This is a genomic window from Brevundimonas sp., assembly GCF_016463485.1.
Lineage (GTDB): Bacteria > Pseudomonadota > Alphaproteobacteria > Caulobacterales > Caulobacteraceae > Brevundimonas.
The window spans coordinates 1-42099 of record NZ_JAEMRD010000014.1; the positions used below are offsets into that span (position 1 = coordinate 1).

32 protein-coding genes are annotated in these 42099 nt (G+C 67.1%); 10 read left to right on the forward strand and 22 right to left on the reverse strand.

What is annotated here, in order from left to right; translation table 11 throughout:
* The coding region (locus JHC99_RS03990) for a hydantoinase/oxoprolinase family protein (protein ID WP_292152167.1) at positions 1-1915 on the reverse strand (1915 nt) is incomplete at its 3' end.
* Positions 1916-2083: 168 nt separating this feature from the next.
* Between JHC99_RS03990 and JHC99_RS03995 the strand changes: the two genes are divergently transcribed.
* A complete protein-coding gene (locus JHC99_RS03995) occupies positions 2084-3331 on the forward strand; it encodes a TMEM43 family protein (protein WP_292152168.1) in 1248 nt (415 codons plus the stop codon).
* 168 nt (positions 3332-3499) lie between these two features.
* Here JHC99_RS03995 and JHC99_RS04000 read toward each other — a convergent pair whose 3' ends face one another.
* Genes JHC99_RS04000 through JHC99_RS04010 form a run of 3 tightly spaced genes read right to left on the reverse strand, consistent with a single transcriptional unit; the run spans position 3500 to position 6374 of the window.
* The gene (locus tag JHC99_RS04000; protein ID WP_292152169.1) at positions 3500-4474 is read right to left on the reverse strand and encodes a hypothetical protein; all 975 of its coding nucleotides are present in this window, start codon (positions 4472-4474) and stop codon (positions 3500-3502) included.
* Positions 4471-5154: an iron-containing redox enzyme family protein gene (locus tag JHC99_RS04005; RefSeq protein WP_292152170.1), complete on the reverse strand. Its 684-nt coding sequence runs from the start codon at positions 5152-5154 to the stop codon at positions 4471-4473. Before JHC99_RS04005 ends, JHC99_RS04000 begins: the two co-directional genes overlap by 4 nt.
* Positions 5154-6374 (reverse strand): beta-ketoacyl-ACP synthase III, encoded by a 1221-nt coding sequence (locus tag JHC99_RS04010; RefSeq protein WP_292152171.1) that lies wholly within the window; start codon positions 6372-6374, stop codon positions 5154-5156. Before JHC99_RS04010 ends, JHC99_RS04005 begins: the two co-directional genes overlap by 1 nt.
* 31 nt (positions 6375-6405) lie before the next feature.
* On the opposite strand from JHC99_RS04010, the gene JHC99_RS04015 reads away from it, so the two are divergent.
* The gene (locus JHC99_RS04015) at positions 6406-6765 is read left to right on the forward strand and encodes a thiol-disulfide oxidoreductase DCC family protein (protein WP_292152172.1); all 360 of its coding nucleotides are present in this window, start codon (positions 6406-6408) and stop codon (positions 6763-6765) included.
* A gap of 12 nt (positions 6766-6777) precedes the next feature.
* Here JHC99_RS04015 and JHC99_RS04020 read toward each other — a convergent pair whose 3' ends face one another.
* The 4 genes from JHC99_RS04020 to JHC99_RS04035 form a co-directional block, all read right to left on the reverse strand.
* A complete protein-coding gene (locus JHC99_RS04020; RefSeq protein WP_292152173.1) occupies positions 6778-9102 on the reverse strand; it encodes a glycoside hydrolase family 3 N-terminal domain-containing protein in 2325 nt (774 codons plus the stop codon).
* An 81-nt stretch (positions 9103-9183) separates the two neighbouring features.
* Positions 9184-10347, reverse strand: a complete 1164-nt coding sequence (locus JHC99_RS04025) for a glutathionylspermidine synthase family protein (protein WP_292152174.1) — start codon at positions 10345-10347, stop codon at positions 9184-9186.
* 173 nt (positions 10348-10520) lie between these two features.
* Entirely contained in the window at positions 10521-11267 is a 747-nt protein-coding gene (locus JHC99_RS04030; protein ID WP_292152175.1) for a PspA/IM30 family protein, read from the reverse strand.
* A gap of 15 nt (positions 11268-11282) precedes the next feature.
* Entirely contained in the window at positions 11283-11960 is a 678-nt protein-coding gene (locus JHC99_RS04035; RefSeq protein ID WP_292152176.1) for a YjfI family protein, read from the reverse strand.
* A 136-nt stretch (positions 11961-12096) separates the two neighbouring features.
* Between JHC99_RS04035 and JHC99_RS04040 the strand changes: the two genes are divergently transcribed.
* Genes JHC99_RS04040 through JHC99_RS04050 form a run of 3 tightly spaced genes read left to right on the forward strand, consistent with a single transcriptional unit; the run spans position 12097 to position 13836 of the window.
* On the forward strand, positions 12097-12759 hold the full coding sequence (locus tag JHC99_RS04040; RefSeq protein ID WP_292152177.1) for a YjfK family protein: 663 nt from the start codon (positions 12097-12099) through the stop codon (positions 12757-12759).
* A 13-nt stretch (positions 12760-12772) separates the two neighbouring features.
* Positions 12773-13186, forward strand: coding sequence for a DUF350 domain-containing protein (locus tag JHC99_RS04045; protein ID WP_292152178.1), 414 nt, complete (start codon positions 12773-12775; stop codon positions 13184-13186).
* Between the two features lie 14 nt (positions 13187-13200).
* Complete coding sequence (locus JHC99_RS04050) at positions 13201-13836, forward strand: DUF1190 domain-containing protein (RefSeq protein WP_292152179.1); 636 nt, start codon at positions 13201-13203, stop codon at positions 13834-13836.
* Positions 13837-13988: 152 nt separating this feature from the next.
* Here the strand turns inward: JHC99_RS04050 and JHC99_RS04055 are convergent, their stop codons facing one another.
* The 13 genes from JHC99_RS04055 to JHC99_RS04115 all read right to left on the reverse strand — a co-directional run bounded on the left by JHC99_RS04055 (position 13989) and on the right by JHC99_RS04115 (position 28361).
* Positions 13989-14684, reverse strand: a complete 696-nt coding sequence (locus JHC99_RS04055) for a TorF family putative porin (protein WP_292152180.1) — start codon at positions 14682-14684, stop codon at positions 13989-13991.
* Positions 14685-14811: 127 nt separating this feature from the next.
* Complete coding sequence (locus tag JHC99_RS04060) at positions 14812-16161, reverse strand: ammonium transporter (RefSeq protein WP_292152181.1); 1350 nt, start codon at positions 16159-16161, stop codon at positions 14812-14814.
* 197 nt (positions 16162-16358) lie between these two features.
* Positions 16359-17462, reverse strand: coding sequence for a 3-isopropylmalate dehydrogenase (gene leuB, locus JHC99_RS04065; protein ID WP_292152182.1), 1104 nt, complete (start codon positions 17460-17462; stop codon positions 16359-16361).
* On the reverse strand, positions 17462-18064 hold the full coding sequence (gene leuD, locus JHC99_RS04070) for a 3-isopropylmalate dehydratase small subunit (protein ID WP_292152183.1): 603 nt from the start codon (positions 18062-18064) through the stop codon (positions 17462-17464). Before leuD ends, leuB begins: the two co-directional genes overlap by 1 nt.
* Positions 18057-19517 (reverse strand): 3-isopropylmalate dehydratase large subunit, encoded by a 1461-nt coding sequence (gene leuC, locus JHC99_RS04075; protein ID WP_292152184.1) that lies wholly within the window; start codon positions 19515-19517, stop codon positions 18057-18059. Before leuC ends, leuD begins: the two co-directional genes overlap by 8 nt.
* Positions 19518-19522: 5 nt before the next feature.
* Positions 19523-19777: an ACT domain-containing protein gene (locus tag JHC99_RS04080; RefSeq protein WP_292152185.1), complete on the reverse strand. Its 255-nt coding sequence runs from the start codon at positions 19775-19777 to the stop codon at positions 19523-19525.
* Positions 19774-21486 carry an acetolactate synthase 2 catalytic subunit gene (gene ilvG, locus JHC99_RS04085; RefSeq protein ID WP_292152186.1) on the reverse strand — a complete coding sequence of 571 codons (1713 nt, stop codon included), beginning with the start codon at positions 21484-21486 and terminating at the stop codon, positions 19774-19776. Before ilvG ends, JHC99_RS04080 begins: the two co-directional genes overlap by 4 nt.
* Positions 21487-21509: 23 nt before the next feature.
* On the reverse strand, positions 21510-22517 hold the full coding sequence (gene ilvC / locus JHC99_RS04090; protein ID WP_292152187.1) for a ketol-acid reductoisomerase: 1008 nt from the start codon (positions 22515-22517) through the stop codon (positions 21510-21512).
* 3 nt (positions 22518-22520) lie between these two features.
* Positions 22521-24269 carry a dihydroxy-acid dehydratase gene (locus tag JHC99_RS04095; RefSeq protein WP_292152188.1) on the reverse strand — a complete coding sequence of 583 codons (1749 nt, stop codon included), beginning with the start codon at positions 24267-24269 and terminating at the stop codon, positions 22521-22523.
* A gap of 107 nt (positions 24270-24376) precedes the next feature.
* The gene (locus JHC99_RS04100) at positions 24377-24529 is read right to left on the reverse strand and encodes a hypothetical protein (RefSeq protein ID WP_292152189.1); all 153 of its coding nucleotides are present in this window, start codon (positions 24527-24529) and stop codon (positions 24377-24379) included.
* A 213-nt stretch (positions 24530-24742) separates the two neighbouring features.
* The gene (locus tag JHC99_RS04105) at positions 24743-25234 is read right to left on the reverse strand and encodes a DUF6702 family protein (RefSeq protein WP_292152190.1); all 492 of its coding nucleotides are present in this window, start codon (positions 25232-25234) and stop codon (positions 24743-24745) included.
* Positions 25235-25251: 17 nt separating this feature from the next.
* Positions 25252-27675 (reverse strand): M1 family metallopeptidase, encoded by a 2424-nt coding sequence (locus tag JHC99_RS04110; protein ID WP_292152191.1) that lies wholly within the window; start codon positions 27673-27675, stop codon positions 25252-25254.
* Positions 27676-27791: 116 nt separating this feature from the next.
* Positions 27792-28361 (reverse strand): TetR family transcriptional regulator, encoded by a 570-nt coding sequence (locus JHC99_RS04115; protein WP_292152192.1) that lies wholly within the window; start codon positions 28359-28361, stop codon positions 27792-27794.
* 169 nt (positions 28362-28530) lie between these two features.
* Between JHC99_RS04115 and JHC99_RS04120 the strand changes: the two genes are divergently transcribed.
* The 3 genes from JHC99_RS04120 to JHC99_RS04130 are packed head-to-tail and all read left to right on the forward strand — an operon-like array spanning position 28531 to position 34423.
* Complete coding sequence (locus tag JHC99_RS04120) at positions 28531-29745, forward strand: efflux RND transporter periplasmic adaptor subunit (RefSeq protein WP_292152193.1); 1215 nt, start codon at positions 28531-28533, stop codon at positions 29743-29745.
* Positions 29746-29748: 3 nt separating this feature from the next.
* Positions 29749-33000 carry an efflux RND transporter permease subunit gene (locus tag JHC99_RS04125; RefSeq protein ID WP_292152194.1) on the forward strand — a complete coding sequence of 1084 codons (3252 nt, stop codon included), beginning with the start codon at positions 29749-29751 and terminating at the stop codon, positions 32998-33000.
* 1 nt (position 33001) lies between these two features.
* Positions 33002-34423, forward strand: coding sequence for an efflux transporter outer membrane subunit (locus tag JHC99_RS04130; RefSeq protein WP_292152195.1), 1422 nt, complete (start codon positions 33002-33004; stop codon positions 34421-34423).
* A gap of 208 nt (positions 34424-34631) precedes the next feature.
* Here JHC99_RS04130 and JHC99_RS04135 read toward each other — a convergent pair whose 3' ends face one another.
* Positions 34632-37448 (reverse strand): pitrilysin family protein, encoded by a 2817-nt coding sequence (locus JHC99_RS04135; RefSeq protein ID WP_292152196.1) that lies wholly within the window; start codon positions 37446-37448, stop codon positions 34632-34634.
* Positions 37449-37725: 277 nt separating this feature from the next.
* Between JHC99_RS04135 and JHC99_RS04140 the strand changes: the two genes are divergently transcribed.
* Together JHC99_RS04140 and JHC99_RS04145 are read left to right on the forward strand one after the other, a co-directional pair.
* Entirely contained in the window at positions 37726-39168 is a 1443-nt protein-coding gene (locus tag JHC99_RS04140; protein WP_292152198.1) for an NAD(P)-dependent oxidoreductase, read from the forward strand.
* A 154-nt stretch (positions 39169-39322) separates the two neighbouring features.
* A partial coding sequence (locus JHC99_RS04145) for a glutamate synthase central domain-containing protein (protein WP_292152197.1) occupies positions 39323-42099 on the forward strand: 2777 nt, incomplete at its 3' end.

A 42099-nucleotide genomic window follows, 5' to 3' on the forward strand; every position in this document is an offset into this window, starting at 1 on the left:
ATCGGGTGGGGGCGGCAGGCAAAGTCAGCGACGTATCGCCTTGCCGTTTCCACCCGGTCTTCGCTGCGCTTCGACCACCCTCCCCCTCGGGGGAGGGAGAAGGCGACGACACGGCCTCGACCTGCAAGGTCTCGACGATCAGGCCGCGTTCAGCGACGAACCCGAACCGCTGGCGATGCGCCGCGTCGAAGGCCCCGCGCATTGTCTCGGCCGGGCCGAACGGCACGGTCAGCGGCGTGTCGGTCCCGGCGTATTTGACCTCTGCGCGGGCGATGATCGCGACCGTGTCGCTGACGTCGCCACCCGACAGTCCCGCCCGCGCCGCCTCGGCCAAGCCTGCGACCCGACCGGCCAACGCGGCGTCGGCCACCGCATCGAGCGGTTCCGCGACGGTCTCCTGTCGGATCGTCCGGACCTCGGCCAGGCCCATTCCGTAGGCGGACAATACGCCTGCATGGGGATGCAGCATCACCGTCTTCATGCCCAGGGCGTCGGCGACTAGGCAGGCGTGCTGGCCCCCTGCCCCGCCGAAGCAGTTGAGGACGTGGCGCGAGACGTCATGGCCACGCTGGATCGAGATGGTCTTGATGGCGCGGGCCATGTGGTCGACGGCGATGGCGATGAAGCCCTCGGCCAGTTCGGCGGGGGAGACGGGGCGGCCGGTCGCGGCGGAAACCTCGGCGGCCAGGGCGTCGAATTTCGAGCGTACGATCTCGGCATCCAGAGGTTGATCGCCGCCGGGGCCGAACACGGCTGGAAAATGCTCGGGCTGAAGCTTGCCCAGCAGGACGTTGCAGTCGGTGATGGTCAGGGGGCCGCCACGGCGATAGGCGGCCGGGCCCGGCACGGCCCCCGCGCTTTCGGGCCCGACCCTCAGGCGCGCGCCGTCGAAGCGACAGATCGAGCCGCCGCCGGCCGCCACGGTCTCGATCGACAACATCGGGGCCCTCAGCCGCACGCCCGCGACGACGCTGTCGCTGGTCCGCTCATACTCGCCGGCATAGTGGCTGACGTCGGTAGAGGTGCCGCCCATGTCGAAGCCGATGACGTGGTCGAAGCCCGCTTCCCTCGCCGTCGCCGCCATCCCGACCACGCCCCCCGCCGGGCCGGACAGGATGGCGTCCTTGCCGCGGAAGGCGTCGGCGTCGGTCAGGCCGCCGTTCGACTGCATGAACATCAGGGGCGTCGCCGGGCCCAATTCGCCCCGCACCCGATCCACATAGCGGCGCAGCACGGGCGACAGATAGGCGTCCGCGACCGTCGTATCGCCGCGCCCGATCAGCTTGATCAGGGCACCGACCTCATGGCTGACCGAAATCTGCGTGAAGCCCACCTCGGCGGCGATCTCGGCCAGCCGCGTCTCGTGCGCCGTCCATCGCCATCCGTGGACCAGGACGATGGCGACCGCCTCGGCCCCCTCCACCCGTGCCGCCGCCAGGTCTGTTCGCGCGCGAGCCTCATCCAGGGGGATCAGCACCCGGCCGTCGACACCGACCCGTTCGTCGATCTCGATTACGCGGTCGTGCAGCGGTGGGTTCAGCACGATGTGGCGGGCAAAGATGTCCGGACGACTCTGCCAGCCGATGGTCAGGGCGTCGCCGAAGCCGCGCGTGATGGCCAGGACCGTCGTTGCGCCCTTCCTCTCCAGCAAGGCGTTCGTCGCCACCGTCGTGCCCATCCGAACGGTCTCGACCTGGCCGGGAGGCAGCGGACCAGGGCCCACCCCCAGCATCCGCCGCATCCCCTCGACCGCCGCGTCGGCATAGTGTTCGGGGTTCTCGCTCAGCAGTTTGGCGGTGCAGACGTGACCATCGGGTGCCCGGCCGACCACGTCGGTGAAGGTGCCGCCCCGGTCGATCCAGAAGCGCCAGCCGGGAGCCAAAGGTCCAGCGGTGGTATCGGTCGGTGTCGTCATGTCCCGGTTAGACCGGGCCCCGCTCCGCGAGACAAGCACCCGCTGACAGGCATCGTCTGACGCGCCGGTGTTGCGGGCCGCACCGCACAGGCCTAATCTCCACCGCAAAGCTTTCGCATCCGGCAGGGGGTCGGACGGGGCGATCAGAGTTTCCGGGGGGAAATCACAATGCCTGACAGCGTCACCAGGACGACGAACACCTCATGGTTTTCGCGCGTCGGCTCGGCCTTCGCCGGGGTCGTCGTCGGCGTCGTTCTGATCTTCGTCTGCATCGCCGGACTGGCTTGGAACGAGGGTCGGGCCGTCAAGACCGAACGCGGCCTGAAGGAAGGCGCATCCATCGTGGTCGATATCCAGGCCAGCCCGATCGACGCCGCCAATGACCAGAAGCTGGTCCACGTGTCCGGCCCGGTCGCCGTGACCGCGCCGCTCGAGGACAGCGACTTCGGCATCACCGCGACGGGCGTGCATCTGTCGCGCCAGGTCGAGATGTACCAATGGCGCGAAAGCTCCAAGTCCGAGACCCGTACCAAGCTGGGCGGCGGCGAGGAGACGGTGACCACCTATACCTATGCCAAGGTCTGGTCCGGCGCGCCCGAGGATTCCAGCGCCTTCGCCGAACCGAACGGGCACCAGAACCCCGAGTTCGCCGTCGAGGGAGCCGACATCCTGGCCCAGGACGCGACGCTCGGCGATTTCCGGCTCGACGACGCCGTTGTCGGCCAAATCGGCGGCGAGACCCCGCTGCGTCTGACCCAGGACAATCTGGCTGCAGTGCAGGCGGCTGTCGGCGACGTCGACCAGTATGTTTCGATCTCACAGGGCAAGATACTGCTGTCCGCCAACCGGCCGCGCAGCAGTAATGTCGACGACGCCGATGACGCCGCGCCCGTGTCGGAGACGTCCGTGATCCAGGGCAGCCCAACGATCGGCGACATCCGCATATCCTATGACCTGACCCCGGCGGGCGTGATCTCGATCGTCGGCAAGCAGAACGGCGACGGCTTCACCAACTATCGCGCCAAGAACGGCGAAGAGTTCCTGCTGGTTTCGGACGGTGCCGTCCCCGCCGCCGACATGTTCCAGGGGGCCCAGGACGCCAACCGGGTCATCACCTGGATCATCCGGGTGCTGGGCATGGTGCTGTTGATCGTCGGGTTCGGCCTGATCCTGGCGCCGCTGGGAGTGCTCGCCGACGTCCTGCCGCTGGTGGGGACGATCGTGCGGATGGGGACGGGACTTGTGGCCTTCGTCCTGGGCTTCAGCATCGGGACGGTGACCATCGCCCTGGCCTGGTTCGCGTTCCGGCCCCTGCTCTCGATCGCCATTCTGGCGGTCGGTGGATTGATCGCGTTCGGCGTCTATCGGCTGGGTCGCGGGCGGAACAAGAAGAAGCTGGCGGAAGCTGCGGCATAGTTTCCTTCTCCCCTTGCGGGAGAAGGTGGGCGGCGGAGCCGCTCGGATGAGGGGTACAGAGATACGAAGCAAGTGTTGAAGGGCGTTCGCTCTCCTTAAGCGCCCGATATCACCCCCCATCCGTCAGGCTCCGCCTGCCACCTTCCCCCGCAAGAGGGGGAAGGGACCCTACCCAAGCGCCGTCTCCCCGCCCGTGGGGTTCCTCGGATCGAGCGAAAGCCCCGCCGCCTGACGCGCCTTGAGCACGCGCAGCCAGCCGTGCATGCCCTCGCAATCGAGGCCGTGCATCATCAGACGATAGCCGGCCTGCAAGGTCGACAGGGTCACCAGAGGGTGGCCGTTCTTGACGAAATTCATGTGGTAGTCGGTACCCAGGATGCGGGCGATATAGATGGCCACCGTCTCGTCCAGCTGAAGGCTGTGCGAGGCCCGCATGAAGTCGGAGCGGGGCAGCATCAGGGCATAGAGCGGGGTGTAGAACTCCACCGCCGTCTGGATGTCGATCCGGTTCAGCGGGCCGGTCGGGAAGGTCTGGAAGGCCGGTTCGACGTCCGAGATCATCGAAAAATCGACCACCGCCGGCGGGGTCAGTTCGCGCCCTTGCGCCTTCAGGCCGATGTTCATCTCGATGATGAAGTTGAAGATGTTCAGGTCGTGCTGGAGGAAGACGTTGTCCTCCAGATCCTTGAGCGTCAGGGGCTTGAGCGGGATCGTCTTGATGGATGCCGGGTCGACGCCGGAGTTGGCTTTCATGAAGGCCAGCAGTTCGGTACCGACATGGAAATGCCGCATGATCAGGGTGTTGGCCTCGGGCGAGCCGAAGATCTGCAATCCCCAGCGGATGGACTTGTGCAGCAGGCCGTTCAGGTTCGGATGACGGGGCGAGATCGCCCGCAGGACCTTCACCAGGCAGAAGAACAGGAAGACCAGCGGGCGGCTGACCGGGAACAGCCATCGCCGCGACCACGACCGCGCCCCCAGCAGCAGGGCCCGCTTGGCCTGGGGGTCGATCGGTAGACTGTGATCGAGATAGAGCGCCAGCCAGGGATCGGGGTCGGCGGGGTCGTAGGCGCGGGCGTCGAACGGATCGGCCCGCTCGCGTGGGCCTGCATCGCCGTGAGCGCCACCGTCCGACAGGCTCATGCCATGATCTCCTCGATCTGGAGCGCATAGAGGCGGGCGGTGACGCGGGCGCAGGTCACGATGCGTTCGGCGACGGCGGGGTCCGGCAGCACCATCCGCAGCATCGCCTCGAACTCCTGCATATGCTCGACGTCGTTCTCGCCGTGATAGAGCAGGAACCGCACCGCCTCGTCGGGCAGGGCCAGACGTTCCTGGACCTTCAGGCCCCATGGCCGGGCCTTGATCGAGCCCAGCCCCTCGATGACGAACATAGCCCCCAGCAGGCCGAAGGGGTCTGGCCTGGACGCCTCATGGAACATCCAGGCCGAGATGGCTTCGGAGCCGACGTTTTTGGGCGCCCCGCGAATGGTCTCGAGCGTCCCGCCCGAGGCGACGAAATCGGCCTCCAGCAGGCGGAAATCGCGGTGTTCGGTGACCGCATGGCGCATCAGGGTCGAGCGCAGTTCCAGATGCGCCTCGCCGACGTTCGACGCCGCCCGGCTCATCCACAGGGCACCGTCCTTCACCTGCTGGCGCAGGTTGATGAGGAAGGCGTGATAGTCGGCGATCTCGAACCGGCCGCGGGTCAGCTTGCGGATCAGGGGGGTGGATTCCAGTCTCTGCTCGAACTCGGCGAAGACGACGGCCAGCTTGCGCAGAGTGTCGGCGACCGCATCGTCATGGATCGGACCATCAGCCATCACACCACCTCCAGCATCATGAACCCCACCATGGCGCGACCGCTTTCGGGCACGATCAACAGCACCTTCTCGCCCCGCTTCGCCCGCCCGCTCTTCATGAACTCGTCCAGCATGACCCAGATCGAGGCCGAACCGACATTGCCGACGGTGGCCAGGTTGGAGAACCATTTGTCCTCCGGGATCATGGCCTTCGTCGATCTCAGGATGGAGACGATCTCCTCGCGCAGGGACTTCGCCGAATAGTGGCACAGCAGGTGATCGACGGCATCGGGCACGATCCGGCCGTCGTCGACCTTCTTCATCCAGACTCCGATCCAGGCGCGGATCACGATCTTGAGCAGGTCAAAATCCTGAAGCAGGGCGATGGCCCCTGACGCATGGGAGGCGGTCGGGCCGACGTGACTCCAGGCCGATTTCATGTCGGCGCGATCGGCGAAGGTCGAGCCGGCCCACATGCAGGGATCGAAGGCGTGGGCCAGCGAGGTCAGATCGATCCAGTCAACCTTCAGTGACAGGCCGTCGGGGCGCGGCCGGGGTTCAAGCACCACAGCCCCCGCGCCGTCCGACAGGGTGAAGCGCAGGAAGTCCGCCTCCATCCGCGCCCGGCCCTTGGCATCGACCAGGGCGGTGCCTTCATAGAATTCGGGCCGGAACCAGCGCGACGAGAACTCGCTGCCGGTCGTGACGGCGACATTCGCCTCGCCCGCCCGGACCTGCAGCCAGGCACCCTTCATGGCCATCAGGGCGGAGGCGCAGACGGACTGGTAGCTGGCGATCTCGATGGGGCCCATTCCGGGACAGAGGGCACCGAGCTCGGCGTGGACCGCGCTGGCGTGGCCGGGCACCAGATAGTCGCCCTGGGTCGTCGCCGTCGCCAGGTGGTTCAGGTCGCCGACCGAAAGCCCCGCATCGTCGAGCGCCGCCCGCACGGCCTGCGCGGCCATGGAGGCGTTGGAATGTAACACCGTGCCGTCCGGTGCCATCGCATAGTGGCGGGTCTCGACCCCGTTCCAGCGCAGGGCGCGACGGCCGACCGCCGAGGATCGGCCACCGATGCGGCCGATGTGGTCTTCCATCGTCCCGACGCCGACAGGCTCTCCGGGCAGAAAGGCACCGCAGCCAGTGATGTAGACGTCGCGAAGCAGGGCCGAGGTCATCGGCTCAGTCGGCACGGGGAAGACGACGGAAGCAAGGCCCGATCGCGACCTTTCGTCCGTCATGTGCGATCCGGCTTCACGCTATGATGCCCGCATGAGTGACCTGATCGTCTGGTTCGACGGCGACTGCCCCCTGTGTCGGCGCGAGATATCCCTGATGCGACGGCTGGACCGGCAGGGTGCCATCCAGTTCGTCGATCTGACGGATGGAACCGGCGTCTGTCCGATCGATCGGGGAGAGCTTCTGGCCCGATTTCACGCCAGCGAGGACGGCCGCATGCTGTCCGGCGCGGCGGCCTTCGCGGCGATGTGGAGAGCGATACCGATCCTGCGGCCGTTCGGCCTTCTGGCGCGACATCCCGGTGTCCTTGCCGTGTTCGAGCGCGCCTATCTGCGGTTCCTGCGGCTCCGTCCCCGTCTGCAGGCCTGGGCCCGCCGGCGGGAAGGACGTTGAACCAGGCAGGGATCAACGGACCAGGTTGAAACGCGTCGGGGTTCCGACCTGGGCCGACGGTGCCAGCCACAGGTCGAAGGCGCCAGGTTCGACGGTCATCCGGCCCTCCGCTCCGATGAACTCCAGCAAGGGGCGGCGCAGGCGGAAGGTGACGGTCGTCGTGGCTCCGGCAGCGATCTCGACCTTGCGATAGTCGCGCAGTCTCTGGCCTGGCTGGGTAAGGCTGGCGACGCGGTCATGGATATAGAGCTGCACCGTTTCCACGACGGGCACGGTCCCGGCGTTCTGGATGGCCACCGATGCCTCGATCTCGCCGTCCCAGGCCAGGGTGTCCGACGACAGGACGGCGGCCGAATAGCGGACCTCGCCATAGGTCAGGCCGTGGCCGAACGGGTACAGGGCAGTGTTGGTCGTCTCGCGGTAGCGGGCGGTGTATTCCTCGCTGGCCAGTGCCGGATTGGCCGGACGGCCTGTGGTCTTGTGGTCGTAGGAAAAGGGCTGCTGGCCCGAGCGGTGCGGGAAGCTGACCGGCAGGCGACCGGACGGCGAATGGGCGCCGAAGACGACTTCGGCGACGCTGTTGCCCATCTCGGACCCCAGGAACCAGGTGACGACGATCGCGGCGGCGTCCTTCACCGCCCCCGACAGTTCCAGCGCCCGTCCGTTGCGCAGCAGGACGACCATGGGCTTGCCGATCTCGGCGACAGCCTGGGCCAGGGCCTGTTGCGCGGGCGGAAGGGTGATCTCCACGCGGGACTGGGCCTCGCCCGAGAACCGGGCGCTTTCGCCGAGCGCGAGGACCACGACGTCGGATTGGGCCGCCGCCACCACGGCCGCCGATATACCACCGGATATGGCCGCCTCGACCTCGCAACCCTGGGCCACGATCAGGTCCTCGGGACGCCGCATCGCCGCGCGGAACCCGGCCTCCAGCGAAACGCGGTGCCCCTCGTCGCCCCAGATGGTCCAGGGGCCGAAGACGTTGTCCACGTCGCTGGCGAACGGCCCGATCAGGGCGATCTTCTGGCCCTCGCGACGCAGGGGCAGAACGCGGCCCTCGTTCTTCAGCAGGACGATCGATTTGGCCCCCGCCTCGCGCGCCAGGGCATAGTGGTCGGCGGCGCCGCGAACGAGACGTTCCCGTTCCGGGTCCATGCCGCGATAGGGGTCGTCGAACAGGCCGAGCGCCGCCTTGGTCGTCAGCACCCGGCGCACCGCCTCGTCGACGCGGGCCATCGGCACGCCGCCGGACGCGACCAGACCGGGGATGTGTTCGAGGTAGAGGCCCGACACCATGCTCATGTCCACACCGGCCAGCAGGGCGATGCGGGCGGCGTCGCGGCCGTCCTCGGCGAAACCGTGGGCGATCAGCTCTCGCTCCGAGGTGTAGTCGGACACGACGAACCCCTTGAAGTCCCATTCGCCCCGCAGCACGTCAGTCAGCATCCGCCGGTTGCCCGAAGTGGGCACCCCATTCAGATCGTTGAAGGCGCTCATGACCGACAGGGCACCGGCGTCGATCGCCGACCAGAAGGGCGGCAGGAAGACCCCCCGCAGCGTCGCCTCGCTCATGTCGGTGGTGTTGTATTCCATCCCGCCCTGGGCCGCCGAATAGGCGACGAAATGCTTGGGCGTGGCCAGAAGGGCGTCTCGGTCGGCCAGGCCCCGCTCGCCCTGGAAACCGCGCACCCGGGCGGCGGCCAGGCGCTGGTTCAGCAGGACGTCCTCGCCGGCCCCCTCGACCACCCGGCCCCAGCGCTGGTCCCGCGCCACATCGACCATGGGGGCATAGGCCTGATGGATGCCCGACACCGCCCCCTCGAGCGCGGCGACCCGGGCGGTGCGATAGGCCAGGTCCTCGTCGAAAGCGGAGGCCTCGGCCAGAGGCACGGGAAACACCGTGGTCATGCCGTGGATGATGTCGGCGGCGAACAGCATCGGGATCTTGAGCCGGGTCTCCTCGACCGCGATCCGCTGGATGCGCCGACCCGCCTCTGCCCCGACGCCGTTGAACAGAGCCCCGCACAGGCCCCGCCGGATCAGGTCGGTGGTCCGGGCCGGATCACCGAAGGCATCAAGCGGATTGACGTTGTAGGGCCGGAAGCGGAACGGGTCGGCCAGCAGGTTCAGCTGACCTGCCTTCTCGTCGATCGTCATCTGACCGATCAAAGTCTCGATCAAGGCCGCGTGTTCGGCCGAGGACCGCGTTTGCACCGGGGCCGCCTTGGCCTTCGGCGCGGTAAACCAGCTCGCCCCGAGGGCGGACAGGACGGCCAGGCTGGACAGGGCGCGACGACGGGACATGGCGTTCGGTGTGTCCGAAAGGGCGGCGGTCATGAAGGGGCTTTCGTGACGGGTCACGCCTTCCCTAACCGGCCAAGCTTCGGCTGTCAGGTCAGGGATCGTTACGCGCGAGGTTCAGTCGCGGATGTAGTGCGGCAGGAAGCGCGAGGTGTTGCGCGTGATCCGGCCCCGGTCCTCGCGCAGCCCGATGCCCGCCGGTTCGTTGCCGACGACCCAGGAGCCGACGATCACATAGCGGTTGTCGAATTTCGGCGGGGCATGCAGGGCCTGACGGATCCAGGCCCCGTCGCCGTAACCCCCGTCCAGCACCGACGATTTCCGCCCGTCCTTGACCAGTTCGACATTGGCCCCCTCTCGCGAGAACAGGGGCTTGCGCACATACGATGTGCCCAGCGTCGTGTGCGCCGGGTCGCTCTCGAAATAGGTCTCCAGCAGGTTGGGATGGCCCGCATGCCGTTCCCACAGAAGCGGTAGCATCCCCTTGTTGGACAGGATCGATTTCCACGCCGGCTCCAGCACCGTCACCTCGGCGTCCGGCAACGGCTTGGCGTAGTCGTCGCGCAGCATCTGTTCCCACGGGTACAGTTTGAACATCGCCCCGATCAGGAAATTCTCATGATCGACGAAGCGGCCGTCGGCATTCAGCCCGATGTCGCCGATCGCGACGAACTGGGGCTCCAGACCGGCCTGTTTGGCGCAGTCCTCCAGGAACCGCACGGTCTGGCGGTCCTCGACGAAATCGGGGTCGGAACTGAAATGAACGAAGCCACCCTCGGGGAAGATGGCCCCGAACCGCTCGACAAGCTTTTCGTGCAGGCTGTTGAACTGGTCGGCGCCCTGCGGCAGCACGCCCGCTGCGATCTGGTCCTCCAGCCACAGCCACTGGAACACGGCCGTCTCGTACACGGAGGTCGGGGTGTCGGCGTTGTACTCGTACAGTTTGGCCGGCCCCGTGCCGTCATAGGCGAAGTCGAACCGGCCATAGAGGCTGGGATCGTTCCGCTTCCAGCTTTCGGCGACATAGTCGCGCATGGCTTCGGGGATATCGAGCTGGGTCATCAGCCGCTCGGACTTTACCGCCTCGTCGACGAGGTCGAGGCACATGGCGTGTAGCTCGGCCGTCGGGGCCTCGATGCCGTCCTCGATCTCGGCGAGCGAGAACTCATAGGCGGCGGCTTCGTCCCAGTAGATCTGGCCGGAGTCGTGATGCCAGGTGAAGCCGACGGCCTCGGCCTTGGCCTGCCAGTCGGGACGGGGGCTGAGTTTGATGCGTTGCATGGTCCACTTTCTCCTCCCCGACGGCGAAGCCGATGGGGAGGTGGATCGCCGCGCTTGCGGCGAGACGGAGGGGCTGCCAGCCCCACACTCGGTATCGCGCCTGCGGGCAGAGCCCCTCCACCGCTTCGCGGTCCCCCTCCCCGTTCGCCAAGCGGCGAACGGGGAGGAAAGGATTAAGCCGGGTCCTTGTCGGCTGCCGGCACGCTGGTCCCGATCTGAGGCGTAACCACCGTGACCGGCGACTGGGTCAGCCGCGCCAGCACATCATCGGCCGAGGAATGGCCGGGCAGGATGCCGGCCTCTTTCAGCTTGTGGTCGAGGTCGGCACCGGTTCGGCGGTCTTCCAGTTCCTGACCGGCCTTGAGCTTCTCTTCCTGCACGGCCTGGCGCTGTTTGATGCGTTGCAGGCTGTCGGCGGCCGAGCCGATACGCGAGTGGGCGCCGGCCGATTGCAGGGCGACCGAAGTCTGGGCGCGCTGGACGCTTTCGTTGACCTTGACGATGTCGATCTCGCGCCGGAGCGTCTCGATCTTCTGGTCAGTAGAAGAAATGGCGGTGCGCAGGCGGGCCTCGGCTTCCTTCATGCCCTCGATCTGAGGACCGCGGGTGCCGATCTCCGATTCCAGTTCTGCGATGCGTCCGGCGACCTCGCGGGCCAGGTCCATCTTGCCCTGGGACACGGCGGCACGGGCGGAGCTTTCGTACTTGGCGATCTGTTCGCCGAAGCTCTTGAGTTCGTTCTCGGCCATCCGGCGGCGGGCGACCAGGCCGGCAAGGTCGTCGCGGGCCTTGCCTTGCGCATTGTCGGCGTCGCGGATTTCCTGATCCAGGATCTTCAACGCATTGGCGTCGACGACGGACTGGCCGGCCTCATGGGCGGTGCCGCGGAACAGGGCGGAGAGTTTGGCGAGCATGGACATTTCTATCTCTCCGGATCAGGCGGCGTCGAAGGTTTCGCGAAGCGACGTGGCGTCGATCGCATTCTCGGCCAGGGTGCGCAGTTCGATCAATATGGTCTGGAGCGTCGTCTTGCACGAGAGTTCGCCCATCAGCTCATAGACGTCCTCGTCCGACACGCTGGTGATGGCGAAGTTGGACAGGGGCACGACCCGTTGCGCCTTCAGCAGGAACTCGTTGAAGCGGGCGGCGTCCTTCTGTTCCGACACGGGCCAGAGCAGGACGGAACAGACGATCTGGGCCCCACCGACGCTGAGGTAGATCGGCAGGTCGCCATATTCATGCATGGTGGCCAGCAGCACGGGGTCCGCGCCCTCGACCACGCGCAGGGTCAGTTCGCCCTCACGGACCAGGGGAGAATCATCCAGCGCTGCCTTGACGGCGGGCACGGTCCAGGCGGTTTCGATCACGGCGTCCATTTGATGGTCAGCTCCAGGGGTGATGTCGATTGAGGTGGGAGAGCGGCGGCGTTGCACAAGAGCCGGCGAGCGCGTCGAATCGGTGACGATGGCGCGGACGGCGGCGCGGACATCGTCGCGCGTCGCCTGGGGCACCCAGAGTTCCAGCTTGACCATGCCCGCCTCGCGGCGCGCCTTGCGCCAGGCCCGGATGCGATCCGAACCGGCCGGCGATGAACTGTCGAGCGCGCCCGTCATTTGTTACATGTAACGCGTAACATGAACGCTTGACAAGAGTGTCGTCCGGGAGGATTTTCAGCCCATGCCCCAGGGGATACAGGTTCGTGATCATCTCAGGCTCGCCGCCTTCGCGGTTCAGGGCTAGAGAAGGACCATGTTCAAGCGTCTGTTCGGGTCATCGGCTCCGGAAGTCCCGGCCAATCGGCTGGCCACGGTGCGCAACATCACGGTCGGGCGCACGGTGTCGCTGGATCCGCTGGCCTGGCGCAGACTTGGCGATACGACGAGGTTCACCCTGGATCGCGACGTGCTCGACATCACCGCCCAGGGCCATCTGGAGCTGGAGGGCGGCCAGCATGTCCACCGCTTCTATACCGACGACCATGTGATGCTTCAGGCCATGAGCGACGACGCCGCCGGCCAGGAAAGCTATGATTTCACCCTGTTCATTCCCTGGACATCGGCCTATCCGCCGGGTGAGCGGGAACGGAGAATCTGGCGCGACCGGCTGTCGGCGCCGGTATTCCAGGGCGCGGCCGAAGAGCTGCCGGATTTCCCGCGTTTCTGGTTCGCGGAGAGCGACGCGACCCAGGCCCCGGTCGACCTCTGGGAAACGATCTGGGACGACCGGACATCGACGGTCCCCTATTCCAAGATTTTCCAGACCTGCATGCTGTACGCCCGTGACCTGCCCGATGGCCGCGAGTTGATGCTGGCTCTGGAGATGCAGCCGCAGGGGGCCGACGGTCGGCCCGGCGACATCACCCACGAAATCATGATCGGCATCCCGCTGGAGATGGCCGAGTTCCGCGCCTGAGGAGGCAAGACGAATGTTCGACTGGTTTGCATTCACCAACGGGGCCGCGGCCTTCGTCCTCGCCTTCGCGGCGGCGGGCGTGTTCACCGTGGCCTTCAAGCTGATCTATCAATGGGTCACGCCCTATCATGAGCGGACGCTGATCCGGGAGGGCAACACCGCCGCCGCCATCTCGCTGGGCGGGGCGTTGATCGGCTATGTGCTGCCGCTGGCCTCGGCCCTGTCGCACACGGTCAGTTTGCTGGAGTTCGCAGCCTGGGCCCTGCTGGCGGGCGTGATCCAGATCCTGGTCTTCGTGACCATGAGCCGGCTGGCCTTCCGCAACCTGACCACCCGGATCGAGGCCGGTGAGGTGGCTGCGGCCGTCTACCTGGCGTCGATCTCGATCTGCGTCGGCCTGCTCAACGCCGCCTGCATGACCACCTGAGCGCGGTGAGCGACATGACCGACACGCCCGAAAAACCCGCCCGCCCGGAAGCCGGGTCACAGAACATGCGCCGCATGATGCGGTCCAGGACCTTGCATGTGACGGGTCTGATGGCCACGGCCAGCTTCTCGCTGGCCGCCTGCGGCGCGCCCCAGGTCGCGGCTCCGGTGCCTGCGGCCGATCCGGCCCTGGCCTATACCTCGCTGGAGGAATGCCGCGCCGCCAACGACGTCACCGACGCCGAATGCGCCACGGCCTATAACGTCGCGGACCAGCAGGCCAAGGAGAAGGCGCCCCGCTATGCCTCTCAGGCCGAATGCGAGGGCCAGTGGGGGCCGGACCAGTGTCGCCCGCTGAACAACACCGGCGGCGGCAGCTTCTTCGGACCGCTGGCGACCGGTTTCATCATCGGCCAGTTGCTGAACGGCGGTGGCTATCGCGGGGGCGGGCCGCTGTATCGTGACCGCAACGGCGGCTATTCCAACGGCTATGGCGGCGGATACCTGAGCCGCGACTATCGTACCGGCCGGACGGTCGCCAACCGCAACGACGTCGATGTGGCGCGCCAGGCCCCCGCCCGGGCCCAGAGCCGCACCACGGTCGTCTCGCGCGGCGGCTTCGGCGGCGGTGGACGCGGCTACGGCGGCTGATTGCCAACGAGGCAGTTCCTACCTCAGTGAATCGTCGGCTTGTGAGGACGGCGCGTTCATCACCAGGTCGTCCCACTGTTTCCCAGACACAAAGACGCCGCCCGTGTCTCACACCACGGGCGGCGTCGCAGTTCAGGCCTGGGAGGATAGGCCTAGAAGACGGCTTTCAGGGTCGCGACGATACGGCCGTCGGTGATCGGCACGCCCGACAGGTCATAGTCGTTGTCGTGATAGCGGACGTCCAGGGCCAGGGGCGTGCCGGCGAAGGCATAGGTGCCGCCGACGTTCCAGGTCACATAGTCGTCCGTGGTCGAGAGCCACTGCTTGCCGACCGCGCTGGTCAGGGTCAGGCCCGAGACCTGCGGAACCGCATAGGCGGCGTTGAACTCGAGGTAGGTGGCCTCGTCATCCAGACCGAAGAAGTCGGGCGAGAAGTAGACGGCGGCACCAAAGGTGGCGGGTCCGACAGCGCGCGAGGCGGCGGCTTTCAGCTCGACGTAGTCGTAGTCCTGGTTGGCACCGGGAGCGTAGAGATAGGTCACCACGCCGACGTCATAGGCAAAGCCGGCAGCCTCGCCACGATAACCACCATAGACGTCGATCTCGGCGTCGGTGTTGTCGAGGAAGTCCACGTTGGACGCCCAGACACCGGCGTAGAAGCTGCCGACGGTCAGGTCGACACCACCCTGGACGGCGGCACCCTCGTCGGTCTGGCTGATGCCGCGGAACACATAGTCCGAGGCCACCGCGACGTTGGCGGTGACGGATACGTCCTGGGCCGAGGCGGCGCCGGCCGAGGCCAGCAGGGCGAGTGCGGCGGCGGCCGCGCACGTAGCAGTGAGTTTCATCTTGGTATCCCCTTCGATGACCTTGGTGGTCGTTGGCGTGTGAACCGGCGGCGCGGGAGAGAGCCAGAACCGCCGGCTAGAGAGATGCGGCCGGATGCGAGGTGAGCCTTGCATCCGGCCCGTGTCGTCAGTGGTCGAGGGACTCGCCGTGCAGGACGGTGTCGAGGCCTTCGGCTTCCTGGGCCTCGGAGACCCGCAGTCCGGTGGTGAACTTGCAGATGACCAGGATGACCAGGGTGCCGATCGCGGAGTAGGCGATGGTCCAGGCCAGGCCGATCGCCTGGGTCGCGATGTTGGCACCTTCGGACAGGCCGTTGATGGCCGTAGTCGCGAACACGCCGGTCAGCAGGGCGCCCAGCAGACCACCCGCACCGTGGATGCCGAAGGCGTCCAGGCTGTCGTCGTAGCGGAGCAGTTTCTTGATCCACACCGAGGAGATGTAGCAGACCGGGCCGGCGATGGCGCCGATCAGGAAGGCGCCCTTGGGATCGACGAAGCCGGCAGCCGGGGTGATGGCGACCAGACCGGCAACCAGACCGGACAGCATCCCGATCAGCGAGGCCTTCTTCTTCTCGATGACCTCGACCAGTTTCCAGGTCAGGGCGGCGGCAGCGGCGGCCAGGATGGTGTTGATGAGCGCAGCGCCCATCAGGGCGTTGGACGCGCCCGCCGAACCGGCGTTGAAGCCGATCCAGCCGACCAGCAGAAGGCTGGCACCGATCATCGTCAGCACGGGGTTGTGCGGATTGATCGGCTCGGCTCCGTAGCCCTTGCGACGGCCCAGGAACAGGGCGCAGACGAGGCCCGCGACACCCGAGTTGACGTGAACGACGGCACCACCGGCGAAGTCGAGAACACCGGCCGAACCCAGGAAACCACCGCCCCAGACCCAGTGGGCGATGGGCGAGTAGATCAGCACCGTCCACAGCGCGGTGAACAGCAGCAGGGCCGAATACTTGAACCGCTCGGCGAATGCACCGGTGATCAGGGCCGGGGTGATGATGGCGAAGGTCATCTGGAACGTCAGGAAGACGAACTCGGGGATGCCCGGCAGCAGGCTGTGGGCCGTTTCCAGCGTCACGCCGTTCAGGAACACGGCGTCGAGGCTGCCGATGTAGGGCTGAAGGGCCGCGTCGCCGTTGACGCCGAAGGCCAGCGAATAGCCGATGGCGAACCACAGCACGGTCACGACGGCGAAGACGCCAACTGACTGGGTGATGGTGGCGATGACGTTCTTGCGGCGAACCATGCCGCCGTAGAACAGCGCCAGGCCCGGCAGGGTCATCAGCAGAACCAGGGCCGACGACGTCGCCAGCCAGGCGGTGTCCGCGCCGTTCAGTTCAAGCGCGGCCTGGTGGGCCAGCAGCGTCGGCGCCGGCGCGGCGTCCTGAGCGAAGGCCCCGCCCGCATAGAACAGCGCCGCCGTAAGAAGTAGCAGGGCAAGGACGCCCGGTACTCGATTCCAGATCTTAGCCATGTGTGTTGCAGCCCCTGTGATGATCTCGCAGATGCGAAACAATCACACGGCGTCGCAAGGACGCAAGAGGCTTAGCCGTACGCTGTGCAACTTTCGTGCAGGCGTCTTATTTTAGCACGCCAGACCTGAATAATATTGCCGCTGATTGCGGCCAAGGCGAAGATTCATACCTTGGTCATATATATGCATCGCAACACTCAACCCCAGTGCATCTGAACCCGGTGCGACGCCGCCCAGTGGATGGCCCGGATGGCGTCCAGGATCGCGTCGGTCGCGCCGCGCGTCCCCAGCTCTCCACCCAGATCGGCGGTGACGGCACCGGCGGCCAGGACGGCGGCGACGGCGGCCTCGATGGAATCGGCCTCGTCCTCCAGTCCCAGGCTGTGGCGCAGCAGCATGGCGGCGGACAGGATGGTGCCGACCGGGTTGGCCAGATCCTGTCCGGCGATATCGGGCGCCGAGCCGTGGATGGGCTCGAACAGGCCGGGTCCGCTGGTCCCCAGCGACGCTGAGGGCAAGAGGCCGATCGACCCGCCCAGCACCGAGATCTCGTCCGACAGGATGTCGCCGAACATGTTCTCGGTCAGGATGACGTCGTAATCGCGCGGACGCTGGATCAGGTGCATGGCCATGGAATCGACCAGGGCGTGCTTCAGCTCGACGCCCGGGAATTCCTCGGCGTGGATGCGGGTCACGACCTCGCGCCACAGGCGGCTGGTCTCCATGACGTTGGCCTTGTCGACAGAGGTGACCTTGCCCCGACGCTGCTCGGCGATCTTGAAGGCGGCGCGGGTGACGCGCTCGATCTCCTCGATCGAATAGGAACAGACGTCGTAGGCGGAGCCGTCCTCCTTGCGGCCTTTTTCGCCGAAATAGACGCCGCCGGTCAGCTCGCGGAAGACGATCAGATCGACGCCCTCGACGATCTCCTTCTTCAGCGGCGAGCGATGCGCCATCACCGGCGACACCTGAAGCGGACGCAGATTGGCGAACAATCCCATGGCCTTGCGGATCGCCAGCAGCCCCTGCTCGGGACGTAAGGGTTGGCCGTCCCACTTGGGCCCACCGACGGCTCCCAGCAACACGCCGTCGCAGGCGAGGCAGGCGTCGATAGTCTCCTGGGGCAGCGGATTTTGAGCCGCGTCGATGCCTGCCCCGCCGATCAGATGTTCGGAAAACCGGAAATCGTGATCATAGAAGTCACCGATCAGCTCCAGCACAGCCTTGGCAGAGGCGGTCACTTCGGGCCCGACGCCGTCACCGGGCAGCAGGACGATCTTGAAGGTCTTGCGATTGGGCATCACGCGGTTTCCGTTACGGTTTGAGGCTCGTGAGAGCGCTCGAAGGCTTCGATGGCGGGGGTATGGTTGGAAAGCCAGCCGAGGGTGTCCACCCCGTCCAGCAGACACTGGCGGGCAAAAGCCTCGACGGCAAATGCAACAGGCGGATGGTTGCCGCGCCGTACCTCGTTGGCCTCCAGATCGACCGTCACCGGCTGTTCCGGATGGGCGACCAGATCGTCCCAGGTCGCCTGATCGACCACGATCGGCAGCAGGCCGTTCTTGAGCGCGTTGGAGGTGAAGATGTCGGCAATGCCGGTCGAGATCACCGCCCGGAAGCCATAGTCATACAAAGCCCACGGCGCATGCTCGCGCGACGAGCCGCAGCCGAAATTGTCCCCGGCGACCAGGATGCGGTGCTCGGTCGGATCGATGCGGTTCAGCACCGCCTCGGGCCGCGCCGTGCCGTCCGTTTCATAGCGCCAGTCGTAGAAGGCCTTGGCCCCCAGCCCCTTCGTCTCGGTCGTGGTCAGGAACCGGGCCGGGATGATCTGGTCGGTGTCGATATTGGCCTGGGTCAGGACCAGGGTGCGGGAGGTCAGGACCTTGATGGGTTCAGGCATTGTTTGCCCCTATCGTCTCGCGCGCGGCGCTCGACTGCTTGAGGGGCGAGGCCTCGTTCAGATACACCCGCGGATCGGTCAGAACCCCCGCGATGGCCGAGGCCGCCGCCGTCGCAGGACTGGCCAGGATGGTGCGGGCGCCCTTGCCCTGACGACCCTCGAAATTGCGGTTGGAGGTCGAGACGGCCAACTGGCCCGGACCCACGGTGTCGCCGTTCATCGCGATACACATCGAACAGCCCGGAAGGCGCCATTCGGCCCCGGCCTCGGTGAAGACGGTGTGCAGCCCCTCGGCCTCCGCATCGCGGCGCACGGCCTCCGAGCCCGGTACGACCAGCATGCGAACGCCCGGCTTGACCTTGCGACCGCGCAGGACATCCGCTGCTGCGCGCAGGTCGGGCAGGCGACCGTTGGTGCAGGAGCCGATGAAGACCACGTCGACGGCCTGGGTCGTCGTCGTCTGACCGGCCTCGAAGCCCATATAGGCGATGGCCTTGCGATCGCTGTCCGACTGGGGCTCGGGCACCTTCGACCCGATCGGCGCCCCGGCGTCGGGGGTGGTGCCCCAGGTCGCCATGGGACGGATCGCGTCCCCGTCCAGCACGATCTCCTGGTCGTAGGTCGCGCCCGGATCGCTCGCCAGGGCCAGCCATTCGGCGGCGGCGGCGTCATAGGCCGCGCCTTGCGGCACCTTGGCCCGGCCACGCAGCCAGTCGATCGTCTTGGCGTCCGGGGCGATCATGCCCGCGCGCGCCCCGGCCTCGATCGACATGTTGCAGAGCGTCATCCGCCCTTCCATGTCCAGGCCCGTCACGGCGCTGCCCGCATATTCGATGACGAAGCCCGTGCCGCCGCCGAAGCCCAGGGCGGCGATGACCGCCAGCGCGACGTCCTTGCCCGAGACGCCGGGCTGAAGCTCGCCGTCGACAGTCACTCGAAGGGTCTTCGATTTCCGTTGCAGCAGGCACTGCGTCGCCAGCACATGACCGACCTCGGAGGTGCCAATGCCGAAGGCGAGGGCCCCGAAGGCACCGTGGGTCGCGGTATGGCTGTCACCACAGACGACGGTCATGCCCGGCTGGGTCAGGCCCTGCTCCGGGCCCATGACATGGACGACGCCGCGCGCGTCCGAATCCCAGCCGGCCAGTTCGATGCCGTGGCGGGCGCAGTTCTGTTCCAGCCGCGAGACCTGATCGCGCGCCTCGTCGGTGACGTAAGAGCGTTGGCCGTTCACGGCCGGCAGGGTCGGGGTGGAGTGGTCCAGGGTGGCGAAGGTACGATCGGGCCGACGGACCTTCAGCCCCCGGCTCTCTATCTCGCTGAACGCCTGGGGGCTGGTGACCTCATGGACCAGATGCAGGTCGATGTAGAGGACGCCGGGGGTGGCCTCGGTTTCGCGCACGACCAGATGCCGGTCCCACACCTTCTCATACAAAGTCTTCGGCACGCTCATCGAGATCAGGCCGCCTCGGCGCGAAAGGTGGCGTCGTTGGAAATTCTCCGCGCGCCGACCAGACGATCGATCTGCAGGCCCAGGTTGTCGATCGAGCGACCGACATCGCGGCCGCGCACGGTCAGGGCGACGGCCAGGGCCGAACCCTCGGGTGCCATGGTCATGGCGTCGATGTGAAAGCCGCGACGCTCCACCAGGCCGATCAGCCGTTGAAGCGCGCCGTCGGCCCGGTCGATCAGGATGTGAACGGTGTCGGTCATCGTGCGCCCTCCAGCATTTCGGCGTTGTTCTTGCCCGGCGGCACCAGCGGCCAGACATTGTCGTTCGGATCGATGATGACGTGCATCAGGATCGGACCCTCGGTGGCCAGCAGACGGTCGATCCCGGCCGAGACCTGATTGCGCGCATCGACGCGGAAGGCCGGGATGCCGAAGGCCTCGGCGACCTTCACGAAGTCGGGGTTGTCGGACAGATCGACCTCGGAAAAGTTCCGTTCGAAGAAGAACTCCTGCCACTGGCGCACCATGCCCAGGCGCGAGTTGTCCAGGATGATGATCTTCAGCGGGATCTTGAACCGGTTGACGGTTGCCAGTTCCTGGATGTTCATCATCACCCCGCCGTCGCCGGTGATGGTGACGACACAGGCGTCCGGCTCGGCCAGTTTGGCACCGATCCCGGCGGGCAGGCCAAAGCCCATCGAGCCCAGACCGCCCGAGGTGATGTGGGCCTGGGGCCGCGAGAACTCGCAGTATTGCGCCACCCACATCTGGTGCTGGCCGACGTCGCAGGCGGCGATGAAGCTGGGGCCGGCCTTCTGCGAAAGTTCGTTCAGCAACTGGGGCGCGAAGACGCCTTCACCCGGCGCATTGTAGTCGAAGGCGCATTCGATCGACTTGGCGCGCCACTTGTCGGCCCATGCGGACACGTCGATCGCGGGGCCCGCCGACAGGCGCGCGTTCAGGGCCTCGATATTGGGTTTCAGGTCGCCGGTGACGCCGACCGCCACCTTGCGCAGCTTGCCGATCTCGGACGGGTCGATGTCGAAATGGACGACGCCGGCGTGGGGCGCGAATTCGATCAGCTTGCCGGTGGCGCGGTCGTCGAAGCGTGCGCCGACGACGATCAGCAGGTCGCTTTCCTGAACTGCCTCGTTGCCGCAGCGGGTGCCGTGCATCCCCAGCATGCCCAGGAAATTGTCCTGGCCCGTCGGGATGGTGCCCAGGGCGTTCAGGGTCGAGACCTGGGGGATGCCGGTCATGGCGGCGAAGTCGCGAACGGCCTGGACCGCGCCCGAGATCTTCACCCCGCCACCGATATACAGGACCGGCTTCTTTGCCGCGCGGATGGCGGCGACGGCGTCATCGATGACGGCCGCGTCGGCGACGTCGATCTGGTTGGACAGATGGATGCCGCGCGGGGCGTCGGTCATCTCGAACTGGACGTCCTTGGGCAGGTCGATCAGGACCGGACCCGGACGGCCCGAGCGGGCGATATGAAATGCCTCCTCGATCACCGCCGGAATGTCGGCGGCGCTGCGGACCAGATAGGAATGCTTCACGATCGGCAGGGTGACGCCCAGGATGTCGACCTCCTGGAAGGCGTCCATGCCCATGACGCCCTGCGCGACATTGCCGGTGATGCAGACCATGGGGATGGAATCCAGCATGGCGTTGGCGATGCCGGTGACCAGATTGGTCGCCCCCGGCCCCGACGTCGCCATACAGACCCCGACCTTGCCACTGACCCGCGCATAGGAATCGGCGGCGAAGGCCGCGCCCTGTTCGTGACGGCACAGGTAGTGGCGCAGCGACGACCCGGCCAGGGCGTCATAGATCGGCATGATGGCGCCGCCGGGATATCCGAACAGCACCTCTACCCCCAGCTTCTCCAGGGTGGAGACGACGAGGCGCGCACCCGACTGGGGGGCGGCTTCGACTGCGGGTTTGAAGGTGGCGGCGGCGGCGCTCATCAGCTTGCTCTATCGATCCGGGTTCAGGCGGCTGCGGATTTCGGGGCGTGCAGCCAGGCCATGCGTTCGCGCAGGGAAGCGCCGACGACCTCGATCTTCTGGGCATTGTCCTCGGCGACCAGGGCGTCGTAGTTCGGCTTGCCGGCGTCGTTCTCGGCGATCCATTCGCGGGCGAAGGTGCCGTCCTGGATCTCGGTCAGGATCTGCTTCATGCGCGCCAGGGTCTCGTCATTGATGACGCGCGGGCCGGACTTGACCGAACCCCATTTGGCGGTCTCGGAGATGAACTCGTTCATCTTGGTGATGCCGCCTTCGTAGAACAGGTCGACGATCAGCTTCAGCTCGTGCAGGCATTCGAAATAGGCGATCTCGGGCTGGTAGCCGGCCTCGACCAGGGTGTTGAACCCGCCCATGACCAGTTCCTTGGCCCCGCCGCACAGGACGGCCTGTTCGCCGAACAGGTCGGTCTCGGTCTCTTCGCGGAAAGTGGTTTCCAGCAGGCCGCCGGTCGCGCCGCCGTTGCCCTTGGCATAGCCCATGGCGCGGTCGCGGGCCTTGCCGGTGACGTCTTTTTCGACTGCGAACAGCGAGGGGACGCCGGCACCCTTCTGGTACTCGCGACGGACCAGATCGCCCGGCCCCTTGGGCGCGACCAGGATGACGTCCATGTCCTCGCGCGGCGTGACGCGGCCGTAGATGATCGAAAAGCCGTGGGCGAACAGCAGGGCCGAACCCTGTTTGGCGTAAGGCTCGATCTGGGTCTTGTAGACCTCGGCCTGGGCCATGTCGGGGGTCAGGATGGCGATGATGTCGGCGTCCTTGACCGCATCTGCGGGCTCGGCCGTGGCCAGGCCGTCGGCCTGGGCATTCTTCCAGCCCTTGCCGCCTGCGCGGACGCCGACGATGACGTCGTGGCCGCTATCCTTCAGGTTCTGGGCGTGGGCGCGGCCCTGCGAGCCATAGCCGATGATGGCGATCTTCTGGCCGGCGATGACGCCGGGACGGATGTCGTCGTTGGTATAGATTTTCATGACTCAGGCTTCCTGGTGAGCTTTGGCTGCGGCCGGAACTTGAGCCGGCGGCGGGTTTGGAATGGTGACAGCACCCTGCGAGGCAGAGGCGACGCTGGCGCGGTATTTGGCGAAGACGCCGTGGACGGGGGTAATGGCGCGAGGGCTGAAGCCGGCGCGGCGCGTGGCCAGATCGACGTCGACATCGATGCGGCGGTTGGTGACGTCGATGCGGATGCGATCGCCGTCGCGGACCAGGGCGATCGGCCCGCCGACCGCGGCTTCCGGTGAAACGTGCCCGGCGACGAAGCCGTAGCTCGCGCCCGAGAACCGGCCGTCGGTCAGCAGGGCGACATTGTTGATCCCCCTGCCCTTCAGCGCCGCCGTGACCTGCAGCATCTCGCGCATGCCGGGACCGCCCCTGGGCCCTTCGTAGCGGATGATGATGACGTCGCCCTCGCCGACCGAACCGTCCTGAACGGCGTGGAAGGCGTCTTCTTCCGAATCGAAGACGCAGGCCGGGCCCTCGAACACGTCGATCGCATGGCCCGTCAGCTTGATGATCGCGCCCTCGGGGGCGATGTCGCCATAGATGACGGCATAGGAACCGCGCGCCATGACCGGTGCGTCCATCGTCGTAACGACGATCTGGCCCGGCGCTTCTTCCGCCTCGACGGCCTCGGCGAACAGGCTGCGGCCGGTGACGGTGGGGGCGTCGACGATCTTGCCGGCCTCGGCCAGCCGCTGGGTCACCAGCCGCGTGCCGCCCGCCGCATACAGGTGTGAGGCCAGGAACCGGCCGCCGGGCTTCAGGTCGCAGATGACCGGCGCCTCGACGCAGGCCTGATGGCAGTCCTCGACACCGAAATCGACGCCGGCCTCGATGGCGATGGCGGTCAGGTGCATGACCGCATTGGTCGATCCGCCCGACGCCGAAACGGCGACGGCGGCGTTCTTCAGGCTGTCGCGGGTGATGTACTTGCGGGCATTGTCGCCCGCCAGGGTCCGCTCGACGATCAGCCGACCACAGCGTTCACCCTCGGCCGCCTTGGATGGATCGACGGCGGGGACGTCGTTGGCCCCCATCGGCGAGATCCCCATGACCGACAGGGCCATGGCCATGGTGTTGGCCGTGAACTGGCCGCCACAGGCCCCGGCGCCCGGACAGACGGCGCTTTCGACGATTTTCAGCTGGGCGTCGTCGATCTTGCCTGCACCATGCGCGCCGATCGCCTCGAACACCTCCTGAACGGAGACCTCGGCGGTTCCGACCGTGCCCGGCATGATGGTGCCGCCGTAGTAGACCAGGCCGGGGATATCCATCCGGGCCAGGGCCATGGCCGCCGCCGGAATGGTCTTGTCGCAGCCGACGATGCAGACGACGCCATCCAGCTGATGCCCCTCGACGGCCAGCTCGATCGAATCGGCGATGACCTCTCTGGAGATCAGCGAGGCCTTCATGCCCGGCGTCCCCATCGAGATGCCGTCGGTGACCATGACGGTGTTGAAGTCGACCGGCCAGCCGCCCGCCGCAACGATGCCGGCGCGGACGTCATTGGCCAGACGGTCCAGGTGCATGTTGCAGGGGGTGATGGTCGACCAGGTGTTGACGATGGCGATCATCGGCTTGTCGAAGTCCGCGTCCGACATGCCGGCGGCGCGCAGATAGGACCGCGCGGCGGCGCGGTTGGGGCCTTGAGTCACGACCGCACTGCGGCGATTGCCGTTCAGTGCGATCTTGGGGTCGGCGGGTGAGGACGCGTCGGTGGTCACTTTAGGTCTGGTATCCGTCTCGACCGGCGCATGGCCGACCTGGGTAAGAAAAAACCCGCTTCCTTGCGGGAGCGGGTGTGGGCGTATGATCCTGATTTGGCTTGGGTTCAGGTCAGCTGCGTCCACACCGCTCCGGAGAGCAGCACAAGGAGTACGCTGAGAATAAGGGTTGCGGCCCCGACGATCCGGGTATCTGCACGAGCGACCGCAGCGGCCTGGGCCGCCCGTCGTCCGGGGTACTGGCGATGGGTTTGGGTCACGGCCCGCTCCTGATTTCCCCGGCATATAGCCTTAATCGGAGCCCACACACAAGCAGGTTATGGAATAATATTCCACGTCAACCCGGTATCGGAGCCGATCGTCGCATGAAATGACCGCAATCGCCGATTTGCGCGCAACGCGGATCAGGCTCGACACAAGGTTGCGAAACAATCTTTCAGCCAGACCCGGTTTCAAGGCATCATCACCGCTTGTCAGCGATCAAAACGCACGCTCTGCGCCTGGATGCCGGGCCGGAACAGGACCGTGCGGGTGACGCCACCCACCCGGACGTTCACCTGCATCTCCATGTCGTCGTAGATGTCGGAGAAGAAATCCTGGTCGACGCGCACCTCCGTCACCGGTCCGGGTGCGCGTTCGCCGGCGAAATCGATGCGGACATTGTCGCCAGCCAGGGTCTCGCCGGTCCGGTGCAGGGACACGCGTGCTCCGTCGATATCGATCCGGAAGCGCTCGGCCAGATGGGCGTTCAATGCAGCCAGGGCCTCGGGATCGTCTAGAGACGGCTGCTCGTCAGGGGCCAGAACCGTCAGGGTCGGCTCGATGTCGTGGGCATAGAAGCGGTGCGTGACCGCGACCGCGCCCGAGGCGGGATCGATCTCCACCACCGTCAGCCCGGCGTGGCCGCGATGGGCAGCGGCGGGTCCGGCGAACGACAGAGCTGCCGCCACCAGTGCCGTCGCCATTCGCCTCACGCCGGTCCTCACGGTCGCGCGGCCGGCCTGGGCGCGTCGCGTACCGCGGTCGAGTCGGGACTGACCTCGACGTCCGAGTCCCGCATCCGGTTGGCGGGCGGCGGAGGCGGGGCCGAGAGGGTGAAGGACTGTTCGTCGATCCGGCGTGGGAAATAGTTGTTGGCGCGCACGGCGTCGGCGGTCTCCCACAACGGGTCCAGCTCGGCCGAGACCAGGGTCTTGGACGACACATATTGCCAGATCACCGACTGAGCGTTGCGACGCCACACCTCGGCGGCGACGCGGACCGTCTCGGTCGTGCCGTCGTCCCATGTCATCTTGACGATGACCGGCATGACCAGGCCGCCGACATTGCGGAAGGTGAAGCGATAGATGTTGTCGGTGAAGCCCTGCGCGCGACGGCGATCCTCGTCAGCCTTCTTGTCGGCCGAGGCCTGGTCGCGACGCGCCTGGGCCGTGACCGTGAACTGGTCGGTAGAGTTATAGAAGTCGCGCGCGCCAGGATCGCGTTCGATCACCGTCTCGATCCCGGCGTTGTTGGTCACGGTTGTGGGCGTCGGCGCCTGGGCGAACCGTTCACGGGCGAGGCGGGCGCGGGCGTCGGGGTCGGTCGATTGCAGCTGCGCGCGGACGACGCTTTCCAGCGCTATGTCGACGTGGTCGGTCGAATAGAACCAGCCGCGCCAGAACCAGTCCAGATCGACCCCCGAGCTCTCCTCCATCGTGCGGAAGAAGTCGTAGGGGGTCGGCCGCTTGAAAGCCCAGCGGTGCGAGTATTCGCGGAAGGCGCGGTCGAACAGTTCGCGCCCCAGGATGGTCTCGCGCAGGATGACCAGGGCGGTCGCCGGCTTGGCATAGGCGTTGTTGCCGAACTGGAGCACCGATTCCGAGTTGGTCATGATCGGCACCTGATCCTGGCTGACCATGTATTCGACGATGTCGCGCGGCTCGCCCCGCGACGGGAAGTTCGGATCCCACAGCTTCTGCGCCTGATACTGGACGAAGGAGTTCAGCCCCTCGTCCATCCAGGTCCACTGGCGTTCGTCGGAGTTGATGACCATCGGGAAATAGGTGTGGCCCACCTCGTGAATCACCACCCCGATCAGGCCGTTCTTGGCGCGCTCGGTATAGGTCCGGCGGCCGTTCTCGTCGACGATGGGGCGCTGGCCGTTGAAGGTCAGCATCGGATATTCCATCCCGCCCTGCGGCCCGTTCACCGACTGGGCGTAGGGATAGGGATAGGGGATGGCGAACTGGTCATAGACCCGGATCGTCTGGGCGATCGCCCGCGTCGAATAGGCATCCCACAGGGGCCGCGCCTCCTTGGGATAGAAGGACATGGCCATCACGATGGGATGGGCGCCGTTGGCCTGGGTGGCCGAGGTCTGGACCACACCCATGGCATCCCAGACGAACTTCCGGCTGGAGGCCCAGGCGAAGTCGCGGACGTTGTCGGCCTGGAAATGCCAGGTCCGGGTGCCCGACCGGGCGGGGCTGGCTTCGGCGGCGGCGGCCTCGGCAGCGGTGACGATATAGACGGGGGCGTCAGCCGTGCGCGCCTGTTCCAGACGCGCGCGCTGGGTCTCGGTCAGTATCTCGGGGTTCTGGAGCGTGCCGGTGGCGGCCAGCTGGTGATCGACCGGCACGGTGATACGGACGTCGTAATCGCCGAACTCCAGCGTGAACTCGCCCGACCCCAGGAACTGGGCGTTATGCCAGCCTTCGTAGTCGGAATAGACGGCCATGCGCGGGAAGAATTGCGCGGCCTCGAAGATGCAGTTGCCGTCCTCGCCCGCCTTGGTGAAACACTCATAGCCGCTGCGCCCGCCGACGATGCCGGTCTCGGGCATGGGCAGGGTGAAGGTCACGGTGAAGGTGTAGCTCTCGCCGGTCTTCAGTGGCGCGGGCAGTTCCAGCCTCAGCATCGAATCGACGATGTTGAACGGCACGTCCGCGCCGTCGGGGCCGGTGATCTTCAGGTCGTTGAAGCCGCCTTCCCAGTCCTGCATCCGCTGGACGCGCAACACCTCGTTGACGCTGACCTCGGTGGCGGCGGTGTAGGTCCGGGTGCGTTCGGCCAGGGAGTTGCGGCGATAGTTCTGCTGGTCCAGCAACATCCACAGATAGGTCAGGGCGTCGGGCGAGTTGTTGGTATAGGTCACCACCTGCTTGCCTGTCAGGGTCCGGGTCGGCTCGTCCAGCGAAACGTCGATCGAATAGTCGACCTGCTGTTGCCAGTAGCGATGACCGGGCGCGCCCGAGGCGTTGCGATAGTCTGTGGGGGTGGGCCAGTCCTCGCCCTCGAACTGGCGGAACTTGTCCTCGAACGTGCCCTTGGACTGATCGACCGGGCCGACGCTGACCTGGGCCAGGGCCGGCGCGGCCAGAACCGTGGCGAATGCGAACATCGTCGCCAAGACAGCCAGACGCATACCCTACCCCGTCACTCGAAAAACAGCCGCCGCGACCTTCGGGGATCGCATGCTGCAACGCAAGACGGACAAGGATTACGGTGACGTAATGTCCGGAGGCGGAGCGAGGCGCGCGCTCAGTTGTCGATGAAGTCCTGAAGCGTCGTGGCGAGGCGCCGGTGCAGGCGCTCGCACTTGTCGGGCGACAGGTTGAAACCGCCCGAGATGTCGCGGCTGACGGTCAGCCCCATGATCAGACCCGCCGCCAACCTGGCCTTGATCTCGGCGTCTTCGCCCCCGACCCATTCGGTGAAGGGGGTCATGAAATTGCATTCCGAGTGTCGCTGGATGACGTCCTGCGCCTTGGGCGAGGCGATCGAGCGGAGCATCACCAGCAGCCAGCGCAGTTTGAACTCGTTGCGAGGGCCATAGATGATGTCATGCGCCACCCGGTCTCCGAACGTGGCCCGGTCGCCCGCCATCAGGGCCGAAGCGTCACCGCAGGATTCGATGACGCAAGAGAACAGCTCCTCCTTGGATCCGAAATAGCGCGAGATCAGCGCCGGATCGACACCGGCGTCGCGACCGATGTCACGCATCCCGACCTGGTCGTAGCTCTCGCCCATGAAGCGCGCGTTCGCAGCCTCCAGGATGGCGGCGCGAGTCGTGGCCGCGTTTCGCGGCCTGCTGCAAATATCGAAACCCAATGTGATGTCCTCACATGCCCCACAGGGGTTATGGACATGTCATCGTCTGTTGACAAGTGTTTCGCAGACAGACATTAGACAAGTCATCAGGCGTTGACCTGAGGCCGCCTCCTCCCCGATCCGCGCCTCGGTCGCCGCCTACATGCCCAATCCTGCCAGGAGTCCGCGGATGCGCAGACTGAAGATCGTCGCTGTGTCCGCCATGCTGGCGGCCGCCCTATACGGCTGTGCCAAGACCGAGGCCGCCGGCCCGCCGCCGCCCGCGCCCGTCACCGTTGCCAACCCCCTGAGCGAGCGCATCGTCGACTGGGACGACTTCACCGGCCGGTTCGAGGCGACCCAGAGCGTGGACGTCCGCGCCCGCGTCGGCGGCTATGTCCAGGCGGTGCATTTCCGTGACGGCGATTTCGTCCGTCGCGGGCAGTTGCTGTTCACCCTCGACCCCCGCCCGGCCCAGGCCCAACTGGCCTCGGCCCAGGCTCAACTGGCCCAGGCGAATGCGCAAGTATCGCTGACCCGCACCAACCTGACCCGCTCCGAGGGCCTTCTGGCCTCGCAGGCCGTGTCCCAGGCCGAGGTCGACACCAATCGCGCCGCCGTGAGCACCGCGCAGGCCAATGTCGCTGCCGCCCAGGCCAATGTCCGCGCCCGCCAACTGGACGTCGAGTTCACCCGTGTGACCGCTCCGGTGTCCGGGCGCGTCTCGGACCGCCGCATCGATCCGGGCAACCTGATCGGCGGAGGGTCTTCGGCCGGGGACGTCCTGACCACCATCGTCTCGTCCTCTCCGATCTATTTCGTCTTCGACGGGTCGGAAGCGACGCTGCTGAAATATCAGCGCCAGACGCGAGGCGGTGCCTCGGCCCCCGTTCGCGTCCGCCTGCAGGACGAGGCCGACTTCGTTCACGCCGGCACGCTGGACTTCACCGACAACGCCATCGACGCCTCGTCGGGCTCGATCCGTCTGCGGGCCGTGATCCAGAACGCCGACGGCTTCCTGAAGCCCGGCATGTTCGGCCAGGTCCGGGTCGCCGGCGCCGGTGCCTATGACGCCCTGCTGGTGCCCGACGCCGCGATCAGTGCCGGTGCTGACCGCCGCACGGTCTCGGTCGTCGCCGCCGACGGCACGGTCACGCCCCGCCCGGTCGTCCTCGGCCCGCTGGTCGATGGTCTGCGCGTCATCCGATCCGGCATCACGGCCCAGGACCGGGTCATCATCAACGGCGGCTCACGCGTCCAGCAGCCGGGCCAGAAGGTGAAGGCCAATCCCGGCCGCATCACCCGTACTCCGACCACATACGCAGCGCCCGTGACCACCGCCCCCCCGGCCGCCACGGCGACCTCTGCCAGCGCCCTGTCGGGCTCCGTGGCGATCGGCGACTAAGACATGAACATCTCTCGCTTCTTCATCGACCGGCCGATCTTCGCGGCCGTGCTGTCGGTGTTCATCACCATCGTCGGTCTGGCCGCCTATCCGCTGCTGCCTCTGTCGCAATATCCGGAGATCGCGCCGCCCACGATCACCGTCAACGCCGCGTTCCCGGGTGCCTCGGCCGAGACCCTGGCCGAGACCGTCGCCGCGCCGATCGAACAGGAGATCAACGGCGTCGAGGGGATGCTGTACGTCACCTCGTCCTCGACCTCGGACGGTTCGGTGGCCATCACCGTGACCTTCCAGCCCGGCACCGACCTGGATACGGCCCAGGTCCTGGTCCAGAACCGCGTCGCCCTGGCCGAGCCGCGCCTACCCGATGCCGTGCGGCAGACGGGCATCGTCGTGGCCAAGGCCTCGCAAGGCTTTCTGATGATCGCCTCGGTGACGTCCCCGGACGAAAGCCTGGGCAACGACTTCCTGGGCAACTACGCCAACTCGACGATCCGCGACCGGCTGCTGCGCATTGAGGGCGTGGGCGGGGTCAACATCTTCGGGGGCGGCAACTATTCCATGCGGGTCTGGATCGACCCGGCCAAGGCCGCCGCACGCAATCTGTCCGCGACAGAGATCGTCGCGGCACTGCGCGCCCAGAACGTCCAGGCCGCCGCCGGCTCGATCGGCCAGCCACCTTTCGCCACCAACGCCTCCGCCTTCCAGGAACCGATCCAGGTCCAGGGCCGGCTGAACACGCCCGAAGAGTTCGGCCGCGTCGTCATCAAGACCAACGCCGACGGCGCCGTCACCCGCCTGTCCGACATCGGTCGCGTGGAACTGGGGGCCCAGGATTACGGCATACGGGGCTTCTTCGACGGCGAGCGCGGCGTCGGCGTCGCCATCGTCCAGCAGCCGGGTGCCAATGCGCTGGGGACCGCTGAACGGGTCGAAGCCGAGCTTGAAGCCATCCGTGCGGATCTTCCGCCGGGAGCCGCCATCAAGGTCGCCTACAACCCGACGGAGTTCGTCGCGGCCTCGGTCGAGTCGGTCCAGCACACCCTGGTCGAGGCGATCATCCTGGTCGTCATCGTGGTCATGGTCTTCCTCCAGACCTGGCGCGCCGCCATCATTCCGATCGTCGCCATTCCCGTGGCCCTGGTCGCCACGTTCGCGGTGCAACTGGCGCTCGGCTATTCGCTGAATTCCCTGTCGCTGCTGGCGCTGATCCTGGCCGTCGGCATCGTGGTCGACGACGCCATCGTGGTGGTCGAGAACGTCGAGCGTCTGATCGGCGAAGGCCTGTCGCCGCGCGAAGCCGCCTATCGATCGATGGAGGAGGTCTCCGGTGCCCTGATCGCCATCGGCCTGGTGCTGGTTTCGGTCTTCATCCCGACCATGTTCGTGCCGGGCATCCCGGGCATCTTCTATCGCCAGTTCGCGGTGACGATCGCGGCGGCCTCGGTGGTCTCCCTGTTCGTGTCGCTGACGCTGTCACCCGCCATGGCGGCCCTGCTGCTCAAGCCGCACAAGAAGGATGCCCATCATCGCAAGCCCGGTCTGTGGGGTTCTGTCGTCTGGTACGTCGGCATGGGCGGTCGCAAATTCAACGAGGCCTTCGACTGGCTGTCTGACCAGTATGGCCGCCTGACAGCCCGGCTGATCCGCATGGTCGCCATCGTCCTGGTCGTCTACGTCGGCCTGCTGGCCCTGACGGCCTGGCGACTGGTGGATACACCGTCCGGCTTCATTCCCGAACAGGACCAGGGATTCCTGATCGGCGTGGTCCAACTGCCGGCAGGCTCATCTCTGGACCGCACCGAGGCCGTGATGCTGCGCGCCAAGGACATCATCCAGGCCAAGGAGGGCGTCAACGGCACCGTCGCCTTCGCCGGCCTGGACGGTTCCAGCTTCGCCTTCGGGTCCAACGCCGCGACCATCTTCGTCCGCCTCGACCCGTCCGAGGACCGCACGTCCAAAGAGACCAAGGCCGCGGCCCTGGCCGGTGCCATCACCCAGGCGACCGGCGGCATCGAAGAGGCCAACATCTTCGTCATCGCCCCGCCGTCGGTCCAGGGTCTGGGCACCGGCAACGGCTTCAAGATGATGGTCCAGGACCGTTCCGGCGCGGGCTATCGCGCGCTGGAAGGCGCCACCTTCGCCATGATGGGCGGCGCGGCCCAGAACGCGGATCTCCAGCAGGTCTTCTCGACCTACAACACCGCCTCGCCGCGCATCGCCGCCGACGTTGATCGCGACAAGGCCCTGATGCTGGGCGTCCAGCCGTCCGAAGTGTTCTCGACGCTCGGCATCTATCTCGGCTCGTCCTATATCAACGACTTCAACATGGCGGGCCGCACCTATCGCGTCACCGCCCAGGCGGAGCCGGCCTATCGCGACGATCTGGCCGACATCGCCAACCTGAAGGTCAAGTCGACCTCCGGTGCCATGGTGCCGCTGGCCTCGATCGCCAACCTTCGCCAGGATTCCGGTCCGTCGCGGATCGTCCGCTTCAACCTGTTTCCGGCCGCCGAGCTTCAGGGCCAGGGCGCACCCGGCATCTCGTCCGGCACGGCCATCGGCCAGATGGAGACGCTGGCCGCCTCCACCTTGCCGCCCGGGTTCTCCTACGAATGGACCGAACTGGCCTTCCAGGAGAAGCAGGCGTCGGGTGGCGCAACCCTGATCTTCGCCATGAGCGTGCTGCTGGTCTTCCTGGTGCTGGCCGCACAGTACGAGGCCTTCACCCTGCCGCTGGCGGTCATCCTGATCGTGCCGATGTGCGTGCTGGCCGCCATGCTGGGGGTCAACGCCCTGGGCCTCGACAACAACATCCTGGTCCAGGTCGGGCTGGTGGTGCTGGTGGCGCTGGCGGCCAAGAACGCCATCCTCATCATCGAGTTCGCCAAACAGGGCGAGGAGGACGACGGTCTCAGCCGCTGGGACGCCGCCGTCGCGGCCGCACGGACCCGTCTCCGGCCCATCCTGATGACCTCGTTCGCCTTCATCCTCGGCGTCCTGCCGCTGGTGCTGGCCGAAGGGCCCGGCGCGGAGATGCGTCAGGCGCTGGGCGCTGCGGTATTCTTCGGGATGCTGGGCGTCACCGTCTTTGGCCTGCTTTTCACGCCCGTCTTCTATGTGATGTGCCGTGGCCTGGCCGCGCGCATCCCGCACGAGCCGTCCAAGACACCGCCGACCCCGACCACGGGATCGCATCTCGAGGACCCCGACGCACCGCTGCCGGCCACCGGGCCACGCACGGGAGACCTGTAAGATGACCGTATCCTCCCTCAAAGCCGTCCTGTCCGTGGGCGTCGCCGGCCTGACCCTGGCGGCATGCGCGGTCGGGCCGAAGGCGCCTGACGCTGTGATCCCCCCCGCCGCGTCGGGCGCCTTCATCAGTGCCCCGGGCTCGACCGCCGTCACCGCCGCCGAGGCGCGCGACGACTGGTGGAGGCTCTATGCCGATCCCGTGCTCGACGGCCTGATCGCCCAGGCCTTCGCTGAGAACAACCAGCTGGAGGCCGCCGAGGCCAATCTGCGCGCCGTCCGCGCCAGCCTGTCTGAAGCTCGCGCCGGTCGTTTCCCGACCACCGGCCTCAGCGGCTCGGCCAGTCGGAGCCAGGGCTCCGCCGCGACCAGCCCGACCGGAACCCAGCTGCCTGAAGCCGACAGCTATTCATTGGGTCTGGACGCCTCCTACGAGATCGACCTGTTCGGCCGCGTCGGCTCCTCGATCCGGGCCGCCCGCGCCGATGCGGATGCGCAGGCTGCCGCGCTTGACGTCATCCGCGTCTCGGTCGCCGCCGAGACCGCCCGGGCCTATGCCGACGCCTGTTCCGCCAACGCCCAGATCGCCGTCGCCGAACGGACCCTGGCCCTGCAACAGAACACCGCCGACCTGACCCAGCGTCTGCTGGAAGGCGGTGCCGGCACCGGGCTGGATACCGCCCGCGCCCAGGCCGCCCTGGCCCAGACCCGTGCCACCCTGCCCTCGCTTCGGGCCGGCCGCGACGGCGCGGTCTATCGCCTGGCCACCCTGACCGGCCGCACCCCGATCGAGGCGTCCGAGGCCGCCCGGTCCTGCGCCCACCCGCCTCAGCTGACGCAGCCGATCCCGATCGGTGACGGCGCGGCCCTGCTGGCTCGACGTCCCGATGTGCGTCAGGCGGAACGCGCGCTCGCCGCCGCCGCCGCGCGGGTCAATGTGGCGACCGCGTCGCTGTATCCGACCATCAGCCTGGGCGGATCGTTCGGTTCGACGGCGCTGGACGCCGGTGAGCTCGGCAACGACGAGAACTATCGCTTCAGTTTCGGCCCGCTGATCAGCTGGTCCTTCCCGAACATCGCCGTGGCCCGCGCGCGGATCGCCCAGACCGGTGCCCTGACCGAGGCGGCGCTCGCCACCTTCGACCAGACGGTGCTGTCCGCGCTGCAGGAGACCGAGACGGCCCTGACCAACTATGCCAACGAACTGGACCGCCGCGCGGCCCTGACCGAGGCGCGAGATCAGGCGGCGACGGCGGCGCGGCTGTCACGTCTGCGCTTCGATGCGGGTGCCGACAACTTCCTGACGGTGCTGGATTCGGAACGCACCCTGGCGGGGGCGGATGCCGCCCTGGCCCAGTCCGATGCCCTGGTCACCACCTACCAGATCGCCGTGTTCAAGGCCTTGGCGGGGGGTTGGGAGACGTAGGAAACAACTGTCTCTCCCTCCCCCTCGGGGGAGGGTGGTCGAAGCGCAGCGGAGACCGGGTGGGAAGGGCAAGGCAATACAGCGGCGGTTCGCCTTGCCGCCCCCACCCGATCGCTTCGCGATCTGCCCTCCCCCGAGGGGAGGGAGTATGCAAAAACGGCCGGTCTCTCGCGAGACCGGCCGCTTCCGTTTCTGACCAGCCTCGATCTTACTGAACAGGCACCCCGTTCGCGTCTACGACCTGCACCTGACCCAAGCCCAGCGCCTCGATCTTCGGCTTCATCGTGGCCACGTCGCCGACGATGACCCAGGTGGTCGGGCCGGAACCGACCACCGACCGGGCCGCAGCCGAAGCCGAGGCCGCCGTGGTGGCGTTCACGCCTGCGGCATAGCTGTCGAAATAGGTCTCGGGCCGGCCGTAGACGACCATGGTGGTCAGGTCGTTCATGACCGCGCCGTTGGTCTCCCAATCCCCGGCCATGCCCTGGATCAGGTTGGCCTTGGTCGAGCTCAGCTCGGCCTCGGTCATGGGACGGTCGCCGACGATTTCGGTCAGCTCGCGCCGGACCTCGGCTGCGCTTTCGGCGGTCTTGTCGGACTGGACCTCGGCCGTGGCCGAGAACAGGCGCGGGCCGTTGCCGGCGCGGACGCCCGAGCGAGCCCCGTAGGACCAGCCCTTGTTCTCGCGCAGGTTCATGTTGATCCGGCTGGTGAAGGTACCGCCCAGCGCGGTGTTCAACGTGTCCAGCTGAGGCTCGGTGGCGGCATCGAAGGGCGCGGTCAGGCGACCGGCCATGATCGTCGCCTGGGGTCCGGGCCGGTTGATCAGCAGGACCTGAGGCGTCGCGGGAGCCGCCGCCACCTGGACTTCAGGCTTGGCGGGGACCGGCGAAGACGGTGCCTTCCAGCCCGCCAGGGCCCGCTCGAGCTGGGGTTGCAGCTCGGCCATCTCGATATCGCCGACGACCACCAGGGTCGCGTTGTCGGGGCGGAACCAGGTGGCGTGATAGGCCTCGGCGTCGGCCGGGGTCAGGGTCGCGACCGAGGCCTCGGTGCCGTTCGTCGGACGGCCGTACGGGTTGTTCGGACCATAGACGTTGGCGGCCAGGACCCGGTTGGCGATCGCGCCGGGCGTGCGGTTGGCCTGCTGGATGCCGGCGACCTGCTGGGCCTGGGCCCGGACGAAGTCGGCCTGGCGGAAGGCCGGGTTCTCGATCACGTCGGCGAACAGATCGAGCGACGGAGCCAAGCGGGGCTCCAGCGCGGTCATGCTGACGGTGGTGTAGTCGGTCGCAGACCCGGCACCGAGGGTGGCCCCCAGCAGTTGCAGCCGGTCCGAGATCTCCAGCGCGTCGAGGTCGTCGGTGCCGTTGGTCATGACGGCCGGAGCCAGGGCGGCGATGCCCGCCTTGTCCGCCCCATCGGTCGCCGAGCCGGCGTTGACGATCAGGTTCATCGCCACGGTTGGCACGCCGGTGCGCGACGCCAGCACGACCTTCAGCCCGTTCGACAGGGTCGCCCGTTCGACATCGGGGAAGTCAGCCGCCGGGGCCACACCCGCGTCGGGCACCCCGCCCGAGCGATCGACGCCGGTCGCCGCCGCCGCATAGTCGGGGAAGGGCAGGACTTCCAGCGAATAGCTGCCGTCGGTCAGCCACGCCCGGCCCACGCCCGTGATGTCGGCCGGACGGGCCGCCAGGATACGGTCGTAGCTGGTTTTCCAGGCACCGGGATCGCCGTGATAGACCTGGCTCTCGGCCAGGATGTCGGACTTGCCGCCGAAGCCGCCGATCCGTTCGGTGCCGCGCACGAAGCCTGCGCCCACCGAGGTGCGGGCGCGCTCCAGCTCGTCGGCCGTCGGGCCGTCACGCAGCAGCTTGGCCATCTCCTCATCGACGATGGTCTCGATCCGCGCCAGGTCGATGCCCGGCTTGGCGGTGACCATGACCAGGAACTGGCTGCCGATCTCGCTCTCGCTGTTGAAGGCGCCGACATTGACGGCGATCTGCTCGTCGAACACCAGCCGCTTGTACAGGCGCGACGAGCGGCCCGAGGTCAGCACCTGACCCAGCAGGCCCAGATAGTCGGCCTCGGCCGTGCCGGCCGGCGGGGTGTTCCACACCTTGTACAGTCGGGGCTGACCCACGCGGTCGTACATGGTCTCGCGCTGAACGCCGGTCATGCGGGAGATCATCTGGTTCGGGCGGGTGACCGGAGGTCCGGGCGGGATGTCGCCAAAGTATTGCTCGACCTTGGCGCGCGCCTGTTCGGGCGTGATATCGCCGGCCAGCACGATCGTGGCGTTGGCCGCCCCGTAGTAATCCCGGAACCAGGCCTTGACCGTGTCCAGGTCGGCCGCGTTCAGATCGTCCATCGAGCCGATGACCGTGTGGCCATAGGGGTGGTCGGCCGGATAGGTGGCGTTCGTGATCGCATCCCAGACGCGGCCATAGGGCTGGTTCTCGCCACGGCGCTTCTCGTTCTGGACGACGCCGCGCTGTTCATCCAGGCGCTCCTGGGTGATCGCACCCTGCAGGTGGCCCATCCGGTCGCTCTCCAGCCACAGGATGGAGTCCAGCGCCGAGGTCGGCACGTTCTGGAAATAGTTGGTGCGGTCGGAGTTGGTGGTGCCGTTCTGGTCGGTGGCACCCAGCAGTTCGGTCGCCTTGAAGAAATCGTTGTTGAAGTTCTCCGACCCGTTGAACATCAGGTGCTCGAACAGGTGGGCGAAGCCGGAGCGGCCGTTCGGCTCGTTCTTGGAACCGACGTGGTACCAGATGTTGACCGCCACGATCGGGGCCTTGTGGTCCTCATGGACGATCACGGTCAGGCCGTTGGGAAGGACGAATTTCGTGAAGGGAATGTCGATCGGCGGCAGGGGGGCCAGTTGCTCGCCGCGCTGGGCGGAGGCGGCGGGTTCGGCGACGGCCGGCGCAGCAGGCTCGGACGCCAGGGCCGAAGAGGCGAAGAGGACGGAGGCCGCTACGCCTCCCAGCAATGCAAGGCGCAGACCGGTCGAACGCATGAAATACCTCGGGGGATGATGTGGCGGCGCAAAGTCCGCACTGTTTGCGTAACGTCACAAACCAGCCCCGGAAAGGAACGTTTTCTGAACTTTTGGTCATGTTCGAGCCGTTGGGGCCTGACAGCCGGCGGACGGCGTTCCGGCAGACCGCGCCCACCTCGGTCACTTCATGCACAAATGCCGCACTCGGCGACAAGATCATGTTGAAAGGCCTCGCTAGACCCCGATATCGCGGAAATCATTTGCCGAACGGGTCGGTTTTCGCTTTATGCGGCGTATGCAGAACAAGGGACCATCAGGGCCGCAAGGCTTCGTCGTGCAACCACGCCGTCTTCCCAAGACGGAAGCGAGCCTGCGCGTGCAGGATTTCGGCGAGATCATCGTCAAACCGACGCCCGAGAACCTCGAGGTCCAGGCCGGGCGCTGCACCGACTGTGGCGTTCCCTTCTGCCAGAACGCCTGCCCGCTCCAGAACAACATCCCCGACTGGCTGGGCCTGTCGGCTGAAGACGAGCTGCGCGAGGCCTGGCGCGTCGCGTCGGCCACCTCGACCATGCCCGAGATCTGCGGACGCATCTGTCCGCAGGACCGGCTTTGCGAGGGCTCTTGCACCCTGAACCAGTCGGGCTGGGAAGCCGTGACCATCGGTTCGGTCGAGGCCTTCATCGGCGATACCGCCTTCGACAACGGCTGGGTCGCACCGATCCGCCCGCTGCATGAACGCGGCGAATCGGTCGGCATCATCGGTGCCGGCCCCGCCGGCATGGCCGCCGCCGACCGGCTGCGCGAACAAGGCTATCAGGTCACCATCTACGACCGCCACGACCGACCCGGTGGCCTGCTGACCTACGGTATCCCCGGCTTCAAGCTGGAGAAGCGCGTGGTCCAGCGCCGCACTGATCGTCTTGCCGACGGCGGCGTGACCTTCGTCCAGAACTGCAATGTCGGAACAGACGTCACCCTCGATGATCTGCGGGGCAAGCATGACGCCGTCCTGCTGGCCATGGGCGTCTATCAGGCGCGGGCCCTGACGGCGCCGGGCGTGGGCCCCGGTTCGACCATCCGCGCGCTCGATTTCCTGACGCATCAGAACCGCCGCGATCTGGGCGATGCCGAAGGCACCGACTGGTACTCCGCCAAGGGCCGCAAGGTCGTCGTCATCGGCGGCGGCGACACCGCCATGGACTGCGTCCGCACCGCCATCCGTCAGGGCGCTGCCTCGGTCGTCTGCCTGTACCGCCGCGACAAGGACAACATGCCCGGCTCGGCCCGCGAGGTCTCCAATGCCGAGGAAGAAGGCGTGGTCTTTGAATGGCTCGGCGCGCCCAAGGCCCTGATGTCGCGTGACGGCACCACGACCTCGATCCGTGCCGCCCGCATGGCCCTGTCCGAACCCGAACTGGGCAAGCGTCGCGAGATCATCGCCGTGCCCGGCGGTGACTTCGACCTGGAGGCCGACATGGTCATCGAGGCCCTCGGCTTCGAGCCCGAAGCCTTCGCCGACCACCACGCCGAGCTCGCCCTGACCGAATGGGGCACTGTGGTGACGCCGCAAGCTCGCAACACCCAGGGCTATTCGACCACCCTGCCCGGCGTTTTCGCGGCGGGCGACGCTGTCCGCGGTGCCTCGCTCGTCGTCTGGGCCGTCCGCGACGGCCAGGACGCGGCGGCGGAAATCGATCGCTACCTCAAGGCTCAAGCCGCGAGTGTGGCGGCATGATATTTTCTCCATTTCCGCTCATTCCCGCGAAAGCGGGGACCCAGTGCTTTGGGCGAGCCAATCTCAGACCAACTCTCCGAAAACCCAGTCCGACGCACCGTGCCTCGCGAAAGAACTGGGTCCCCGCTTTCGCGGGGATGAGCGGAGAATTTGAATGACCTGGCTGAACCAATACAACACCGACCGCCAACGCCTGATCGACGCCGGTGCCTATGAACCGTCATCGGAAAAGGACGCCTGCGGCGTCGGCATGGTCGCGGCCATCGACGGTGTGCCGCGCCGCGAGGTCGTGATCCACGCCATCCAGTCGCTGAAGAACGTCGCCCACCGCGGCGCGGTCGATCCCGACGGCCTGTCGGGCGACGGCGCGGGCCTGATGGTCGAGGCCCCGCAGGGGTTCTTCGCCGAACAGGTCCGGGTGATCGGCCAGACCCTGCGTTCCGGCCCCATCGCCATCGGCCAGATCTTCCTGCCGCGCACCGACTTGGGGGCCCAGGACCGCGCCCGCGCCATCGTCGAGACCGAGGTTCTGCGCGCCGGCTTCTATATCTATGGCTGGCGCCAGACGCCGATCGATCTGTCGGTCGTGGGCTCCAAGGCCGACGCCACCCGGCCCGAGATTGAGCAGATCATGCTGGCCGCGCCCGCCGACCTCGCTGCCCCCGGTCAGTCCGAGGCCCTGGAGCGCGAGCTATATCTGTGCCGGCGCCGGATCGAAAAGGCCGCGACCGCCGAGAGCATCCCCGGCTTCTACATCTGTTCCCTGTCGGCCCGGTCGCTGATCTACAAGGGGATGGTCCGCGCCGAACTGCTGGATCAGCTCTATCCCGACCTGCTGGATCCGACGTTCGAGGCCGCCTACGCGATCTTCCACCAGCGCTATTCCACGAACACCTTCCCCGAATGGCGGCTGGCCCAGCCGTTCCGCATGCTGGCCCACAACGGCGAGATCAACACGCTGAAGGGCAACCTGAACTGGATGCGGTCCCACGAGATCCGCATGACGGCCCAGGCGTTCGGAGAGCATGACGGCGACGTCAAGCCGGTGGTCCAGGCGGGCGGCTCCGATTCCGCTGCCCTCGACAACGTGTTCGAGGTTCTGGTCCGCGCCGGTCGTCCCGCGCCCATGGCCAAGGCTCTATTGATGCCCGAGGCATGGGCTCGCGACGAGGGCCTGATGAAGGCCGACCACCGCGCCCTCTACGCCTATTGCAACGCGGTGATGGAGCCGTGGGACGGCCCCGCCGCCATCTGCGCCACCGACGGCCGCTACGTCGTCTGCGGCAAGGATCGCAATGGCCTGCGTCCCCTGCGCGCCATGGTCACCCACGACGGCCTGCTGCTGGCGGGCTCCGAGGCCGGTCTGGCCGGCCTGCCCGAAAGCCGGATCGCCTATCGCCTGCCGATCGGCCCCGGCCGGATGATCGTCGCCGATCTTCAGAAGGGCGTGATCCTGAACGAGGCCGAGGCCATCGACGCCCTGGCTGCCGCTCATCCGTACCAGGACTGGCTCGACAACATGGTCGATCTGGAGCCCCTGATCGGCCCCGGACCCGAGCCCCGCGCCGCCACCGGCGACGCCCTGACCCGTCGTCAGATCGCCGCCGGATACTCCCGCGAAGACCTGGACATGCTGCTGGACCCGATGATCCGGGACGGCAAGGAGGCGGTCGGCTCCATGGGCGACGACACGCCTCCGGCGGTGCTGTCGGACCTGCCGCGCCCGCTCGCCCACTATTTCCGCCAGAACTTCTCGCAGGTCACCAACCCGCCGATCGACCCCTTGCGCGAAGCCGGGGCGATGAGCCTGAAGACCCGGTTCAAGAACCTGGGCAACATCCTGGCCGAGGAAGAGGCCCAGACGAACGTCTTCGTCCTCGACAGCCCCATCCTGACCACCGGGATGTACGAGCGGATGCTGGGCGTCGTCGGCGCCGGTTCGACGGTGACGCTGGACTGTTCCTATCCCCTTCCTGCCGAAGGCGATCGCCCCGGTGCCGGTTTGCGGGCCGCCATCGACCGCATCCAGCTTGAGGCCGAGACGGCGGTCCGCAACGGTTCGGGCCTGGTCGTCCTGACCGACGAACGTGCGTCCGAAGACCGCATCACCATCCCGATGATCATCGCCACCTCGGCGGTTCATCTGCGCCTCACGGACAAGGGCCTGCGCAGCTTCGTCTCGATCGTGGTGCGCTCGTCCGAGGCCCTGGAGCCGCATGGCATCGCGGTCCTGGTCGGGGTCGGGGCCACGGCCATCAACCCGTGGCTGGCCCAGGAAATGTTCCAGGAACGTCTGGATCGCGGGGCCTATCCGGGTCTGTCGCTCCGGGACGCCTGCCTGAACTACAAGGCCGGTCTCGAGGCCGGTCTGATGAAGACGCTCGCGCGCAAGGGGATCAGCATAATCTCCGCCTATCGCGGCGGGTGCGAGTTCGAGGTCCTGGGCCTGTCCCGCGCCCTGACGGCCGAGTTCTTCCCCGGAGCGCCCTCGCGCATCTCCGGCATCGGCCTGGCCGGGCTGGAGCAGCAGGCGATGCGTCGCCACGCGGCGGCCTGGACCGAGGCCTCGCCCTCGCCAGCCATCGGCGGCTTCTTCCGCATCCGTGCAGGTCAGGAAAGCCACGCCCACGACGCGAAGACGATCCACCTGCTCCAGGACGCCTGCAATCGCGGCGACTACAAGCGGTTCAAGCAGTATTCCGAGGCCGTTCGCAGCCAGCCCGACAACGCCCCGCGCGATCTTCTCGACTGGCGCGAGAACCTGTCGCCCGTGCCGGTCTACGAGGTCGAGAGCGTCTCAGATATCCGCAAGCGCTTCCTGACGCCCGGCATGTCGCTCGGCGCCCTGAGCCCTGAGGCCCACGGCGTCCTCAACGTCGCCATGAACCGCATCGGCGCCCGCTCGGTCTCGGGCGAAGGCGGCGAGGATCC

Excerpts from the sequence above, each read along its gene's own strand:
- JHC99_RS03995 (WP_292152168.1), top strand. The coding sequence starts at position 2,084 with ATGCCTGACAGCGTCACCAGGACGACGAACACCTCATGGTTTTCGCGC.
- JHC99_RS04000 (WP_292152169.1), bottom strand. The coding sequence starts at position 4,474 with ATGAGCCTGTCGGACGGTGGCGCTCACGGCGATGCAGGCCCACGCGAG.
- JHC99_RS04005 (WP_292152170.1), bottom strand. The coding sequence starts at position 5,154 with ATGGCTGATGGTCCGATCCATGACGATGCGGTCGCCGACACTCTGCGC.
- JHC99_RS04010 (WP_292152171.1), bottom strand. The coding sequence starts at position 6,374 with ATGACGGACGAAAGGTCGCGATCGGGCCTTGCTTCCGTCGTCTTCCCC.
- JHC99_RS04015 (WP_292152172.1), top strand. The coding sequence starts at position 6,406 with ATGAGTGACCTGATCGTCTGGTTCGACGGCGACTGCCCCCTGTGTCGG.
- JHC99_RS04020 (WP_292152173.1), bottom strand. The coding sequence starts at position 9,102 with ATGACCGCCGCCCTTTCGGACACACCGAACGCCATGTCCCGTCGTCGC.
- JHC99_RS04025 (WP_292152174.1), bottom strand. The coding sequence starts at position 10,347 with ATGCAACGCATCAAACTCAGCCCCCGTCCCGACTGGCAGGCCAAGGCC.
- JHC99_RS04030 (WP_292152175.1), bottom strand. The coding sequence starts at position 11,267 with ATGTCCATGCTCGCCAAACTCTCCGCCCTGTTCCGCGGCACCGCCCAT.
- JHC99_RS04035 (WP_292152176.1), bottom strand. The coding sequence starts at position 11,960 with ATGACGGGCGCGCTCGACAGTTCATCGCCGGCCGGTTCGGATCGCATC.
- JHC99_RS04040 (WP_292152177.1), top strand. The coding sequence starts at position 12,097 with ATGTTCAAGCGTCTGTTCGGGTCATCGGCTCCGGAAGTCCCGGCCAAT.
- JHC99_RS04045 (WP_292152178.1), top strand. The coding sequence starts at position 12,773 with ATGTTCGACTGGTTTGCATTCACCAACGGGGCCGCGGCCTTCGTCCTC.
- JHC99_RS04050 (WP_292152179.1), top strand. The coding sequence starts at position 13,201 with ATGACCGACACGCCCGAAAAACCCGCCCGCCCGGAAGCCGGGTCACAG.
- JHC99_RS04055 (WP_292152180.1), bottom strand. The coding sequence starts at position 14,684 with ATGAAACTCACTGCTACGTGCGCGGCCGCCGCCGCACTCGCCCTGCTG.
- JHC99_RS04060 (WP_292152181.1), bottom strand. The coding sequence starts at position 16,161 with ATGGCTAAGATCTGGAATCGAGTACCGGGCGTCCTTGCCCTGCTACTT.
- leuB (WP_292152182.1), bottom strand. The coding sequence starts at position 17,462 with ATGCCCAATCGCAAGACCTTCAAGATCGTCCTGCTGCCCGGTGACGGC.
- leuD (WP_292152183.1), bottom strand. The coding sequence starts at position 18,064 with ATGCCTGAACCCATCAAGGTCCTGACCTCCCGCACCCTGGTCCTGACC.
- leuC (WP_292152184.1), bottom strand. The coding sequence starts at position 19,517 with ATGAGCGTGCCGAAGACTTTGTATGAGAAGGTGTGGGACCGGCATCTG.
- JHC99_RS04080 (WP_292152185.1), bottom strand. The coding sequence starts at position 19,777 with ATGACCGACACCGTTCACATCCTGATCGACCGGGCCGACGGCGCGCTT.
- ilvG (WP_292152186.1), bottom strand. The coding sequence starts at position 21,486 with ATGAGCGCCGCCGCCGCCACCTTCAAACCCGCAGTCGAAGCCGCCCCC.
- ilvC (WP_292152187.1), bottom strand. The coding sequence starts at position 22,517 with ATGAAAATCTATACCAACGACGACATCCGTCCCGGCGTCATCGCCGGC.
- JHC99_RS04105 (WP_292152190.1), bottom strand. The coding sequence starts at position 25,234 with ATGGCGACGGCACTGGTGGCGGCAGCTCTGTCGTTCGCCGGACCCGCC.
- JHC99_RS04110 (WP_292152191.1), bottom strand. The coding sequence starts at position 27,675 with ATGCGTCTGGCTGTCTTGGCGACGATGTTCGCATTCGCCACGGTTCTG.
- JHC99_RS04120 (WP_292152193.1), top strand. The coding sequence starts at position 28,531 with ATGCGCAGACTGAAGATCGTCGCTGTGTCCGCCATGCTGGCGGCCGCC.
- JHC99_RS04125 (WP_292152194.1), top strand. The coding sequence starts at position 29,749 with ATGAACATCTCTCGCTTCTTCATCGACCGGCCGATCTTCGCGGCCGTG.
- JHC99_RS04130 (WP_292152195.1), top strand. The coding sequence starts at position 33,002 with ATGACCGTATCCTCCCTCAAAGCCGTCCTGTCCGTGGGCGTCGCCGGC.
- JHC99_RS04135 (WP_292152196.1), bottom strand. The coding sequence starts at position 37,448 with ATGCGTTCGACCGGTCTGCGCCTTGCATTGCTGGGAGGCGTAGCGGCC.
- JHC99_RS04140 (WP_292152198.1), top strand. The coding sequence starts at position 37,726 with ATGCAGAACAAGGGACCATCAGGGCCGCAAGGCTTCGTCGTGCAACCA.